The sequence below is a fragment of the Buttiauxella cochleicola genome (assembly GCF_021283185.1).
GTDB lineage: Bacteria > Pseudomonadota > Gammaproteobacteria > Enterobacterales > Enterobacteriaceae > Buttiauxella > Buttiauxella massiliensis.
On sequence record NZ_JAJSOS010000016.1, the window covers coordinates 57,672 to 103,179 of the forward strand.

The following is a 45,508-nucleotide window of genomic DNA, read 5'->3' on the forward strand; positions in this document are numbered from 1 at the left end:
TCAAAGATGCGCTCTCGTATCTGCGCCTGATTGCCAACCGCAATGATGACGCAGCGTTTGAGCGCGTGGTTAACACGCCAACGCGTGGCATCGGCGACCGCACATTAGACGTGGTGCGCCAGACATCGCGTGACCAGCAACTGACAATGTGGCAAGCCTGCCGCTTGTTACTCCAGGAAAAAGCATTAGCAGGCCGTGCCGCTTCTGCGTTGCAACGCTTCATGGAACTTATCGACGCGCTGGCACATGAAACCATCGACATGCCGCTGCACGTACAAACTGACCGGGTTATCAAAGATTCGGGCCTGATGATGATGTACGAGCAGGAAAAGGGTGAGAAGGGCCAGACGCGTATTGAAAACTTAGAAGAACTGGTCACGGCAACACGCCAGTTCAGCTATCAGGATGAAGACGAAGACTTGATGCCTTTGCAAGCGTTCTTGTCCCATGCGGCGCTTGAAGCGGGTGAAGGGCAAGCCGATACCTGGCAAGATGCGGTGCAATTGATGACGCTGCACTCGGCGAAAGGTCTGGAGTTCCCGCAGGTGTTTATCGTCGGCATGGAAGAGGGCATGTTCCCAAGCCAGATGTCGCTCGATGAAGGTGGCCGCCTGGAAGAAGAACGCCGCCTTGCCTATGTGGGTGTGACGCGTGCGATGCAAAAACTGACACTGACCTACGCTGAAACCCGTCGTCTGTATGGCAAAGAAGTTTATCACCGCCCGTCACGTTTCATTGGTGAACTGCCAGAAAACTGCGTGGAAGAAGTTCGCCTGCGTGCCAGTATCAGCCGCCCGGTCAGCCACCAACGCATGGGCACGCCAATCTCTGAGAATGATTCAGGCTTTAAACTCGGGCAGCGTGTACGGCATGCAAAATTTGGTGAAGGCACGGTCGTTAACCTGGAAGGGAGTGGTGAACACAGCCGTATTCAAGTGGCATTCCCAGGGCAGGGAATTAAGTGGCTAGTTGCTGCTTATGCACGCCTTGAATCGGTATAAATTAGCGGGTTAACTCATAGTCTTTCACGCTTTTGCTAGCTTATAAATATCACCATAGTTTATTACTCCATGGTGTCCCGTTGCGTGTTGACGCCATATTTATGGTGGCGTAACATGCGCGCACGATTACGCTAAGAGGACACTCGCCTTGGACACACCCAGTAAATACTGGCTCAATAACCTGTCATCCAGGTACAACTTCTAAGGCTATCCTCGAATGCTGATAGCCTTAGTGGTTGTCGGCGACCTCATATCTCGTATATCCCGTCGCAATGAGTCAGACTTTTTAATGGTCTGAAACCTAGTTAGTTTCTGTCTGTGTGCCAACCGAACTGTCCCTGATATTTTTTGCATTGGGAGTACCGGTCATGCTGAGCGCATTTCAACTGGAAAACAATCGTCTGTCCCGTCTTGAATTAGATGAGGCCGATAACCTGAGCAATTCTGTTTGGGTTGATTTGGTCGAGCCTGAAGAGAGCGAGCGTCAGCGCGTGCAAACGGAACTTGGTCAAAGCCTGGCAACGCGCCCGGAACTGGAAGACATCGAAGCATCCGCGCGTTTTTTTGAAGACGAAGACGGTTTGCACATCCACTCATTTTTCTTTTACGAAGATGCCGACGATCACGCGGGCAACAGCACCGTGGCATTTACTATTCGTGAAGGCCGTCTGTTTACGCTGCGCGAACGTGAATTACCAGCTTTTCGCCTCTATCGCATGCGTGCTCGTAGCCAGAATATGGTTGATGGCAACGCTTACGAATTACTGCTCGACTTATTCGAAACCAAAATCGAACAGTTGGCAGACGAAATCGAAAACATCTATAGCGATCTGGAAAAACTCAGCCGCGTGATTATGGAAGGGCACCAGGGTGATGAATACGACGCCGCACTTTCCACTCTCGCTGAGTTGGAAGATATCGGCTGGAAAGTCCGTTTGTGTCTGATGGATACGCAACGCGCCCTGAACTTCCTGGTGCGTAAAGCGCGTTTGCCGAGCGGGCAGCTTGAGCAGGCCCGTGAAATTCTGCGAGATATCGAATCCCTGCTGCCGCACAATGAATCCCTGTTCCAGAAAGTGAACTTCCTGATGCAGGCGGCGATGGGCTTTATCAACATCGAGCAGAACCGCATCATCAAGATCTTCTCGGTGGTATCCGTCGTATTCCTACCGCCAACGCTTGTTGCATCCAGCTACGGGATGAACTTTGAGTTTATGCCCGAGTTGAAACTGAGCTTCGGTTACCCGGCGGCGATTATCGTCATGATCCTCGCTGGCCTGGCACCGTATCTCTACTTCAAGCGCAAAAACTGGTTGTGAGATGAAAATGAGAAGGGAGCCGATTGGCTCTCTTTTTTACTTCTGCGCGACCGCGCGCGCTGCTATCCGCGAGTTTCGTTGCGTATAAATAGCATCCAGAATAAACAGCGCCAGCGCCGCCCAGATAAAACCGAAGGTCAGGAGCTTGTCTTTACCGACGACTTCACCGTAGAACGTCACCGCCAACAGGAACATTAACGTCGGGCCGATGTACTGGAAGAAGCCCAGCGTCGAGAGGCGCAAACGCGTCGCCGCTGCGGTGAAGCACAGCAATGGAATCGTGGTGACCACGCCCGCCGCAATCAGCAGTAAATTCAGCGATATCGAGTTTTGCCCCATATGGCTGGTTGAACTGTCCGCGATGCCAAACAGGTAAATCGCGGCAATTGGCAGCAGCCACAGCGTTTCAACCAGCATGCCGGTTTGCGCATCCACGGCAATTTTCTTACGCACCAGCCCGTAAAACGCGAAGCTAAATGCAAGGCCCAGAGCGATGATTGGCAGCGAGCCGAATGTCCAAAGCTGAACCAGAACACCACAAGCGGCAAGGCCAACGGCGACCCACTGCATTCTGCGGAAGCGCTCACCGAGGAAAATCATCCCCAATAGCACGTTAACCAGCGGGTTGATAAAATAACCCAGGCTTGCCTCGAGCATGTGGTTGTTATTCACCGCCCAGATGAAGAGCAGCCAGTTACCGCCGATGAGCACCGCAGAGAGTGCCATGGCGAATACCTTTTTGCGGTTCTGACAGGATCTCTTTACCTGAGGCCACTGGCGACTAAGGCTAATTAACACCACCATAAAGAAGAATGACCAAATCACGCGGTGCGTCAGGATTTCATCAGCCGGAACATAGTGGATTAATTTGAAGTAAGCAGGCGCGATGCCCCACATAAAGTACGCCGCCAGTGCTAGTAATACGCCCTGACGGGTTTGTTTCGCATCCATGAAAAGAACTCGTTGATCAATAGTGTCCTAATTGTATCAGCAATAATTACATCACCCCACCATGTAGGTAGCGGTCGCACTGGCGATATGCAATTGATCTTCGTTGTGTAATTCCACGCGTGCCACGGCCACTTTACGGCCTGCACGTAGAAGGGTGCTGCTGGCGGTGAAACGTTGCCCGCGCCCCGGACGCAGGTAATCGACACGCAGGTCGATGGTGCCCATTTTCGACAGTCGCTGGCGCAGTTCTTCCTCGCTAATACTGTCATGGCGAGTCAATGTGCTGCCCACGCACACCAGGCCTGCCGCGACATCCAGCGATGACGCAATCACACCGCCGTGCAAAATACTCTGCGCCCAGTTGCCCACCATCATCGGCTGGTTATTAAAACAAAGCTCGGCGTAATCTTTCTCGTAACGGACAAGCTCCAGCCCCAGCGCACGGTTAAATGGCATGTGATAGACAAAAATTTCACCGACCAATTGTAAAGCGGCTTCCGGGGTCAAAAATGGGGTAGACATGGATCATCCTCGATCAATACAAAATCACATACCCTTCGCCCTTCAAGATGCAGGGTTGTTGGCTGCTCTCATTCACCCGAATCACTTACTTGAGTAAGCTCATCGGGATTCATTCGATTGCCGCCTACCTGAATCTTGAAGTAGCTTGGGCATAATGTTAATTAATTGTGTATTTTATGCTTCGCAACCGTTGATTGCCACTTTAAGAACTGTAGACCGAGCGTCCAGATTAAGAACTATGTAGAATGTGTCCCTGATAATAATTTGAAACCTTTTCTTTCAGGAGAACACCATTGATGCGCAAGTATCTAGGATGGCTGATGGCGGCATGCCTGCTTCCTTCTATGGCTAACGCAGCTGAAGCGACCATAAAGCAAGTGCATGATAAACCGGCTGTGCGTGGCAGCATCATTGCGAATATGCTTCTGGAACATGACAATCCATTCACACTTTACCCGTATGAAACTAACTATCTGATCTATACGGTGACTGATGATCTGAATAAAGAGGCGATTCGCAGTTATAACTGGTCTGATAATGCCCGGAAAGACGAAGTAAAATTCCAGCTTAGTCTCGCGTTCCCTATCTGGCGCGGTATTCTGGGGCCTAACTCAGTGTTAGGTGGCTCATATACCCAAAAATCCTGGTGGCAGTTGTCCAACAGTGGAGAGTCTTCTCCTTTCCGTGAAACCAACTACGAACCGCAGCTTTTCCTCGGTTTTGCGACCGATGAATCTTTTGCCGGTTGGACATTACGCGATGTCGAGTTTGGTTATAACCACGACTCCAACGGCCGTTCAGACCCAACATCCCGTAGCTGGAACCGTTTATACACGCGTCTGATGGCTGAGCACGGTAACTGGATGGTTGAAGTGAAGCCGTGGTATGTGATTGGCAGCACCGACGATAATCCGGATATCACCAAATACCTGGGCTACTACCAATTACGCGTGGGCTACCAGTTTGGCGATGCGATTCTGAGTATGAAAGGGCAGTACAACTGGAATACCGGCTACGGCGGCGGTGAATTAGGCTTTAGTTATCCGGTCACTAAGCACGTACGTCTATATACCCAGCTTTACAGCGGTTACGGCGAGTCATTAATTGATTACAACTTTAACCAGACACGCTTCGGTGTCGGCGTTATGCTTAACGATCTGTTCTAAAAATTTGGCGGTTTTAGTGGTGTGGAAAGCGTGACACAGGCGGAAGTAATTAATCAGGCAGTACTGGCCAGACAGGTTTTGCAAGATACCTTCGGCTATCAACAGTTCCGCCCGGGTCAGGAAGCCATCATCGAAACGGTGCTGGAAGGGCGCGATTGCCTGGTTGTCATGCCGACCGGCGGTGGCAAATCTCTGTGCTATCAGATTCCGGCGCTGGTATTTGGCGGGCTGACTGTCGTGGTTTCGCCGCTGATCTCGCTGATGAAAGACCAGGTTGATCAGTTGCTGGCAAACGGTGTTGCGGCAGCGTGTCTTAACTCCACTCAAAATCGCGAACAGCAACAAGAAGTGATGGCGGGCTGCCGTTCCGGGCAGATTCGCCTGTTATACATCGCGCCTGAACGGTTGATGATGGATAACTTCATCGACCAAATCAGCCAGTGGCACTTGTCGATGGTTGCGGTTGATGAGGCGCACTGTATTTCGCAGTGGGGACACGATTTCCGCCCGGAATATGCAGCGCTTGGCCAATTGCGCCAGCGCCTGCCTTCGGTGCCATTCATTGCCTTAACTGCTACGGCTGATGACACAACGCGCGCGGACATTGTTCGCCTGTTAGGTCTGCATGACCCGCTAATTCAAATCAGTAGCTTTGACCGCCCGAACATTCGCTACATGCTGATGGAGAAGTTTAAACCTCTCGATCAGCTGATGCGCTACGTGCAAGAACAGCGCGGGAAATCCGGCATTATTTACTGTGGCAGCCGCGCCAAAGTGGAAGACACAGCTGCGCGTTTGCAAAGCAAAGGTATCAGCGCCGGGGCTTATCATGCCGGGCTTGAACACCATGTGCGTGCGGAAGTGCAGGAAAAATTCCAACGTGATGACCTGCAAATCGTCGTGGCGACCGTCGCCTTCGGTATGGGCATCAATAAACCCAATGTCCGTTTTGTCGCGCACTTCGACATCCCACGCAATATCGAATCCTACTACCAGGAAACGGGCCGTGCCGGGCGTGACGGCCTGCCTGCGGAAGCGATGCTGTTTTACGATCCGGCGGATATGGCCTGGCTGCGTAAATGCCTCGAAGAAAAACCGGTTGGGCAGTTACAAGATATCGAGCGCCACAAACTCAACGCCATGGGCGCGTTTGCCGAAGCGCAAACCTGCCGCCGCCTGGTGCTGCTGAATTACTTCGGCGAAGGTCGCCAGCAATCTTGCGGCAACTGCGACGTTTGTCTCGATCCGCCGCGCCGTTACGACGGACTGGTGGATGCGCAAAAAGCGCTGTCCTGTATTTATCGCGTCAATCAGCGCTTTGGTATGGGTTACGTCGTGGAAGTACTGCGCGGTGCCAATAACCAGCGCATCCGCGAGTTTCAGCATGACAAACTTCCGGTCTACGGCATTGGTCGCGACCAGACGCACGAACACTGGGTGAGCGTGATTCGCCAGTTGATCCACCTCGGCGTAGTGACGCAAAACATCGCGCAGCACTCCGCGTTGCAACTCACCGCAGCGGCTCGACCATTCTTGCGTGGCGAAGAACCCTTAATGCTTGCGGTGCCACGTATTGTGGCCATCAAATCGAAATCCAGCCCGAAAGTGTTTGGCGGAAACTACGATCGTAAGCTATTCGCCAAATTGCGTAAGTTACGTAAAGCCATTGCCGACGAGGAGAATATCCCGCCGTATGTGGTGTTTAACGACGCCACGCTTATCGAAATGGCCGAACAAATGCCGATTACGCCTGGTGAAATGCTAGGAGTTAACGGTGTAGGTACGCGTAAACTTGAACGCTTTGGGCGTGAGTTTATGGCACTTATCCGCAGTCATGTCGACGGCGAAGATGAGTAGTAGCCAATACCCTTCATTCTTCAAGCTGCAGGGGTGTTGGCTGCACTCACTTACCCCAGTCACTTACTTATGTAAGCTCCTGGGGATAAGTTCCCTGGCCGCCTACCTGCAACTCGAAGTATTTAGGGTATAGTTATTGTCCAATTAATTATCCAGCGAGCTATTCCTATGTTGACGCTTTTTTTGACCGTAGCGGTATTACACATCGTTGCGTTGGTCACTCCCGGTCCCGACTTCTTCTTCGTTTCGCAGACCGCCGTTAGCCGTTCTCGCAAAGAAGCTATGATGGGCGTGCTGGGCATTACTGGTGGCGTGATGGTCTGGTCAGGTGTGGCGCTGCTCGGCCTGAATCTGATCCTTGAAAAAATGGCGTGGCTACACAGCATTATTATGGTCGGCGGTGGTTTGTATCTGTGCTGGATGGGCTACCAGATGCTGCGTAGTGCGCTGAAAAAAGAGAAGCCTTCCGAGGAAGTACCTGCGGTAGAGCTGGCACATGGTGGACGCAGTTTCCTGAAAGGGCTGCTCACTAACTTGTCGAACCCTAAAGCCATTATTTACTTCGGCAGCGTGTTCTCGCTGTTCGTGGGCAATGATGTGGGAAGCGCCGAACGTTGGGGTTTATTTGTAATGATCGCGCTGGAAACCTTCGTGTGGTTTACGGTCGTGGCTAGCTTGTTCGCACTGCCGAAAATGCGCCGCGGTTATCAGCGCCTTGCGAAGTGGATTGATGGAACAGCCGGTGCGTTGTTTGCCGGATTCGGCATCCACCTGATCATCTCCCGCTAATCTTCCGCTGAAAATTAGGCCTGGCGCGCTCCCGCAAGGAGTGCGCCAACCAACATAAACAGCGAACCAAATACGCGGTTCAACGCTTTCATCTGCTTTGGTCCTTTAATCCAGCCTGCAATACGTGTCGCAAGCGTCGCATAGCCAATCATCACAATAATATCGACTACTACCGTGGTCACGCCGAGCACTAAATACTGTACCGCCTGTGGCTCGTGTGGAGAGATAAACTGTGGGAAAAGTGCAGCAAGAAAGACGATGCTTTTTGGGTTCGTCAGGTTCACAAAAACCGCGCGCTTAAACAGACGACTGCGTGGTTGGGTCGTCGCCAGAGTATTCAAGTCCAGCGCACCCGCGGCACGCCATTGCTGAATACCAAGCCAGACAAGATAAGCGGCACCCGCCCATTTCAAAATTTCAAAAGCCAGCAACGAGTGTGAGAACAGCGCACCAAGCCCAATCCCAACCAGCACAATATGAATCGCAAGCCCCGTTTGCAGCCCGGCAATCGACGCGGCAGCTCCCCGATAGCCGTGGCTAATGGCGGTGGTCATGGTATTAATTGCCCCGGAACCGGGTGACAGACTCAGAATTAATGTGGTTACGAGATAGGTAAACCACCACTCAACGCTCATGTGAAATTCCCTGATCGAACACTTTTATGCCACAATACGCTATTGTTGATGAGCGTGCTACGAATCACAAAAAAGCGATATGACTCAGCATAAAAATGGATGGTCAAACAGGGAAAACGCCTTTGCGGCTTTCACCACGGGTCCACTGATGGACTTCTGGCGGCAGCGCGAAGAGTGTGAATTTTCAGGCGTCGACGAAGTGCCGGTACGCTACGTACGCTTTCGCGCGCAGGATCACGACAGGGTCATTGTCGTTTGCCCTGGCCGTATCGAAAGTTACGTCAAATATGCCGAACTGGCATATGACCTTTTCCATTGCGGGTTCGATATTTTAATTATCGACCACCGTGGGCAAGGGCGTTCCGGACGCATGCTTTCGGACTCGCATCGCGGCCATGTGGCGAAATTTAGCGACTATGTCGACGACTTTGACCGCTTTTATCAGCATGAAGTCGCCAACGGCCCCTGGAGAAAACGCTACGCGTTAGCGCATTCCATGGGAGGCGCGATAATTACGCTGTGGCTTGAGAAAAACTCACAATGCTTTGATGCAGTTGCGCTGTGTGCGCCGATGTTTGGTATCGCCTTGCGCTGGCCTGACTGGATGGTGCGCCATATTCTTGATTGGGCGGAAGGCCATCAGCGTATTCGTGAGGGTTATGCAATCGGAACAGGCCGCTGGCGTGCATTACCATTTAGCGTTAATGTCCTGACCCATAGCCGTGAACGTTACCGCCGCAACCTGCGTTTTTATGCTGATGAGCCAGCATTGCGATTGGGTGGGCCAACGAATCACTGGGTAAGAGAAGGGATACTCGCAGGAGAACAGGTTTTAGCAGGAGCCACTGCTATCACCACGCCGATTTTTATCCTGCAGGCAGAAGAGGAGCGCGTCGTAGATAACCGTGCGCATGACCAATTCTGTGAGATTCGCGCCGCGGCGGGCCACCCTTGTGAGGGGGAAACACCTTACGTCATAAACGGTGCGTATCATGAGATCCTGTTCGAAAAGGACGATATGCGGACCGAAGCGCTGAATGCCGTCATCGCGTTTTTTGACAGGCATAATTAATCTGAATTTAACACCAGAGGTTCCAAATCCTATGTACCATGTCGTTGCGTCTGACTTAGATGGCACGTTGCTGTCCCCTGATCACACTCTCTCCCCGTATGCTAAAGAAACGCTGAAATTGCTCACCGCTGAAGGTGTTCATTTCGTCTTCGCAACGGGCCGCCACCATATCGACGTGGGGCAGATTCGCGATAACCTCGAAATCAAAGCCTACATGATCACCTCAAACGGTGCGCGTGTGCATGATACTGACGGCAACCTGGTGTTCAGCCACGATCTCGACCACGACATCGCGCAGGACTTGTTTGGTGTGGTGCATACTAATCAAGATATCGTGACCAACGTCTACCGTGGCGACCAGTGGTTTATGAACCGCCACCGCCCGGAAGAGATGAAATATTTTAAAGAAGCGGTGTTCAATTACACCCTGTTTGAACCAGGCTTGCTGGAAGCTGATGGCGTCAGCAAAGTGTTCTTCACCTGTGATTCACATGAAAAACTGCTGCCGCTTGAGCAAGCATTGCTCGCTCGCTGGGGCGACCGCGTGAATGTGAGTTTCTCGACGCTGACTTGCCTGGAAGTGATGGCGGGTGGCGTGTCGAAAGGTCACGCGCTGGAAGCGGTATCCAAAGCGATGGGCTACGGCCTGAAAGACTGCATTTCCTTTGGTGACGGCATGAATGACGCGGAAATGCTGAGCATGGCGGGTAAAGGCTGCATCATGGGCAACGCTCACCAGCGCCTGAAAGACTTGCTGCCAGAGCTTGAAGTCATCGGCACCAACGGTGATAACGCGGTTCCGCATTACCTGCGCAAGATGTTCCTCGGCAAAGACTGATTCGTAATAAACGAGTGGTGGATTAATCACCACTCGTCAACCAAATAGTTCAACTTCTGCACATTCCCTTCGCTACAATGAAGCATTAATCTCCCGTAGTAGAGACTTCATCGTGCCGTTATTGATCATCACCACTATTCTGTGGGCCTTCTCTTTTAGCCTGATTGGCGAATACCTTGCCGGGCATGTCGACAGCTACTTTTCAGTGCTGATGCGCGTCGGGCTGGCGGCGATAGTGTTCCTGCCGTTCCTGCGCTTTAAAGGCTACAGCGCGAAAACATTGCTGCTGTATATGCTGGTGGGCGCACTGCAACTCGGCGTGATGTACCTGTTTAGCTTCCAGGCGTATCTCTACCTCACCGTTTCAGAATTCCTGCTATTTACGGTAATGACACCGCTTTACGTTACGCTGATTTATGACCTGATCAGTGGCAATAAGCTGCGCTGGGGATATGCGCTTAGTGCCGGACTTGCGGTGATTGGTGCGGCGATTATTCGCTACGACAAAGTGAGCGATCACTTCTGGATTGGCCTGATGCTGGTCCAGGCGGCAAATATCTGCTTCGCCATCGGTATGGTGGGCTACAAACGGCTGATGGAAACACGTCCTATGCCGCAACGTTGCGCATTTTCGTGGTTCTACCTCGGGGCGGCAGTCGTGGCTGTAACAGCCTGGTTTGCGCTGGGAAATCCGCAAAAACTCCCAACCACCAACCTGCAATGGGGCATTCTGGTGTGGCTTGGCGTGGTGGCTTCCGGGCTGGGCTACTTTATGTGGAACTATGGTGCGACTCAGGTGGATGCGGGCACGCTTGGTATCATGAACAACGTACATGTTCCGGCGGGGCTGCTGGTTAACCTTGCCATCTGGCAAGAACAGCCTCACTGGCCGAGTTTTATTATTGGTGGGTCGGTGATAATGGCTTCGCTATGGGTACATCGCCATTGGGTCGCTCCGCGTTCTTCACAAACGGCAGATGCTCGCAAGCGTGTGAACGCGTCGAGCGAATAAACGCTTCCGTCACCGGTTGACGCTGCTCGCCATCGCGCACTGCGGCGTACAACCGGCTCCACAGTCCTTCGCCCAGGGTTTTGGTTACGACCAGACCCTGGCGCTCAACATTTTCCACTACCCAATGTGGCAACGCAGCAATCCCCATGCGGGCTGACACCATCTGAATCAGCAACAGCGTGTTATCGACACTTTTCAGCGATGGGCTGACGCCCGCGGGTTGCAGGAAATGGCGCCAGATATCGAGTCGTTGGCGCTGCACCGGGTAAATCAACAACGTTTCGCTGCTCAAATCTTCCGGTTCAATACGCGTTTTGCTTGCCAGCGGGTGATCCGTTGCCAGCACCAGGCGCACTTCATAATCAAACATTGGCGAATAATGCAGACCGCTGCGCGGCAGGATGTCGGACGTTAATACGATATCCAGTTCGCTTTGTTGCAGAGCAGGCTGCGGGTCGAACGTCACGCCAGATTTGAAATCCAGATCCACCTGCGGCCAGGTTTTGTGGAAGTTTTCCAGCGCGGGCGTCAGCCACTGAATGCAGCTATGGCATTCGATGGCGATGCGAAGCCGGGTCTGGTGCGGTTCATTGCAAGCCTGAAGCGCACGGCTTATCTGCGGCAAAACTTGTTCAGCCAGTTGCAATAGCACCTCGCCCTGCGGCGTAAACCGTAGTGGCTGACTTTTACGGACAAACAGGCGGAAACCCAGGCGCTGCTCCAGATCGCTGAATTGATGGGAGAGTGCCGATTGGGTTTGATGCAACGCGGCAGCAGCAGCGGCTAAAGAGCCGCAATTTCGTAACGCCTGTAGCGTCCGCAGATGTTTGATCTCGATCATGAAAGTCCTTCACTTCGGCATGAGCAAATTGCGCTTGAGGAATATACAGTACCTGTTGATTATAGATGTGTAAACATCTGGACGGCTAAATGCGTCGAATAATGAATATTGAGGAAAGAACATGACGATAAAAAATCACACCCTCGGCTTCCCTCGTGTTGGCCTGCGTCGCGAACTGAAAAAAGCACAAGAAAGTTACTGGGCGGGCAACTCCACTCAGGAAGAATTACTGGCGGTAGGCCGCGAACTGCGTGCCCGCCACTGGGAACAGCAAAAAGAAGCGGGCGTGGAATTGCTGCCGGTGGGCGATTTCGCCTGGTACGATCACGTTCTGACCACCAGCTTGCTGCTTGGCAACGTGCCGGCTCGTCATCAGAACGCGGACGGCAGCGTCGATATTGATACCTTGTTCCGTCTGGGCCGTGGCCGCGCACCAACGGGTGAGCCAGCCGCCGCCGCAGAAATGACCAAATGGTTTAACACCAACTACCACTATATGGTGCCGGAATTCACTAAAGGCCAGCTGTTCAAACTGACCTGGACACAGCTGCTGGATGAGGTCGACGAAGCACTGGTGCTGGGCCACAACGTGAAACCTGTGCTGCTTGGGCCAGTGACTTACTTGTGGCTTGGCAAAGTGAAAGGCGAGCCGTTTGACCGCCTGAGCCTGCTGCAAGATATTCTGCCGGTTTACCAGCAGGTGCTGGTGGAACTGGCAAAACGTGGCATCGAATGGGTGCAAATTGACGAACCGGCGCTGGTGCTGGAGTTACCACAAGAGTGGCTGGATGCGTTCAAACCGGCTTACGACGCGCTGGCTGGTAACGTTAAACTGTTGCTGACCACTTACTTTGAAGGCGTGACGCCAAACCTGAACACCATTACGGCGCTGCCGGTTCAGGGTCTGCACGTGGACTTCGTGCATGGAAAAGATGATATCAACGCATTGCATCAGCAACTGCCAGCCGACTGGCTGTTATCGGCCGGTGTAATTAATGGCCGTAACGTCTGGCGTGCTGATTTAACTGAGAAATACCAGCAATTGCAGGCTATCGTCGGCAAACGCGAATTGTGGGTCGCGTCATCGTGTTCACTGCTGCACAGCCCAATCGATCTAAGTGTGGAAACGCGACTGGATGCAGAAGTGAAGAGCTGGTTTGCCTTCGCGCTGCAAAAATGTGCCGAGTTGTCTTTGCTGACCGACGCGCTGAACAGCGGTAATACAGAAAAACTGGTTGAGTGGAGTGCGCCAATTCAGGCTCGCCGCCATTCACAGCGCGTACATAATGTGGCAGTCGGAAAACGTCTTGCGACCATTACGGCGCAAGACAGCCAACGCCAGAACAACTACACCGTTCGCGCGCAGGCTCAGCGTCAGCGCTTTAACCTGCCAGCGTGGCCGACCACCACCATCGGTTCATTCCCGCAAACAACCGAAATCCGTGGCCTGCGCCTCGACTTCAAAAAGGGAAATCTTGACGCCAACAACTATCGCACCGGTATCGCAGAACATATCAAACAGGCCGTTGCTGAACAGGAGCGTTTAGGGCTGGATGTACTGGTACATGGCGAAGCCGAGCGTAACGATATGGTGGAATACTTCGGTGAGCACCTCGACGGCTTCGTGTTCACCCAAAACGGTTGGGTGCAGAGTTACGGCTCTCGCTGCGTGAAGCCACCGGTGGTTATTGGTGATATCAGCCGTCCGGAAGCGATTACTGTGGAATGGGCGAAGTACGCGCAATCCCTGACCGACAAACCCGTTAAAGGCATGCTGACTGGCCCGGTGACGATTCTTTGCTGGTCATTCCCACGCGAAGACGTAAGCCGTGAAACCATCGCCAAACAAATCGCCCTGGCACTGCGTGATGAAGTGGCAGATCTGGAAGCGGCAGGTATTGGGATCATCCAGATTGATGAACCCGCTCTGCGCGAAGGTTTACCGCTACGCCGTTCCGACTGGCAGGCGTATCTGGAATGGGGTGTGGAAGCCTTCCGCCTGAACGCTGCCGTGGTGCGTGATGACACGCAGATCCACACGCACATGTGTTACTGCGAGTTCAACGACATCATGGACTCCATTGCCGCGCTGGATGCAGACGTGATCACCATCGAAACCTCGCGTTCCGATATGGACCTGCTGGAGTCATTTAAAGAGTTCGAATACCCGAATGAAATCGGACCGGGCGTGTATGACATCCACTCACCGAACGTACCGAGCGTGGAATGGATTGAAGCATTGCTGAAGAAAGCGGCGGAAAGCGTCCCGGCAGAGCGCTTGTGGGTGAACCCGGACTGCGGCCTGAAAACCCGTGGCTGGCCGGAGACTCGCCAGGCACTGGCGAATATGGTGAAGGCTGCGCAGAATTTGCGTAAGGCTTAAAAATAAACGCCTTCTCTCTTTCGGGAGAAGGCGTTTTGCTATCAGAGTTTCAGGAATAACGTGTCTGGAATTGAGTGCGATGCGGTAAAACCGAAGTCCTCATAGAACTTAGCTGCGTTATCCGTCAACGCACGCACAACGAGTGCACGGACGCCAAGGCTTTCAGAAATGGCCATCGCGCGCGCAAAAGCATCCTTCACTAAATCCCTGCCAATCTTCTTTTTTTGAAAAGTATAATCAACAGCCAGGCGGCCAAGGATAATGACAGGTATAGGGTCTGGCATGTTGCGACGAATACTACTGGTTGCATCGCTATGGCTGATCCCCCCGGCTGCCAGGGCATAGAATCCAATAACGCGTTTAGTCCCAGCCTGGCAGACAACAAACGTTCGGGAAGCACCGAAAGCCTGGTTCTTTAATGCTTTTAGTTTCAACCAGTCATCCAGCGTTTTCTCTCCGCAACAAAACTCAGCCAGAATATGTTCTGAATTGAGTGGTTCAGGCGGCGTTATTCCCATACTGATTTGCTACTCAGCAGCCTGGCAAGTTTTGGATTGTCGCTAACCGGTGAGTCAATGACGTCCAGAAACTCCTGATATTGCTCATCGTTGAGTGTAAACAGGCGCTGGTCAAGAAGGATATCCTCTGCTTCGCGGCAGGCAACCTCCAGCATAAAATCTGTTCGGGATTTATGAACCAACTGTGCCGCGCGATCGATAAGATCACGCTGTTCTGCTTTTGCCCGAATATTAATCGGGGCTTCCTTTGCCTGGGGTTTCATGGCCTTCTCCCAATATGGGGTGTGTATCTAATCACTACACGCACAATAACATGGTGTGTAGTGATTCGCTACACAGGATAAATCTGTTTACTTAGTGGACGACTGATACAGCCTCACCACTCGTCATCACCAGGCCTTTCGCCGTGTTCACAAAACGCGGCGCTTTTAAATCTTCGGCCAGTAGATTCACCAGTTCGAAGAGTATTCCGATGATGTGTTCTTGCTGCTCTGGTGATTCCAGTTGATTCAGCAACACAATGGTTAGCGATGCACAATATTCGCGCAGTGTTTCTGAGTCGGTAGTCAGTGCACAGCGGTAATTATCGGGCTGTGTTATTGCACGGTAAGGCTCTTAATCATGTGGTCCGGTAGCGGTGCTTGTAAAACGACTTTCAGCACACTCACCCCCTACTCAATCTCCCCGCAACTACCGGATGCTGCAAATAATCCATACACCATTGGCACACTTTCCCCATGCCGTCTGAACGTGCAGCGAGAAATAGTTTGGTGGCGTGTTTATGTTCCTGCATCGGCTTTTTCACCAGTTGCCCGTTATTGAGTAACGGCTGTGCCAGATGATGGGGGATATAACCGATGCCGACGTTTTTCTCTATAAGCGAAATTGCCGTAGGGAAATCGGGCACAAAGAGCGGCTTTTGCCCTTCCAGTAGCCAGGCTTGCTGGGGAATGAAATTCACTGCGGTATCGCGGATACAAATCGCGGAATACTGGCGTAGTTCGGCATTTTGCAATGGCTGCACCTGGACCGCTAATGGATGTTGCGGGCCGACAACAAAATCCCACTCCAGTTGGCCAATCGGTTCGCTGATAATCCCTTCGCTGCTGGGAACAGCATGTGGCGCACCAATCACTAAATCAGCTCGTTTACTGTAAAGCGCATCCCAACAACCGTTATATACCTCGAGATTTACTCTCAGCATAGTCGATGGGAACTGCCGCTCAAAATCCCAAATAAAGTCCACCAACACTGGTGTGGGGATAATGTTATTCACCGCTACCACCAACTCTTGTTCCACACCGTCCTGAATCAGCACGGTATTACGCTTTAGGGCTTCCAGGTCGTGAAGGATATTTTTGCTGTGCTGGATGAAGTATTCCCCGGCAGAGGTCAGCTCGATATAACGACCTTTGCGGATAAACAACTCCGCGCCAATGCTCTCTTCGGCTTTTTTAATGGTGTAGCTAATCGCAGAAGGGACTTTGTTCAACTGTTCGGCAGCGGTTGTGATGCTCTGATATTTAGCAACCAAATGGACAACACGGATAGTTTCGTCGGAGATGAACATGGCAGGATCCCTGAATGCGTTGAAGGGCCAGATCGTTCCTCGTTCCGGCCACTTGATTACACCAATTATACCCAGGAATTAGCGGTGGTTACCTATCTTGCTCAGTACTGTATAAGCGATGCAGGCCACAAGAATGGAATCAACCGAAGGAATGGTCGTCAGAGTGAACAAACCTTTCACTGTCATAAAGCCGACCGCAGCACCGAGGATCCACGCCACAAAGGTGAGCACCTTGATTTGCGGATCGCGGGACAGCACTGATTCTTCATAGCCGTTGCGGCGATAAAGGAAGAAGTCAGCGATATAAATTCCTGCAACGGGTGGTGTGGCAATACCGAGGAACAGCAGGAATGGAATGAACCACGCCATAATGTCCATGCTGCCCACAATCGCAGACAACACGCCGAGTGCCACTGTAATCTGCCATTTCGGGAAGCGAGTCAACAGCGTTGAAACTACCAGCGTGCCCTGGAACATGTTCCCGGCATTACCCGTTACACAGGCAAAAATCAGCAGCAGAGCCGCAGGCATAACCGCACCGAACACCGCCATTGCGCCAAGCAAAGAACCCTGGCCGCTAATCGCACTTGGTGTTGCACCAGCCCAGTACAGCAGCGGATAAGCAATCAGGAAGGTGGCTCCCGCCGCAATCAGCGCGTGTTTACGGTTATGCACAAAGCTGCCGAAATCGGGCAATGTGGCGACCAACACAATAATAGTACCCACCACAGTTGATACTGCGACACCCGTATTCATGCTGATTGCAGCAGCGGGTGCGGCAACAGCAGTATGAGTCGCAATATAAAGGATATAGCAAAGCATGGCGGCGATGACGGGTACGGCGATTTGCGCGACTTTCCCCAATACCGCAAAACCAAACGCGGTAGACGCGACAAAAATCACGCAGCCCGTAGCCACCAATAGCTGTACCGGTAACTCCAGTCCATGTTGCGCCAGCAAATCGTGTACCGAATGGCCAAACATATTGGCCGTTACGGCAATCCAGCCAAACAGGCTGATCGCCATCAGGATGTTGATCGCAATTGCGCCTTTTTCACCAAAGGGATATTTCACAATCCCGTAAGTGGGTAGGCGGGCTTTTTCGCCGACGCTGATAGTGATGGCAGACAAGATGGTCAAAATCAACCCACCCAGCAGCACAACGCTAATCAGACCAGAGCTGGAAAGCTGATTTCCCAGGCTCGAAGATGACAACAGGACCGGCGTTACGGCGATCCCCAGCAAAATCATGGCAATACGTAATCCTGACGCCGTGTTGAGACTCTCTTGGGTCTTACGCATATCTTGTTCCCTCTGAATTGCGCTGTTAAGCAGTATGGAAATGGCCGGTGTATTTACGCCAGCTTCCGAGTTCGGTAATTTCGCGCTGGCCTTCAGTCAGCCAGTTTTCAGCTAACACACCCAGCACGATGCTGCCGTCTTGCAGTTTGACTTTGCCGATAGACAACCCCGCAGGTTCGCTTTCCAGCAATGCCGCGAAGCTCACCAATGGCAGCTCCCAGATTTCGAGCTCAACGCTGGTACCGTCGTGCTCCACGCGGATCATGCCTGGATGGTCATCGTTAATGCTCCAGATGCGGTAGTGCGCGTCGGTGCGATCTTCACGGACAAAAGTACCTCCCGCTTTCTGCATATTGGGGTTAAGTTTCAGCCCGCGCATCAGGGTGCCGTTAACGGCGAGTAAAGTGGTTGCTGTCATGATAATTCTCCAGAAATTGCTAATGGGAAGGATGTCCTCCCCAGATAAATTTGATTAAGGTGCGATCCACGTGCCGCTTTGGTGATTCAGTGCGGCCTTAATTGCTTGTGGACTAGTGATAAGGCCGCTTGCGGCATTCCCCGCCTGGACGCTTGCTTTCACAAAACCAAGAATCGCTTCAACTTTTGGCTGCATGCTGCCAACGCCAAACTGACCTTCGTCGAGCAGTTTCTGTGCCTGCGCGATGGTCAGCGTGTCCAGCCATTGTTGTTGCGGCGTGCCGAAGTTAATCGCCACTTTCTCCACGCCCGTTGGGATGAGCAGCAGATCGGCACCGAGTTGCTGAGCTAGCAGGGCAGAAGCCAGATCCTTGTCGATCACCGCTTCAACGCCGCTCAGTTGCTGCTTCTCGTCGCGAATCACAGGAATACCACCGCCGCCGCAGGCGATGACGATGTAACCCTGTTTAACCAACTGCGCGATAGTGTCGCGTTCAATAATTTCGAGGGGAGCCGGTGACGGCACGGTACGACGCCAGCCGCGGCCAGCATCTTCCATCATCGTCCAGCCGAGTTCCTGCTGGCGCTGAATAGCGGTTTGCTCGTCCATAAACGCACCGATCGGTTTGTTTGGGTTAGCAAAAGCGCTGTCGTTTTGATTGACCAGTGTTTGGGTAACGAGAGCCACAACAGGCTTAGAAATGCCGCGGCGAGCCAGTTCGTTGTGCAGTGCTTTCTGGAACATGTAGCCAATCGCGCCCTGGGTGTCGCCGACGGCGTAATCCAGTGGCACCGGAGCTACTTCAGGGCTCGCCAGCTCAGAGCGGCGCAGAATAAAGCCAACCTGCGGGCCGTTACCGTGAGTCAGCACCAGATCCCATCCGGCTTCGACCATATCGGTGATGTGTTTAACGCTTTCCATTACCGTTTCGTATTGGTCTGGAATGCTGTTGTGGCGATCGTCCTGGATCAGCGCATTGCCGCCTACGGCGACTATTGCTAAAGGTTTGCTCATGTGTTCTCTCCCTGGGAAACGACCTTGGCTAGTGCCTGAATGGCATCAACAAAGCAGGACATCGGTGCGGTGGTGATCCCGGCACCTATCTGACCGACCCCCGCTTGCTTATGGGCGATACCGGTATTGATAACCGGCAGAATGCCGCGGTCAGCCACTTTACGTGCGTCGATACCCGCCGCCGTTGGCGCGAAATTCAGTGCAGGCAAGGTGAATGCCGGGTTTGAGCCAAGGGTGATGAACTGCATGCGGCGGCTGTTGTTAGTGGCATCGGCTGGTGTGCCGCCGACAAATTTCACGATGGCCGGGGAAGAAGCCATCGCAAAGCCGCCAACACCTGCGGTTTCGGTAATAGCGCTGTCGCCCAAATCCGCTGCTGCGTCATTGACACCGTAGCCCGGGAAGAACAAGCCTTCGACTGGGTTTGCCGGAGCCTGATACCACTGGTCACCAGTGCCGGACAAGCGAATGCCGAAGTTTACGCCGTTACGCGCCATTACGGTCACCATCGAGCTGAAAGGCACATTGGCTGCGGCATCCATCATCGCTTTGCAGGCGGCCATAGAAAGGTTAAGGAAGAAGTGGTCGTTGCCAGTGATAAATTCCACAACCCGTTGCAGGGTTTCCAGCGGCATGTTGCTGGCCAACAGCGCAGGGACCAGGCGCTTGATCAGCAGGCCCGTTGCAGCGGCATTACGGTTATGAACTTCGTCACCCATGTGCAGCGCTTGTGCCATCAGCGGTTTTAATTCCAGTTCGCCGATGTGGCGCACGGCCACTTTCAGTGCCGGAGCCAGTTCGTTGCGCATCCAGTGCAGACGTTGTAGAACTTCGTCGTTATTCGCGCCAAAGCGCAACACTTTGCCAAGACCTTCATTGAAGTTACAGAAAGCCAGCTTGCCGTTGGTTTTGTTTTCAATCACCCACAGCGGCATGGATGGGCTAATAATCCCCGCCATTGGGCCGACGGCGTTGTAATGATGGCAAGGTTCAAGGTCAACTTTTCCGCTTTTTGCCAGCAGTTCGGCTTCTTCGTGGCTGGTGGCCCAACCTTCAAACAGAATGGCACCCACAATCGCCCCTTTTACCGGGCCGCACATATTTTCCCAGCTGATTGGCGGGCCGGAATGCAGGATAAGTTTGCGTTCTGCCATTGCCGGAATCGCTTCGTCAGCCATCATCACGTCAACCAATACTGGCTGTGCGTTCAGGTAATGCTCCATTGCGACTTGGTTTGCGTGCTCAACCAGCGGGTGGCGCAGCAAATCCGCCAGATCTAAACCCGCTTCGATATTACCTAGCGCAGGTGGCTGCCAGCTCAGCGCAATGGCATCGCCGCCGACTTTTTGAATGTTGTTGGCGAAGCCCGCAAGCCCCGCATTCACCACTTTTAGTGGCTGATTAAATAAGGTATTCATGCGGTTACTCCGTTTTTCTTAGCCTGAGTCTGCGCCACGATGCTCGCCCAAATGGCTGCCTGCGCGTTGCAATCGGCGACAATCACTCCTGCGTTGCGCAGGGATTCAATCTGTCGGCTGCGCTGTTGCGGGTCTGCTTGTGTGCCGCAGACGTGAGCGACCAACAGCGGGGCGTTGGCTTTGTCGATTTTGGCGAGCAGTTCCAGCAATTCAGCGGCAGGTTCTTCGGCTGCGCCATAGCCCAGCACCAGGTCAAACAGCACGATGGCGGTTTGTGGATCGCTCAGTTCAACCAGCAGGCGCTGGTTGCGCAGCGTCGGGTCGATCATCGGGTGCGGTTTGCCACGGGTGAAATCGTCATCACCCATGTCGATCAGGGTGTGGCCGTCACTTTTCCAGATATCAGTCAGTTTGCGGTTGCCATAAACTGGCGTGTTAGAGGAGGCTGTAAAGCCATGTTGTTGGCACAAAAGCTGTGCTTCATAACAGAAAGTGCCGCCCGCAAAGACGCCACGAATCAACTGACGGCTGGCAGGTAGCGCCTGTGCTGCAGTTTGCAGCATGGTTATTTGGGCCGCGTCTGGCTGTAAAGCGTGCTGAATCAGCGGAGTGTTATTCAGCAGCGCGACAGCAAGGTCGGCGGCGCTGGAAAGGGTTGTCGCTGCGGTGACATTTGGGCGGGTAATCTCTGCAGGAATTGCTCCGAGGAAGTTCACTACCACGGGTTTGCCTGCCGCCTGTGCCTGCTCGAGAATACGTTCGGCAACCGCTTTTGAAGGGGGCTTAGAAATTAAAACGATGACTTTTGTGGCTTCATCTTCTGCCAGCGCTTGCAGGCCGAACAGCATGGAAATGCCGCCAATTTCTTCACTTAAATCATGACCGCCGGTGCCGAGTGCCTGAGAAATCCCCGCGCCAAGCTGGTCGATACGGCAGGTAACTTCCTGCACGCCGGTACCGGATGCGCCGACCACACCAATCGCGCCGCGATTAACGACGTTGGCAAAACCCAGCGGAATACCGTTAATAACGGCTGTGCCACAGTCTGGCCCCATGACAATCAGGTTACGTTCGCGGGCGTGCACTTTAATCGCTTTTTCCTGCACGACGCTGACGTTATCGCTGAACATCATTACGTTCATACCCAAATTCAGGGCTTTCATCGCTTCGCCAGCGGCGTAATCGCCAGGCACGGAAATCAGTGCCAGATTTGCAGCAGGCTCTTTTTCCAGCGCCATCTCCATGCTCACCAGATCCGGCGTGCGCACACCGTCGTTGCTACTATCTTCGGGTTTACTGTTCAGGCGTTGATGAGCCAGTTCCAGCGCTTCCTCGCAAGCATCTTCAGCACCCATCACCGCGATAATCAGGTCGTTCGGCCCGGCGCTGATGTTGTCCCCAAGTCCTGCGTCGTGCAGTTGCTCGAGGTTAGTTGCCGTTCCCATCACCACGGATGCCTGTTGAATGCCTGGCAATTTGCTGATTTGAGCGGATATCTGCATCAGAGAAACGGAATCCTGATAGAGATTTTTGAAAACTTTATATTCTGATTTCATCGGTTTATGCCTGTTTCTTACTGCCCAATAGTGAAATTTGGGCAAAGCTGTCCCTTGCAGAGTTTTTGTGGCTCTGCACGGGGGGATTGGGTGATGTCAGAGAGTTGCTTTTAAGCTACGCAACCCGTGCAGCATTCCGGCGAGGCAATCGACACCCGAAGACGCGCCAAATTGCATGACCTGTTCTGCGGCGCGGATAACCATCGTGGTTGGCGCTTGCGAGGTGAGTTGTTCCTGCATCGCGCAGATGGGCTGGGAAAAGTGGCCTTCCAGCGCCCGGCACAGATAATGGCGGCTGATGTCCGTGGTACGCGGCAGATGTTGTTCAATTAACAGTTGCAGCCGCGTCTGGTGTGCTTGCAACTCAGGGGTGAGTTGCCACGGGCTGAGTGCCGCCAGATAACCCAACAGGTAATCATCGCCGTCCGGAGTTAAACCTTTGCCGTAACCGATGAGCTTCACCACCTGGTTTTCGAGCTGTTCTGGCAGTTCATATGGTGCCAGCCGGTGCTTGCTTTCGTCTTTGCTCATTGGGCTTGATGCCCAGAGCAAATCGCTTTCCACCTGGTGTTCCAGGCAGTAAAGCAGCAATTGTGAGGCCAGCGTTTCGTAGTGTTGCAAAGCCTCTGGCAGCGCATTCAGGCTCAATGATGAACCGTTAAGCCTGGGTTGCCAGACGACTGCTTTGCTTAAATCCACCTGCCAGCGCGGAGCTTGCCATTGCCTGGCGATCAATTGAACCGCTTCGCCGCGCATTGCCTGCTGCCGCCAGTCCCAGCCTGCGGGTAATGTCACTCGCACTGCATCGGGCAAATTCTGGTAAATATCTGCCGCTAAAAGAGTAAAAAGATGGCCATCGTCAGCGATCAGGTTGATTGCGTGTGCAAAACAGCTGTGAATATGCGCACTCTTTGGTAGCCGGGTGGCGGCCAGATAACCAATGGACTGCGCTGCAAGCGTGACGATAGCCATGCTGATTAGCCTTTCAGGCCTTTAATCACGGAGTTTGCATCGCTGACCCAGCCGAAAATTGCGCCCTGGGCTTTGATCATCTCCAGTGCGTATTTCTGGAATTCCGGGAAGTAAGAACCTACGCAGTCTTCTGGAATAATGCACTCGTAGCCACGGTCATTTGCTTCGCGTACGGTGGTGTTGACGCAAACTTCAGTGGTGACGCCGCAGACGATCAAGGTTTTAACGCCGCTATTTTGCAGAATGAGGTGCAAATCAGTTTGGTAGAACGCCCCTTTGCCTGGCTTATCAATAATTGGCTCGCCAGCAACTGGGTAGAGTTCAGGGATGATGTCGTGGCCCGCTTCACCACGCACCAGAGTACGGCCCATCGGACCTGGTTCGCCGATAAAGGTTTTGCCGCCACGAGTCAGTTTAGCTGGAGGGCAATCGGTCAGATCCGGGCGATGGCCTTCACGGGTATGAATCACCAGCATATTTTTCTGGCGAGCGACCTCGAGCACGCGTTTGCACGGCTCGATTGCGCTGCGAACCAGCGAAACATCATTACCCAGCGCTTCGCCAAAACCACCGGCTTCTACGAAATCACGCTGCATATCAATCATCACCAGCGCGGTCGTTTTTGGATCAAAGGGCAGAGCAAAAGGTTGAGCTTCAAAAGCATGAGTCATCTTAAAATCTCCAGTTCACCAGGTGAGTAATTACATTGTCTGTAGACGAGTATTCAGAAGATATGCTGCTTAAAACAGCGAAATAGTTTCCGTAGCTGCAACGAATAATTTGTATCAACGAAATGGATTAACAAGTGCTGGAGAGGAAGTGTGAGAGGGTTCAAATTGTGGGAGAATGCTGCAAAAAAATTGATGTAAAAACCCGCCAGACACTAAAAAATTGTCGCGATAATGTGAGCCTGACGGGCTTTGAGTTAAATGGGTTACCTGCTTGCACTAAATCGTTCAAACCACGCCAGCATCCGTACCCAGCCATCCTTTGCCGATTCAGCATGATAGCTCGGGCGGTAGTCCGCATTAAAAGCATGGCCCGCTTCCGGGTAGACGACGATTTCTGCGTTGGCATTAGCGGCACGCAAAGCATGGCGCATTGTTTCGACTGTATCCTGTGGAATTCCCGTGTCCTGCCCGCCATAGAGGCCAAGTACGGGCGCATTCAAATTGACTGCGATGTCGACTGGGTGATGCGGGGAGTTTAATGTCTTCTCGCCTACTAATTTGCCATACCAGGCCACAGCTGCTTTCAACTGTGGATTGTGTGCGGCATACAGCCACGTTATACGGCCACCCCAACAAAACCCTGTCATCATCAAACGATGTGCATCACCACCGTTTCTTGCCGCCCAATTGGCGACGTGATCAAGATCCGCGAGCACCTGTGCATCGGGTACTTTTGAAACCAGCCCGCTGAACAGGGTAGGGATATCGGCATAATCATTGGGATCACCCTGGCGGAAATAGAGCTCTGGCGCGATTGCCAGATACCCTTCCAGCGCCAGGCGACGGCAGACATCGCGAATATGCTCATGCACGCCGAAAATTTCCTGCACTACAATCACGATGGGTAAAGGGCCTGCGGCATCTTTTGGCCTGGCGTGATAAGCAGGCATGTTTTCGCCCTGCGTAGGAATTGAGGTTTCCCCTGCATGAATAGCATCATCTGGGGTATGCAATGCGGTTGACGCAAGAGGGCAGGCCGCTGGCGCAAAATGCCCGCCCGGTGATTTACCTGTATGTTCTTCTTTCATTGGCATTCTCCTTACCAGAATTAGCGCAGTGCGATAACTATAGCTTTTCCCCGTTATTCTTCGAGTTGCTGGTGGATTGTTTAGTCGCACTCATCTCAATATCAGAACTATGAGCGCCACCCCTTTAAATGTGATTTTCATCACTATTGCAGTTGAAAATAATGTAACTTGTTTGATTCAAAGTGAAATGCGTCACGAAATTATTTGTGAGGGTTCTGTACAGTACCCCCATAGCAATGTAAGCCAACCTATTCAACGCAGGAGTTTGTTATGTCCAAGTCTGATGTTTTTCACCTCGGCCTCACTAAAAGCGATCTGCAAGGGGCAACACTTGCCATCGTCCCGGGCGATCCTGAGCGAGTTGAAAAAATCGCTGTGCTGATGGACAAGCCGGTCAAATTGGCTGCCCACCGTGAATTTACTACCTGGCGTGCTGAGTTAGACGGCAAGCCAGTAATCGTCTGTTCCACCGGTATCGGTGGTCCATCAACCTCTATCGCGGTGGAAGAACTGGCGCAGTTGGGTATTCGTACTTTCCTGCGTATCGGGACTACCGGTGCAATTCAGCCGCATATCAATGTTGGTGATGTTCTGGTGACAACTGCTTCTGTGCGCCTTGACGGTGCCAGCTTGCACTTTGCTCCAATGGAATACCCGGCGGTTGCCGATTTTGCGTGTACTACCGCACTGGTTGAAGCGGCGAAATCTATTGGCGCGACCACACACATTGGTGTGACTGCATCTTCTGATACCTTCTACCCAGGCCAGGAGCGTTACGACACCTTCTCAGGCCGCGTAGTGAACCGCTACAAAGGTTCCATGGAAGAGTGGCAGCAGATGGGCGTGATGAACTACGAGATGGAATCCGCAACACTGCTGACCATGTGTGCAAGCCAGGGTCTGCGTGCAGGTATGGTTGCAGGTGTGATTGTGAACCGTACTCAGCAAGAAATTCCTAACGCTGAAACGATGAAGAAAACCGAAAGCCATGCGGTTAAAATCGTTGTAGAAGCAGCTCGTCGCCTGATCTAGTCCCCCAAAGCCGGTGCAAGCCGGCTTAATTTTTACGCTTTGCGTAACGTCTCGCAGTAAACTCCTTTTCATCTGGACATTTATACAGCACAATTTTATTTTGCTGGTGCCTGGTATGACTTTGTGGGAGTGACTGTGGATATTTCTATTTTATTCGGGCTCGGTATTGCGCTGGTTGGAGTTCTGACTGGCTGGTTGCTGGCAAGTTTGCGGGCGGCCGGGCGGCAATCCGCATTGCATGAAGAACAACGAGAAATCTACGGCGAACTGACTGCGGCACGGCAGGAGTTGCAGCAAAACCAGCACTGGAAAGAAGAATGTGAACAACTCAACCGCGAGTTGCGCACTCAGCTTGAAATTAACAGTGCGCAGGAAGCCGATATCCGCGAACTTTCCACACTTCTGGAACAAACCCGTCTAAATGCTGATGACAAACATCGCCAGATGCTCAACAGCGAGCAGCGCCTCAGCGAACAATTTGAAAACCTCGCCAACCGGATTTTTGAACACAGTGGACGTAAAGTTGAAGAGCAAAACCGCCAAAGTTTGAATGGCTTGCTCTCGCCACTGCGCGAACAACTGGATGGTTTCCGCCGCCAGGTTCAGGAAAGTTTTGGCCAGGACGCTCGCGAACGCCACACGCTAACCCACGAAATTCGTAACCTTCAGCAGCTTAATGCTCAGATGGCACAAGAGGCACTGAACCTCACCAAAGCCCTGAAAGGGGACAATAAAACCCAGGGAAACTGGGGTGAGGTTGTACTAACACGTGTGCTGGAAGCCTCCGGCTTACGCGAAGGGTATGAATACGAAACCCAGGTAAACATTCAGCTAGAAAATAACAGCCGCATGCAGCCGGATGTCATCGTGCGTTTGCCGCAGGGCAAAGATGTGGTTATCGACGCCAAAATGACGCTGGTGGCCTATGAGCGTTACTACAACGGTGACGACGACGTAACTCGTGAAATCGCCCTCAACGAGCATATTGCAGCGGTGCGTAATCACATTCGCATGCTGGGCCGTAAGGACTATCAGCAGTTGCCTGGGCTGCGGTCGCTGGATTATGTACTGATGTTTATCCCGGTCGAGCCCGCATTTTTACTGGCGATTGACCGCCAGCCGGAACTTATCAGTGAAGCACTCAAGAATAACATCATGCTGGTTAGCCCGACCACGCTGCTTGTGGCGTTAAGAACGGTTGCCAATTTGTGGCGTTATGAGCATCAAAGCCGGAATGCGCAACAAATTGCCGAACGCGCAGGCCGCCTGTATGACAAAATGCGCCTCTTTGTTGATGATATGTCGGCGATTGGTCAAAGCCTGGATAAAGCGCAGGATAATTATCGACAGGCGATGAAAAAACTCTCTACCGGGCGCGGAAATATTCTGCTCCAGGCTGATGCGTTTCGTGGTCTGGGTGTTGAGGTTAAACGTGAGATTAATCCAGATTTAGTCGAGCAGGCCAGACTTGAAGACGGCGATAACACCGAGCGCCATGAGCATGAAAACGACGAAGAAAAGAACACGGACAACAGTTTAGAGAACCGACGAATCGTCGGTGAGCGTTGAGCTTCGGTTAAACCCTGCAGCTTGAAGCATAGGGCTTTAGGCCCCATTCTGTTACACTTCACAAACATTTTTTGGACAAGCAGGCATTGAGATGGTTGAAGAATCCCAGGAAACAACACACTTTGGCTTTCGCACTGTAGCGAAGGAACAGAAGGCCGATATGGTCGCTAATGTGTTCCACTCTGTGGCCGCAAAATACGACGTAATGAATGACTTAATGTCATTTGGCATCCATCGTATATGGAAGCGTTTCACCATTGATTGCAGTGGTGTTCGTCGTGGTCAGCGCGTACTGGACTTAGCAGGCGGAACCGGCGATTTAACCGCTAAGTTCTCTCGACTGGTTGGTGAAACAGGCGAAGTGGTTCTGGCTGATATCAATGACTCAATGCTGAAAATGGGGCGCGAAAAACTGCGCAACATCGGTGTGGTTGGCAACGTGAACTATGTTCAGGCTAACGCTGAAGCCCTGCCATTCCCGGATAACTTTTTTGATTGCATCACCATCTCTTTCGGTCTGCGTAATGTGACAGACAAAGAGAAAGCGCTGCGTTCAATGTATCGCGTATTAAAACCAGGTGGCCGCCTGTTGGTTCTGGAATTCTCTAAACCGATTATTGAACCACTGAGCAAAGCTTACGATGCGTACTCCTTCCACATTTTGCCACGAATCGGTGAAATTGTTGCGCAGGATGCAGAAAGCTACCGTTATCTGGCTGAGTCTATTCGCATGCATCCTGATCAAGAAACATTGAAAGCGATGATGGAAGATGCGGGCTTTGAAAATACTACCTATTTCAATCTGACGGCTGGCGTAGTTGCTCTGCACCGTGGCTATAAATTCTGACAGGGAACTCGTGATGCCTTTTACACCGCTAATGACTGCCGGAATTGAAAATATCCTCAATACTTTTCTCTGGCGCGATCGGGGACTGAAAGCGGCACGTCAGCGCTTAGTGGGTAAGGTATTACGCGTTGAGCTTAAAGAGTTCTCTTCGCCAATTGTTCTGGTCTTTAGCGAACAGCAAATTGATGTACTGGGCCAGTGGGAAGATGAAGCTGATTGCTTGGTGCTGACCGGGCTTGGCACCTTGCCTAAACTACGTGACAGGCAGCAACTTACTGCGCTGATTCGCAGCGGTGAATTAGAGGTACAAGGCGATCTTCAGGTTGTCCAGAATTGGGTTTCTCTGATGGATCTTGCCGAGTTCGATCCTGCTGAATTATTAGCGCCTTACATCGGTGATATTGCCGCCGAAGGCATCAGTAAAGTTATCCGTGGTGGCGGTAAGTTATTCAAAAAAGAATTTACCCGTAACCAGCAATACCTGTCAGAAGCCATTACGGAAGAGTGGAAGATGGCACCGGGATCGCTTGAGGTTGCATGGTTTGCTGAGGAAACGGCAGCAGTCGAACGAAATGTTGACGCACTCATCGCGCGACTGAACAAACTGGAGAACAAATGACGCCTGGAGAAATTCGTCGCCTCTATTTCATTGTCCGCACTTTTCTTAGTTATGGTCTGGATGAACTGATCCCTCGTGTCCGCATTACGCTGCCATTACGTATCTGGCGGCGTATGCTTTTCTGGATGCCAAACCGCCATAAAGAAAAGCCTCTGGGTGAGCGTTTGCGTCTGGCTTTACAAGAACTTGGCCCGGTATGGATCAAGTTTGGCCAGATGCTTTCTACACGTCGTGACTTGTTCCCACCGCAAATTGCCGATCAACTGGCGATGTTGCAGGATCGCGTTGCACCGTTTGACGGCGCACTGGCAAAAAAACAAATCGAACAAGCGATGGGAGGGCTTCCCGTAGAGGCCTGGTTTGACGATTTTGAAATCAAACCGCTCGCGTCAGCTTCCATTGCCCAGGTACATACCGCTCGCCTGAAAGAGAATGGGCGAGAAGTGGTTATCAAAGTTATTCGTCCGGATATTTTGCCGATCATCAAAGCGGATATGAAACTAATCTATCGTCTCGCACGATGGGTACCGCGTTTGCTGCCTGATGGCCGCCGTTTGCGCCCGCTTGAAGTTGTGCGCGAATATGAGAAGACCTTAATTGATGAGCTAAATTTGCTGCGCGAATCGGCAAACGCCATTCAGTTGCGCCGCAATTTTGAAGGTAGCTCGATGCTGTATGTACCGGAAGTGTTCTCTGACTATTGCAGTCAGGACATGATGGTGATGGAGCGAATTTACGGTATTCCCGTTTCTGATATTGCGATGCTTCATAAGCAGGGCACCAACATGAAACTGTTGGCAGAGCGTGGCGTGCAGGTGTTCTTCACCCAGGTTTTCCGTGACAGCTTCTTCCACGCGGATATGCATCCAGGCAATATTTTCGTCAGCTATGAACACCCTGAAGACCCGCAATACATTGGTATCGACTGCGGTATTGTGGGTTCGCTCAATAAAGAAGATAAGCGCTATCTGGCTGAGAACTTTATCGCCTTCTTTAACCGTGATTACCGCAAAGTTGCTGAACTGCATGTGGATTCAGGCTGGGTTCCGCCAGACACGAATGTTGAAGACTTCGAGTTTGCCATTCGTACAGTTTGCGAGCCTATCTTTGAAAAGCCATTAGCGGAAATTTCCTTTGGCCATGTGCTGCTGAACCTGTTCAATACGGCACGCCGCTTTAATATGGAAGTGCAGCCGCAGCTGGTTTTATTGCAAAAGACGCTACTTTACGTTGAAGGGCTTGGAAGGCAGCTTTATCCGCAACTGGATTTGTGGAAAACAGCCAAGCCTTTCCTGGAAGATTGGATCAAAGATCAGGTGGGTATTCCTGCGCTTATCCGTTCGTTTAAAGAAAAAGCACCGTTCTGGATAGAAAAAATGCCAGAACTGCCAGAACTGATGTACGACAGTTTGCGCCAGGGTAAACAATTACAGCACAGCGTTGATAAAATAACGCGAGATTTACAACGCAATCAGGTACGTCAGTCGCAATCGCGCTATCTGTTTGGCATTGGCGCTACGCTAATGCTAAGCGGGACTTTATTATTGATTAACAAACCAGAATGGGAATTTATGCCCGCCTGGTTGATGGCCGGGGGGATTGTGACCTGGCTGATTGGCTGGCGGCGCTCAACCTGAGTTGTTTTTAATCGTTTTTAACAGACAACGTGCGGTACAATATGGACCGTTATTCTTTTTATCATTATGACTCTGAGGCAACACTATGGGTGGTATCAGTATTTGGCAATTGTTGATCATTGCCGTGATCGTCGTTCTGCTGTTTGGTACCAAGAAACTGGGTTCTATCGGTTCTGATTTGGGCGCATCCATCAAAGGCTTTAAAAAAGCGATGGGTGACGATGAAGACAAAGAGAAAGATAAATCCGTTCAGGATGCTGATTTCACGGCGAAAACACTCGCTGATAAGCAGCCTGGCGAAGTGAAGAAAGACGAAGCAAAGAGCAACGATAAAGAGCAGGTGTAAACCGTGTTCGATATTGGTTTCAGTGAGTTGCTACTGGTGTTCGTGATTGGCCTGATTGTTCTCGGGCCACAACGTTTGCCTGTGGCAGTTAAAACGGTTGTCGGGTGGGTTCGTGCTTTGCGTTCGCTCGCGGCAACTGTGCAAAATGAACTGGTTCAGGAACTGAAAATTCAGGAGCTGCAAGACAGCCTGAAGAAGGTTGAAAAGGCGAGCATGGATAACCTCACTCCAGAGCTAAAGGCATCAATGGATGAGCTGCGTCAGGCTGCAGAGTCAATGAAACGCTCGTACACTCAGGAACCTGAAAAGGGGAGTGACGAGGCTCATACCATCCATAACCCATTGATAAAAGATGCCGAGGATAGCCACGACGGCGTGACTCCTGCCACCGCAGCACACCAGGCCAGTGCGCCCGATCAGGCTCCTGCCGTTGAGCCGGAAACAGTTCCTGCACCTGCGGCAGTTTCTGACGAGTTGATCCAGCCTCAGATTAAACCCGTGGCAGAACCAGCCAAAATACCAGCGTCTTCTCAACCTTCGAGTGATAAACAGTAAACATGGCCGTAGAAGATACCCAACCGCTTATCAGCCATCTGATTGAGCTACGCAAGCGACTATTAAATAGCATTATCGCTGTGCTGGTGATTTTCCTGGCACTGGTTTATTTTGCGAACGACATTTACCAAATTGTCTCCGCCCCGCTTATCAGCCAGATGCCGGTAGGCTCAACGATGATTGCTACCGATGTCGCATCACCGTTTTTTGCGCCTATTAAACTGACGATTTATGTCTCGGTGTTCTTGTCAGCACCGATCATTCTTTATCAAATCTGGGCGTTTATTGCGCCTGCGCTTTATAAACACGAGCGCAAACTGGTTATGCCACTGCTGTTCTCCAGCACAATGCTGTTTTATATCGGCATCGCTTTTGCCTATTTCGTGGTGTTCCCTTTAGCGTTTGGTTTCCTGACGAAAACCGCGCCAATAGGGGTCGTGATGTCTACTGACATAACGAAATACCTCGATTTTGTCATGGCATTGTTTATGGCATTTGGTGTGGCTTTTGAAGTACCGGTAGCAATTATTCTGCTGTGCTGGATGGGTGTAACCAGCCCGGAAGCGTTAAAGAAAAAGCGCCCGTATATTCTGGTTGGTGCATTCGTTGTTGGTATGCTGTTGACTCCGCCGGATGTATTTTCGCAAACACTACTGGCAATTCCGATGTACTGCCTGTTTGAAGTCGGCGTGTTCTTCTCTCGTTTCTATGTCGGTAAAGGGCGTAGAAGAGGTGAAGAAGACCCGGAAGATGCTCCAGAAGCAGAAGACCAACACTCTAATAAAGAGTCATAATTTCAGGCCGCCCATCAGGGCGGTCGTCGTTTGGAAGGCGCTATGTTTGATATCGGTGTAAATCTTACCAGCTCACAGTTTGCGAAAGATCATGCAGAAGTTGTTGCTCGCGCGCATTCAGCGGGAGTCAGCGGCATGTTGCTGACCGGCACGAACCTGCATGAAAGCGAGCAAGCTTTGTTACTGGCACAACAGTATCAAGGGTGCTGGTCTACCGCCGGTGTTCACCCTCATGATGCCAGCCAGTGGCAAGACGAAACGGCAGAGGCTATTCGCAAACTTGCTGGTGCTTCTGAAGTGGTCGCGATCGGCGAGTGTGGCCTGGATTTCAATCGTAATTTCTCAACACCAGCTGAACAAGAGCGTGCTTTTACCGCACAACTGGCCCTTGCGGCTGACCTGATGATGCCGGTATTTTTACACTGCCGTGAGGCACACGAACGTTTTATTGCTCTGCTCGACCCATGGCTCGATAAATTACCAGGTGTGGTGCTGCATTGCTTTACCGGTACAGAAAATGAAGCGCGTGAGTGTCTGGCGCGTGGGCTTTTCATCGGCGTGACCGGTTGGGTGTGCGATGAGCGCCGTGGCCAAGAATTACGTGAATTGCTACCGGTGATCCCAGCACATCAACTGCTGCTGGAAACCGATGCCCCCTATTTGTTACCGCGGGATCTAAAACCAAAACCTGCTTCCCGCCGGAACGAACCCTGTTACTTGCCGCATATCCTGAACAAGGTGGCTCAATGGCGTGGAGAAGATCCCGCCTGGCTTGCGCAAGTAACAGATGACAATGCCCGCCGTCTTTTCCGGTTGGCTTAAATCAGGAGAAAGTAAATGAGCTATGCATTTCCCGGTACGTTTCCTGGCCGCCGTATGCGCCGCGTCCGTCGTCACGATTTCAGCCGCCGCCTGGTGAGCGAAAATCAATTAACGGTTAATGACCTTATCTACCCTGTGTTTGTGATGGAAGGTCAGAACCGTCAGGAAGAAGTGGCGTCAATGCCGGGCGTTTACCGCATGACTATCGATTTGCTGCTCAAAGAAGCGGAAGCCGTTGCGAAGCTGGGTGTGCCGGTGCTGTCCCTGTTCCCGGTCATCGAGAGCGCAGGGAAGTCGCTGCATGCTGAAGAAGCTTATAACCCGAACGGGCTGGTTCAGCGTGCGGTTCGCGCACTGAAAGATGCCGTGCCAGAACTGGGTCTGCTGACCGACGTTGCGCTTGATCCATACACTACTCACGGTCAGGACGGCGTGATTGATGCAGACGGTTACGTTATCAACGATATTACGCGTGAAATTCTGGTGCGCCAGGCGCTGTCTCATGCAGAAGCAGGGGCTGAAATCATCGCGCCAAGTGACATGATGGATGGTCGTATCGGGGCGATTCGCGACCAGCTTGAGCTGGATGGTTTCGTGAATACCCAGATTATGTCTTATGCCGCGAAATACGCATCGTGCTATTACGGCCCGTTCCGTGACGCAATTGGCTCATCCGGCAACCTGAAAGGTGGCAATAAAAAGACCTATCAGATGGACCCGGCCAATAGCGATGAAGCTTTGCAGGAAGTCGCTCAGGATCTGCAAGAAGGCGCAGATATGGTGATGGTAAAACCAGGTATGCCGTATCTGGATGTGGTTCGCCGCGTGAAAGACACCTTTGGCGTGCCAACTTTTGCCTACCAGGTTTCCGGTGAATATGCGATGCATATGGCGGCGATTCAGAACGGCTGGTTGGCAGAAAAGCCGGCTATCATGGAGTCGTTACTGTGCTTTAAACGCGCAGGTGCTGATGGTGTGCTGACGTACTTCTCGAAGCGTGTCGCGCAATGGTTGCATGACGAGCAAATGCAGCGCTAGAGTCAAAATATAGGGCCAGCAATCGCTGGCCCTTTTTTACGTCTTTTTGAAATCCGTATTCTTCACACTTTGCATCACTTGTTTATTCAACAAGTTGAGCAGCAGCATAGAGCGGGCTTCTCCGTCTGGTTCGCTAAAAATCGCCTCCAGACCTTCGAATGCCCCTTCGGTTATCACCACGCGATCGCCTTCGTACGGCGTATCCGGGTCCAGAACGTTCTCCGGGGTGTGGCTGATGAGCTGCTCAATCACATCACTCGGTACAGTAGCCGGCAGGCTGCCGAAACGCACGAAATGGCTGACGCCACGCGTAGAGTTTATGGTTGTGGTATGAATATTTTCAGGGTCAAACCGGACAAACATATAGTTTGGGAACAATGGTTCATCGACCGCAGTGCGTTTGCCTCGAACGATCTTTTCAATTTTGATCATCGGGGTAAGGCAATTCACGTCCTGACGCTCGAGATGCTCTTGCGCCCGTAGTAATTGACCTCGTTTGCAGTACAACAAATACCAGGATTCCATAGTGTCTCTTTTCCTCATTAACCGAGGAAGAATAGCAAAAGGCCGTTATCAGGGATAGACGGCTCAGGTATAACCAATCACTGATTGGTTATCAGATAAGCATTTACGCGTTATTAACAAAAATACAGCATGCTGTGCATGAAGCCCGTATAATGACCGCCAAATCCTGACTACGATTAATTGCATGAAATACCACGACCTACGCGACTTTCTGGAACTACTCGAACAACGCGGTGAGCTAAAGCGTATCGCAATGCCAGTCGATCCGTACCTGGAAATGACTGAAATTGCCGATCGTACTTTGCGCGCCAATGGCCCTGCGCTGCTATTTGAGAACCCTAAAGGGTATGACATGCCAGTGCTGTGCAACCTGTTTGGCACGCCAAAACGTGTCGCGATGGGGATGGGGCAGGAAGATGTGTCGGCGCTGCGCGAAGTGGGTAAATTACTGGCCTTCCTGAAAGAGCCGGAGCCACCGAAAGGTTTCCGCGACTTGTTCGATAAGCTGCCACAGTTTAAACAAGTTCTGAATATGCCGACTAAGCGCCTGCGTAACGCCCCTTGTCAGGAACAAATCTTTGAGGGTGATGAAGTCGATTTGACGCGCATCCCTATCATGCAATGCTGGCCGGAAGATGCAGCACCTCTGATTACCTGGGGTTTGACGGTCACGCGTGGCCCGTATAAAGAGCGCCAGAATCTGGGCATTTATCGCCAGCAGCTTATTGGTAAAAACAAACTGATTATGCGTTGGTTGTCGCATCGCGGCGGCGCACTTGATTTCCAGGAGTGGTGTGCGGAACATCCGGGTGAGCGTTTCCCGGTTTCAGTCGCGTTAGGTGCAGATCCTGCCACTATTCTTGGCGCGGTAACGCCGGTGCCTGATACGCTTTCCGAATATGCGTTTGCTGGTTTGCTGCGCGGCACAAAAACGGAAGTCGTGAAGTGTATTTCCAACGATCTCGAAGTGCCTGCCAGTGCGGAAATTGTGCTTGAAGGTTATATCGAGCCAGGTGAAATGGCACCGGAAGGGCCATATGGTGACCACACGGGTTACTACAATGAAGTAGATGACTTCCCGGTATTTACCGTGACGCATATTACCCAGCGGCAGAATGCGATTTATCACTCAACTTACACCGGACGTCCACCGGATGAACCTGCGGTTCTGGGTGTGGCACTTAACGAAGTGTTTGTGCCGATTTTGCAGAAACAATTCCCGGAAATTGTCGATTTTTATCTGCCGCCGGAAGGCTGCTCTTATCGCCTTGCGGTTGTCACCATCAAGAAGCAATACGCTGGCCATGCTAAGCGCGTGATGATGGGAGTGTGGTCTTTCCTGCGACAGTTTATGTACACCAAGTTTGTCATCGTTTGTGATGATGATGTCAACGCGCGTGACTGGAACGATGTAATTTGGGCCATCACCACGCGTATGGACCCGGCGCGTGATACCGTACTGGTAGAAAACACGCCAATTGATTACCTGGATTTTGCCTCGCCGGTTTCCGGTCTTGGTTCAAAAATGGGACTGGATGCCACCAATAAATGGCCTGGGGAAACCCAACGTGAATGGGGTCGTCCTATTAAGAAAGATGCAGAAGTATGCGCGCGTATTGATGCAATCTGGGATGAGCTGGCTATTTTCGACGACAGTAAAAACGCCTGAGTGGCGGATTTTACGGTTTTGCATTATTGACCCGACAGAGGGGAAGCATGACAACCTTAAGCTGTAAAGTGACCTCGGTAGAAGCGATAACCGACACGGTATATCGCGTTCGATTACTGCCGGAAGCGAAGTTCTCCTTTCAGGCCGGGCAGTATTTGATGGTGGTGATGGATGAGCGCGACAAACGTCCGTTCTCCATGGCATCCACGCCGAGCGACCACGAGTTTATCGAGCTGCACATTGGCGCGTCAGAGATTAATCTGTACGCCATGGCCGTGATGGACCGTATTTTGAAAGAAAAAGAGATCGTTGTTGATATTCCACACGGCGATGCCTGGCTGCGCGACGATGAAGATCGTCCGTTGATTCTGATTGCTGGCGGTACCGGCTTCTCTTATGTGCGTTCAATTTTGCTGACGGCGCTGGCGCGTAATCCACAACGTGAAATCGCGATTTACTGGGGCGGCCGTGAAGATAAACATCTTTATGACCTGTCTGAGCTGGAAGCGCTGTCCGTGGTTCATCCAAATCTGCGTGTTGAAGCGGTTGTTGAACAACCTGAAGCAGGTTGGCGTGGGCGTACTGGCACTGTGCTGACTGCGGTGATGCAGGATTACGGAACGCTTGCCGGGCACGATATCTATATTGCCGGGCGTTTTGAGATGGCGAAAATTGCCCGCGACTTGTTCTGCAATGAACGTAGTGCGCAGGTTGATCGCATGTTTGGTGATGCGTTCTCGTTTATCTGATGCATAAAGGCCACCGTTTTATGCGGTGGCCAAGTGTTAACAACGTTTATTCAAACGGTGTGTAATGGAAATAGAGCGGTTTTTTGTCTGATTCATACAGACACAGAATGGAGCCGCGTATTTCTTGCGAACTGCTTATAGTTGCCACAACCTCGCTAGACACAGGCTGCTTGCCTATCTTTTCTTCGTATCTGTTAATCTGAATCCCTTCGTTTTTTATTTTTGCCTGATTTAGCACAATCATCATATCTGGGTTGTTTTTCATGACCCGCTTTCCATAAGCCAGGCAATCTTTAGCCGTTTTGATATCACCCGATTCCGCTGCATTGGCCCCGATAGAGGCCAGACATAGGCTGGTCATCAGTAAAGCCGGAACAATCTTCATCTTATTCCCTTAATTAGAATGGCGTCATAGCCAGGCGAAATATAGAACGTTGAGATGTTCAGAGCAATATATGTACAGCGAGGGAGGTTCGAGGAGAAGAAAAAACCCGCCCCTGACAGGCGGGAACAACAGCAACTAAACCTTCCCCGTCATAATTCGTGCTGCCTCTTTGTTGGCTGTCTTCGTTCACCCCGGTCACATAGTTATCTATGCTCCCGGGTATTCACTCAGTTGCCGCCGCGATGCAACTCGAATTATTTAGGGGATGACCTCTTAATTTAGGGTATTAATTCCTTAAACTCTTTCAATAACAGTGGCAATACCCTGACCTAATCCGATGCACATGGTGGCGAGGCCAAACTGCGCATCACGACGTTCCATCAGATTCAATAACGTGGTGCTAATGCGCGTACCGGAACAACCGAGCGGGTGACCCAACGCAATCGCACCGCCGTTCAGGTTAATCTTCTCGTCGATCTTATCCATCAGACCCAGATCTTTAATACATGGCAGGATCTGTGCAGCGAATGCTTCGTTCATCTCAAACAGGTCAATATCGGCGGCAGTCAGGCCCGCTTTTTTCAATGCCAGTTGTGATGCCGGAACAGGTCCGTAACCCATAATGGAAGGATCACAGCCAACGACCGCCATAGAGCGAACATAAGCGCGAATCTTCAGGCCAAGCTCTTTGGCGCGTGATTCGCTCATCAGCAACATGGCTGAAGCACCATCGGAAAGAGCAGAAGAGCTGCCCGCCGTGACGGTTCCGTTGACCGGGTCAAATGCGGGTTTCAGAGCGGCCAGACCTTCAACGGTAGTTTCCGGGCGAATCACTTCGTCATAATCAAAACGTTTGAGCACGCCGTCTGCGTCATGACCGCTGATCGGCAGAATTTCATTTTTGAAATGACCAGCTTCGGTTGCAGCCCATGCTCGTTGGTGTGAACGAGCAGCAAACTGGTCCTGCATCTCACGGCTGATACCGTGCATGCGCGACAGCATTTCGGCGGTTAAACCCATCATGCCTGCCGCTTTAGCCACGTTACGACTCAGACCCGGATGGAAATCAACACCGTGGCTCATCGGCACATGGCCCATATGTTCCACGCCACCAATCAGACAAGCATGTGCATCCCCGGTTTGAATCATACGAGCAGCATCGTGCAGCGCTTGCATCGAAGAACCACACAGGCGGTTTACGGTGACAGCCGGAACCGAATGTGGGATTTCTGCCAGCAATGACGCATTACGCGCGATATTAAAACCTTGCTCCAGCGTCTGCTGCACGCAGCCCCAATAAATGTCATCAAGTGCTGCGGCTTCAAGTGCCGGGTTACGTGAGAGAATCCCACGCATCAAATGGGCGGAAAGATCTTCTGCACGCAGGTTACGGAACGCACCGCCTTTTGAACGGCCCATCGGGGTGCGGATGGCATCAACAATTACAACCTTTTCCATGATCACTCCTCAGGCACTTTTCAGGTCACTGGCTGGGCGCGCGGCTTCAACCGGTGGATAGTACGGCTCGTTACGGGACGCTTTTATACGTAGACCATCTGGCACCTGGTATAGCGGGCCGAGATGCTCATACTGCTGAGCCATATCGAGATATTTGGCGCTGCCAATGGTGTCCAACCAGCGGAAGGCACCGCCGTGGAAAGGAGGGAATCCGAGCCCATAAACCAGTGCCATATCGGCTTCGGCCGGGCTTGCGATAATGCCTTCTTCCAGGCAACGTACCACTTCGTTGACCATTGGGATCATCATGCGAGCGATGATCTCTTCGTCGCTGAAGTCGTGGCGTGGTTTGCTGACATCAGCCAGCAGGCTGACGGTTGCTTCATCCTGCTCTTTACGTGGTTTGCCTTTGCTGTCTTGTTTGTAGCGATAGAAACCCTGCTGGGTTTTCTGGCCATAACGGCCTGCATCAAACATCGCATCAACGGCATCGCGATAATCTTTCTGCATGCGCTGTGGGAATCCTGCAGCCATCACCGCCTGCGCGTGGTGCGCGGTATCAATACCGACCACATCCAACAGATACGCCGGACCCATTGGCCAGCCGAACTGTTTTTCCATCACTTTGTCGATTTGACGGAAATCGGCACCGTCGCGCATCAACTGGCTAAAGCCTGCAAAGTATGGGAACAGAACGCGGTTGACGAAGAAGCCCGGGCAGTCGTTCACCACGATTGGCGTTTTGCCCATTTTGCTGGCCCACGCCACGACTTTCGCGATGGTTTGCTCAGACGTTTTCTCGCCGCGAATCACTTCCACTAATGGCATGCGATGCACCGGGTTGAAGAAGTGCATACCGCAGAAGTTTTCCGGGCGCTTCAGGCTGTTTGCCAGTTCGCCAATCGGAATAGTCGAGGTGTTCGACGCCAGCACGGTGTCCGGACGCACTTTGTCTTCCACTTCCGCCAGAACCGCTTTTTTCACTTTCGGGTTTTCAACAACCGCTTCAACGACCACATCGACACGCTCAAAACCTGCGTAATCGAGCGTCGGATGAATGGTTGCAATCACGCCCGCCAGTTTCATGCCGTCGATTTTTCCACGTTCCAGCTGTTTGTTTAGCAGTTTGCTGGCTTCGTTAATGCCCAGCTCCAGTGACTTTTCGTTAATATCCTTCATTAATACCGGTACGCCTTTCCAGGCAGACTGGTAAGCAATGCCGCCGCCCATAATTCCGGCGCCAAGAACGGCGGCCTGTTTCGGGGTTTCGGTATTTTTGGTCAGCTTTTTCGCCTGACCTTTTATGTATTGGTCGTTAAGGAAAATCCCGACCAGCGCACGGGCCTCATTAGAACGCGCCAACGGCACGAAACTTTGAGTCTCCAGTTTTAATGCTTCATCACGGCCCAGACGTGCCGCTGCTTCAATTGTTTTTACGGCGGTCATTGGTGCCGGGTAATGCTTACCGGCAATCTGCATCACCATGCTCTTGGCAATGGTGAAGCTCATAGTGGCTTCGATCTTGCTCAGTTTCAGCGGTTGCAGCTTCGGTGTGCGCTTGGCTTTCCAGTCCAGATCGCCATTAATTGCCTGGCGCAGTATTGCCAGTGCGCCATCGCGCAGTTTTTCAGTTTTAACGACACCATCAACTAAACCGAGTTTTTGCGCTTCAACCGCGCCGACATCTTTCCCGGCGGTGATAATTTCCAGCGCGCTGTCAGCACCCAGTAAACGTGGCAGACGTACAGAACCACCGAAGCCAGGCATGATGCCCAGTTTGGTTTCTGGCAGGCCGATGCGGGTATCAGGTGTGGCCAGACGGTAATCTGTTGCCAGCACACATTCACAGCCGCCGCCAAGGGCATAACCATTAACTGCCGAAATGGTCGGGACCGGTAAATCTTCCAGGCGATTGAAAACGCTGTTGGCGAATTGCAGCCAGTGAGTCAGTTGTTCCGCAGGAACCAGGAACAGCGACAGGAATTCGGTAATATCTGCACCGACAATAAACGCTGCTTTATTGGAACTGAGCAGTAGGCCTTTTAACTGCGGCTGCTTTTCCAGCACATCCAGCGCGTGCCCGAGGCTCGCAACGGTCGCGGTGTCGAGTTTATTCACTGAGCCGGGTGCATCGAATACCAATTCTGCGATGCCATCTTCCAGCCAGTCGAGATGTAAGGTTTCACCTTGGTAGAGCATGTCAGTCTCCTGAATCCAGCAATGGGATCTGGTCGTACCAGATGGAGAGGAGTGTGGAATTGATGTTAATGAAATGCAAATAACTCTTTAAATATTTGCAAAGATGATCACAGCCACTGGAAATAAGTTCGCAAACTTTACGGTGTGCTAAGATGCGTGGCGTTCAGTTTATGAAAAAAACAGAAGGGTAAATCATGGATTCACTGGCCTCACTTTATAAAGATCATGTGGCAACTTTGCAGGAACGTACCCGCAATGTTCTGGCGCGTTTTAATCTCGACGCGCTGTTGATTCACTCGGGCGAGCTGGTCAACGTCTTCCTCGATGATCATCCATATCCGTTCAAAGTTAACCCACAATTCAAAGCCTGGGTTCCGGTGACACAAGTGCCAAACTGCTGGCTGCTGGTGGATGGCGTTAACAAACCGAAACTGTGGTTCTACTTGCCGGTTGATTACTGGCACAACGTTGAGCCGCTGCCAGAATCCTTCTGGACTGACGAAATTGAAGTGATTGCTTTGCCAAAAGCAGATGGCATTGGCAGCCAATTGCCTGCTGCACGTGGCAATATCGGTTACATCGGCCCAGTACCAGAGCGTGCTGTGCAGCTTGAAATTCAGGGTGCTAACGTCAACCCTAAAGGGGTGATTGATTACCTGCATTACTATCGCTCTTATAAAACAGATTATGAATTGGCGTGCATGCGGGAAGCGCAGAAAACCGCAGTGGTTGGCCATCAGGCAGCTCATGAAGCCTTCCTGTCTGGAATGAGTGAGTTCGATATCAACCAGGCTTATTTGACTGCAACAGGACACCGCGATACCGATGTGCCATATGGCAATATTGTGGCACTCAACGAACACGCAGCGGTTCTGCACTACACCAAATTAGATAATCGCGCTCCTGCGGAAATGCGTAGCTTCCTTTTAGATGCTGGCGCGGAATACAACGGTTATGCGGCTGATTTAACGCGTACCTGGTCGGCAAATAGCGACAATGATTACGCTCAATTGGTGAAAGACGTTAACACCGAGCAACTTGCGTTAATTGACACCCTGAAAGCGGGTGTGCGTTACACCGATTACCATATTCAGTTCCATCAGCGCATCGCGAAACTGTTGAACCGCCATAAGCTGGTAACGGGTATCAGCGAAGAAGCGATGGTTGAAACCGGTATTACTGGGCCATTTATGCCACACGGTTTAGGCCACCCATTGGGTCTGCAGGTTCATGATGTCGCTGGCTTCATGCAGGATGACACCGGTACGCACCTTGCTGCCCCTTCTCAATATCCGTATCTGCGCTGCACGCGTATTCTGGAACCGCGTATGGTTCTGACTATCGAGCCGGGCATTTACTTCATTGAATCTTTACTCGCGCCGTGGCGCGAAGGCCAGTACAGCAAACACTTTGACTGGCAGCGTATTGAAGCAATGAAACCTTTCGGTGGCGTTCGCATTGAAGACAACGTGATTGTTTATGAAAACAGTGTTGAAAACATGACGCGTGATTTGAAACTGGCGTAATGGATAGCTGGCTGATTCCTGCTGAGTCCGTCACGTTCAGTGAGGAAATCAAGAAAAGTCGCTTTATTACGCTGGTCGCGCATACGGCTGGTGTAATAGCGGCGAAAGCGTTTCTTGAAAAAACACGTTCTGAACACCCGGATGCCAGGCATCATTGCTGGGCCTGGGTGGCTGGTGCGCCGAATGACTCGCAGCAGTTAGGCTTTTCTGATGATGGCGAACCCGCAGGCACTGCTGGAAAACCAATGCTTGCCCAGCTTATGGGAAGTGGTATTGGTGAAATTACAGCTGTAGTCGTTCGCTACTCTGGCGGAATCAAACTCGGAACAGGCGGTTTGGTGAAAGCTTATGGTGGCGGTGTGCAGGCGGCATTAAACCAATTGCCTACTGTGCTCAAAGTTCCGTTAACCGAATATACTTTGCAATGTGACTACGCACAGCTTGCCGGAATCGAAACTCTGCTCAAGCAGTACGACGGCATTGTGATGCAAAGTGATTTTCAAGCATCTGTATTATTACGTGTGGCATTGCCACAAGCAAAATTCGCTGATTTTTCAGTCAGACTTGCTGATTTTAGCCGCGGTGCATTGCATTTATTGCCGGCTGAATAATAATTCCCTCTCGTTATTTTTTGATAGTTAAGGAAGCGGCTGAAATGCATTTTCGCGCCATAACCCGAATCGTTGGTCTGTTAGTTATTCTTTTTTCCGTGACCATGATTATTCCAGGGTTGGTAGCTTTAATTTATCGCGATGGTGCTGGCCGAGCTTTCACCCAGACTTTCTTCGCAGCGTTACTCATTGGTTCTTTTTTGTGGTGGCCTAACAGGCGACAGAAAAGCGAGCTCAAACCTCGAGAAGGGTTCCTGATCGTCGTATTGTTCTGGACGGTGCTGGGGAGTGTGGGGGCGTTGCCCTTTATTTTTGCGGAACAGCCTAATCTCACTATTACCGATGCGTTCTTTGAATCATTCTCGGGCTTAACCACCACCGGGGCGACGACACTTGTTGGGCTGGATACGCTCCCACACGCGATTTTGTTTTATCGGCAAATGCTGCAATGGTTTGGCGGTATGGGGATCATCGTGTTGGCAGTGGCAATACTGCCAATCTTGGGCGTCGGTGGGATGCAGTTATATCGCGCGGAAATGCCGGGGCCGCTTAAAGATAACAAAATGCGCCCGCGTATTGCTGACACCGCAAAAACACTGTGGCTCATTTATGTCTTGCTAACGGTTGCTTGTGCACTGGCGCTTTGGTTTGCGGGTATGCCTGCGTTTGACGCGATAGGCCACAGTTTTGCGACGATCGCCATTGGTGGATTTTCTACTCACGATGCCAGTATCGGCTATTTCGATAGCCCAACGATTAACACTATTATTGCCATCTTCTTACTGATCTCCGGTTGTAACTATGGCCTGCACTTCTCTTTATTAAGCGGGCGTAATTTAAAAGTCTATTGGCGCGACCCTGAGTTCCGTATGTTCATTGGCGTGCAACTGACGCTGGTGGCTATCTGTACCCTCGTATTGTGGTTCCATAATACTTACCAGACGGCACTGTTAACGCTGAATCAGGCATTCTTCCAGGTTGTCTCAATGGCGACAACTGCGGGATTTACTACAGACAGCATTGCACGCTGGCCTCTGTTCTTACCTGTGTTGTTACTGTGCTCTGCTTTTATAGGCGGCTGTGCTGGTTCAACGGGTGGTGGCCTCAAGGTCATTCGTATCCTGCTGTTATTCAAGCAGGGTAACCGCGAGCTTAAACGCCTGGTGCACCCAAATGCGGTGTATAGCATTAAGCTTGGGAACCGTGCGTTACCAGAACGTATCCTTGAAGCGGTATGGGGATTCTTCTCTGCTTATGCACTGGTCTTTATCGTCAGCATGCTCGCCATCATCGCGACTGGCGTGGATGACTTCTCGGCCTTTGCTTCCGTCGCAGCAACATTAAATAACCTTGGCCCAGGGTTGGGGGTTGTGGCGGATAATTTTGCCAGCATGAACCCAGTGGCGAAATGGATACTGATTGCCAACATGCTGTTTGGCCGTCTTGAAGTGTTTACCTTACTCGTACTGTTCACGCCAACTTTCTGGCGAGAGTAACCGGAGCCTGCAGTGAGAACTTTGATTCTGTTTTCGACCCGTGATGGTCAAACTCGCGAGATTGCTTCTTATATAGCATCTGAGCTGAAAGAGCTGGGCGTAGAGAGCGATGTGGTTAATCTGCATCGCACCAAAGATATTGCCTGGGATAACTATGAGCGCGTCGTTATTGGCGCGTCTATTCGGTACGGACACTTTCATTCATCAGTTGCGGCGTTTGTGAAGAAGCATCAGCAAGTGCTGAACAACATCCCAAGCGCTTTCTTTTCCGTAAACCTGGTTGCACGCAAACCAGAGAAGCGTTCACCACAAACCAACTCTTATACGCGTAAGTTCTTGCTGACCTCGCCGTGGCAACCAAAACACTGTGCAGTGTTTGCTGGTGCGCTGCGTTACCCGCGTTATAGCTGGTACGATCGCATGATGATTCGTTTGATTATGAAGATGACAGGCGGTGAAACGGATATTAGCAAAGAAGTTGTTTATACAGATTGGCCTCAGGTGACGCGTTTCGCCCGCGAGATAGCTCGCTTAAACATCAAATAGTGTCCAAAATACCCGTTTTGATGAAAAAAGATGCGCTCAGTCATTTATTTGCAATAAACACTTGTCAGCCCCCAGAAAATCCCTATACTGCGCCTCCACTGACACGGCACAACGGCTTACAAACCGGCTTGTCAGCCAGATGAAAAGCGAAAATAAACGCTTGACTCTGAAA

At 51.6% G+C, this 45,508-nt stretch carries 46 protein-coding genes (1 of these 46 running past the window's edge); 26 read left to right on the forward strand and 20 right to left on the reverse strand.

Annotated features, from left to right (window positions below; translation table 11 throughout):
- The 3 genes from uvrD to corA form a co-directional block, all read left to right on the forward strand.
- On the forward strand, nt 1–1,001 hold the final stretch of the coding sequence (gene uvrD, locus LVQ76_RS20420; RefSeq protein WP_154155098.1) for a DNA helicase II. Its footprint begins 1,162 nt before the window's first position; 1,001 of the gene's 2,163 nt are visible here — the last part of the coding sequence; the start codon falls outside the window, past its left edge; its stop codon occupies nt 999–1,001.
- Nucleotides 1,002–1,149: 148 nt separating this feature from the next.
- Entirely contained in the window at nt 1,150–1,206 is a 57-nt protein-coding gene (gene ysgD / locus LVQ76_RS22415; protein WP_367597360.1) for a YsgD/CorL family protein, read from the forward strand.
- Between the two features lie 163 nt (nt 1,207–1,369).
- Nucleotides 1,370–2,320: a magnesium/cobalt transporter CorA gene (gene corA / locus LVQ76_RS20425; protein ID WP_034492179.1), complete on the forward strand. Its 951-nt coding sequence runs from the start codon at nt 1,370–1,372 to the stop codon at nt 2,318–2,320.
- 36 nt (nt 2,321–2,356) lie between these two features.
- On the opposite strand, the gene rarD is transcribed toward corA, so the two are convergent.
- Nucleotides 2,357–3,271, reverse strand: coding sequence for an EamA family transporter RarD (rarD, locus tag LVQ76_RS20430; protein ID WP_232905386.1), 915 nt, complete (start codon nt 3,269–3,271; stop codon nt 2,357–2,359).
- Nucleotides 3,272–3,322: 51 nt separating this feature from the next.
- On the reverse strand, nt 3,323–3,793 hold the full coding sequence (locus tag LVQ76_RS20435) for a thioesterase family protein (RefSeq protein WP_232905387.1): 471 nt from the start codon (nt 3,791–3,793) through the stop codon (nt 3,323–3,325).
- Nucleotides 3,794–4,089: 296 nt separating this feature from the next.
- On the opposite strand from LVQ76_RS20435, the gene pldA reads away from it, so the two are divergent.
- From pldA to rhtC, 3 genes are all read left to right on the forward strand, one after another.
- Nucleotides 4,090–4,959 carry a phospholipase A gene (gene pldA, locus LVQ76_RS20440; RefSeq protein ID WP_151995940.1) on the forward strand — a complete coding sequence of 290 codons (870 nt, stop codon included), beginning with the start codon at nt 4,090–4,092 and terminating at the stop codon, nt 4,957–4,959.
- A 30-nt stretch (nt 4,960–4,989) separates the two neighbouring features.
- On the forward strand, nt 4,990–6,816 hold the full coding sequence (gene recQ, locus LVQ76_RS20445; protein WP_151995939.1) for an ATP-dependent DNA helicase RecQ: 1,827 nt from the start codon (nt 4,990–4,992) through the stop codon (nt 6,814–6,816).
- A gap of 168 nt (nt 6,817–6,984) precedes the next feature.
- Complete coding sequence (gene rhtC, locus LVQ76_RS20450) at nt 6,985–7,605, forward strand: threonine export protein RhtC (RefSeq protein ID WP_232866769.1); 621 nt, start codon at nt 6,985–6,987, stop codon at nt 7,603–7,605.
- Nucleotides 7,606–7,619: 14 nt separating this feature from the next.
- On the opposite strand, the gene rhtB is transcribed toward rhtC, so the two are convergent.
- A complete protein-coding gene (rhtB, locus tag LVQ76_RS20455; RefSeq protein WP_232905388.1) occupies nt 7,620–8,240 on the reverse strand; it encodes a homoserine/homoserine lactone efflux protein in 621 nt (206 codons plus the stop codon).
- A gap of 79 nt (nt 8,241–8,319) precedes the next feature.
- On the opposite strand from rhtB, the gene pldB reads away from it, so the two are divergent.
- The 3 genes from pldB to LVQ76_RS20470 all read left to right on the forward strand — a co-directional run bounded on the left by pldB (nt 8,320) and on the right by LVQ76_RS20470 (nt 11,162).
- A complete protein-coding gene (gene pldB, locus LVQ76_RS20460) occupies nt 8,320–9,312 on the forward strand; it encodes a lysophospholipase L2 (protein ID WP_064561634.1) in 993 nt (330 codons plus the stop codon).
- Nucleotides 9,313–9,343: 31 nt separating this feature from the next.
- The gene (gene yigL, locus LVQ76_RS20465) at nt 9,344–10,150 is read left to right on the forward strand and encodes a sugar/pyridoxal phosphate phosphatase YigL (RefSeq protein WP_064515217.1); all 807 of its coding nucleotides are present in this window, start codon (nt 9,344–9,346) and stop codon (nt 10,148–10,150) included.
- A gap of 112 nt (nt 10,151–10,262) precedes the next feature.
- Entirely contained in the window at nt 10,263–11,162 is a 900-nt protein-coding gene (locus LVQ76_RS20470; RefSeq protein WP_151995934.1) for a carboxylate/amino acid/amine transporter, read from the forward strand.
- On the opposite strand, the gene metR is transcribed toward LVQ76_RS20470, so the two are convergent.
- Entirely contained in the window at nt 11,050–12,003 is a 954-nt protein-coding gene (metR, locus tag LVQ76_RS20475) for an HTH-type transcriptional regulator MetR (RefSeq protein ID WP_232866779.1), read from the reverse strand. The two genes, LVQ76_RS20470 and metR, sit on opposite strands and share 113 nt — an antisense overlap.
- A gap of 121 nt (nt 12,004–12,124) precedes the next feature.
- On the opposite strand from metR, the gene metE reads away from it, so the two are divergent.
- Nucleotides 12,125–14,386 (forward strand): 5-methyltetrahydropteroyltriglutamate--homocysteine S-methyltransferase, encoded by a 2,262-nt coding sequence (gene metE / locus LVQ76_RS20480; RefSeq protein WP_232922344.1) that lies wholly within the window; start codon nt 12,125–12,127, stop codon nt 14,384–14,386.
- A gap of 41 nt (nt 14,387–14,427) precedes the next feature.
- Here metE and LVQ76_RS20485 read toward each other — a convergent pair whose 3' ends face one another.
- The 12 genes from LVQ76_RS20485 to LVQ76_RS20540 all read right to left on the reverse strand — a co-directional run bounded on the left by LVQ76_RS20485 (nt 14,428) and on the right by LVQ76_RS20540 (nt 24,913).
- The gene (locus LVQ76_RS20485) at nt 14,428–14,904 is read right to left on the reverse strand and encodes a GNAT family N-acetyltransferase (RefSeq protein WP_232866784.1); all 477 of its coding nucleotides are present in this window, start codon (nt 14,902–14,904) and stop codon (nt 14,428–14,430) included.
- Complete coding sequence (locus tag LVQ76_RS20490; RefSeq protein WP_154155068.1) at nt 14,895–15,167, reverse strand: type II toxin-antitoxin system TacA family antitoxin; 273 nt, start codon at nt 15,165–15,167, stop codon at nt 14,895–14,897. The genes LVQ76_RS20485 and LVQ76_RS20490 overlap by 10 nt, the downstream gene beginning before the upstream one ends.
- Nucleotides 15,168–15,258: 91 nt before the next feature.
- Complete coding sequence (locus tag LVQ76_RS20495) at nt 15,259–15,423, reverse strand: hypothetical protein (RefSeq protein ID WP_232905391.1); 165 nt, start codon at nt 15,421–15,423, stop codon at nt 15,259–15,261.
- A 145-nt stretch (nt 15,424–15,568) separates the two neighbouring features.
- Nucleotides 15,569–16,474 (reverse strand): LysR substrate-binding domain-containing protein, encoded by a 906-nt coding sequence (locus tag LVQ76_RS20500; protein WP_232866788.1) that lies wholly within the window; start codon nt 16,472–16,474, stop codon nt 15,569–15,571.
- A 78-nt stretch (nt 16,475–16,552) separates the two neighbouring features.
- Nucleotides 16,553–17,776 carry a cytosine permease gene (locus LVQ76_RS20505; protein WP_232922345.1) on the reverse strand — a complete coding sequence of 408 codons (1,224 nt, stop codon included), beginning with the start codon at nt 17,774–17,776 and terminating at the stop codon, nt 16,553–16,555.
- A 25-nt stretch (nt 17,777–17,801) separates the two neighbouring features.
- Entirely contained in the window at nt 17,802–18,194 is a 393-nt protein-coding gene (locus LVQ76_RS20510) for an allophanate hydrolase-related protein (RefSeq protein WP_232905393.1), read from the reverse strand.
- Nucleotides 18,195–18,248: 54 nt separating this feature from the next.
- Nucleotides 18,249–19,208 carry a carbamate kinase gene (locus tag LVQ76_RS20515; RefSeq protein WP_232922346.1) on the reverse strand — a complete coding sequence of 320 codons (960 nt, stop codon included), beginning with the start codon at nt 19,206–19,208 and terminating at the stop codon, nt 18,249–18,251.
- The gene (locus LVQ76_RS20520) at nt 19,205–20,626 is read right to left on the reverse strand and encodes a YlbE family protein (RefSeq protein ID WP_232922347.1); all 1,422 of its coding nucleotides are present in this window, start codon (nt 20,624–20,626) and stop codon (nt 19,205–19,207) included. Before LVQ76_RS20520 ends, LVQ76_RS20515 begins: the two co-directional genes overlap by 4 nt.
- Nucleotides 20,623–22,182, reverse strand: coding sequence for an acyl-CoA synthetase FdrA (fdrA, locus tag LVQ76_RS20525; RefSeq protein WP_232922348.1), 1,560 nt, complete (start codon nt 22,180–22,182; stop codon nt 20,623–20,625). Before fdrA ends, LVQ76_RS20520 begins: the two co-directional genes overlap by 4 nt.
- Before the next feature lie 96 nt (nt 22,183–22,278).
- Nucleotides 22,279–23,154: an oxamate carbamoyltransferase subunit AllH family protein gene (locus tag LVQ76_RS20530; protein WP_232866803.1), complete on the reverse strand. Its 876-nt coding sequence runs from the start codon at nt 23,152–23,154 to the stop codon at nt 22,279–22,281.
- A gap of 5 nt (nt 23,155–23,159) precedes the next feature.
- Nucleotides 23,160–23,825: a cysteine hydrolase family protein gene (locus LVQ76_RS20535; RefSeq protein ID WP_232866807.1), complete on the reverse strand. Its 666-nt coding sequence runs from the start codon at nt 23,823–23,825 to the stop codon at nt 23,160–23,162.
- Between the two features lie 263 nt (nt 23,826–24,088).
- Nucleotides 24,089–24,913 carry a dienelactone hydrolase family protein gene (locus LVQ76_RS20540; protein WP_232922349.1) on the reverse strand — a complete coding sequence of 275 codons (825 nt, stop codon included), beginning with the start codon at nt 24,911–24,913 and terminating at the stop codon, nt 24,089–24,091.
- 270 nt (nt 24,914–25,183) lie between these two features.
- On the opposite strand from LVQ76_RS20540, the gene udp reads away from it, so the two are divergent.
- The 10 genes from udp to hemB all read left to right on the forward strand — a co-directional run bounded on the left by udp (nt 25,184) and on the right by hemB (nt 34,172).
- On the forward strand, nt 25,184–25,945 hold the full coding sequence (udp, locus tag LVQ76_RS20545; protein ID WP_034461657.1) for a uridine phosphorylase: 762 nt from the start codon (nt 25,184–25,186) through the stop codon (nt 25,943–25,945).
- Between the two features lie 135 nt (nt 25,946–26,080).
- A complete protein-coding gene (gene rmuC, locus LVQ76_RS20550; RefSeq protein ID WP_232866810.1) occupies nt 26,081–27,514 on the forward strand; it encodes a DNA recombination protein RmuC in 1,434 nt (477 codons plus the stop codon).
- A 91-nt stretch (nt 27,515–27,605) separates the two neighbouring features.
- Nucleotides 27,606–28,361 carry a bifunctional demethylmenaquinone methyltransferase/2-methoxy-6-polyprenyl-1,4-benzoquinol methylase UbiE gene (ubiE, locus tag LVQ76_RS20555; protein WP_034492146.1) on the forward strand — a complete coding sequence of 252 codons (756 nt, stop codon included), beginning with the start codon at nt 27,606–27,608 and terminating at the stop codon, nt 28,359–28,361.
- A gap of 13 nt (nt 28,362–28,374) precedes the next feature.
- The gene (gene ubiJ, locus LVQ76_RS20560) at nt 28,375–28,980 is read left to right on the forward strand and encodes a ubiquinone biosynthesis protein UbiJ (RefSeq protein ID WP_232922350.1); all 606 of its coding nucleotides are present in this window, start codon (nt 28,375–28,377) and stop codon (nt 28,978–28,980) included.
- Nucleotides 28,977–30,617: a ubiquinone biosynthesis regulatory protein kinase UbiB gene (gene ubiB / locus LVQ76_RS20565; protein ID WP_232905399.1), complete on the forward strand. Its 1,641-nt coding sequence runs from the start codon at nt 28,977–28,979 to the stop codon at nt 30,615–30,617. The genes ubiJ and ubiB overlap by 4 nt, the downstream gene beginning before the upstream one ends.
- Before the next feature lie 85 nt (nt 30,618–30,702).
- Complete coding sequence (gene tatA / locus LVQ76_RS20570; protein WP_034492140.1) at nt 30,703–30,963, forward strand: Sec-independent protein translocase subunit TatA; 261 nt, start codon at nt 30,703–30,705, stop codon at nt 30,961–30,963.
- 3 nt (nt 30,964–30,966) lie between these two features.
- The gene (gene tatB / locus LVQ76_RS20575; RefSeq protein ID WP_232922351.1) at nt 30,967–31,518 is read left to right on the forward strand and encodes a Sec-independent protein translocase protein TatB; all 552 of its coding nucleotides are present in this window, start codon (nt 30,967–30,969) and stop codon (nt 31,516–31,518) included.
- A 2-nt stretch (nt 31,519–31,520) separates the two neighbouring features.
- Nucleotides 31,521–32,312, forward strand: coding sequence for a Sec-independent protein translocase subunit TatC (gene tatC / locus LVQ76_RS20580; RefSeq protein WP_232922352.1), 792 nt, complete (start codon nt 31,521–31,523; stop codon nt 32,310–32,312).
- 42 nt (nt 32,313–32,354) lie between these two features.
- Nucleotides 32,355–33,134 carry a 3'-5' ssDNA/RNA exonuclease TatD gene (gene tatD, locus LVQ76_RS20585; RefSeq protein WP_232905402.1) on the forward strand — a complete coding sequence of 260 codons (780 nt, stop codon included), beginning with the start codon at nt 32,355–32,357 and terminating at the stop codon, nt 33,132–33,134.
- Nucleotides 33,135–33,149: 15 nt separating this feature from the next.
- Nucleotides 33,150–34,172, forward strand: a complete 1,023-nt coding sequence (gene hemB / locus LVQ76_RS20590; protein WP_232866822.1) for a porphobilinogen synthase — start codon at nt 33,150–33,152, stop codon at nt 34,170–34,172.
- Between the two features lie 36 nt (nt 34,173–34,208).
- Here hemB and rfaH read toward each other — a convergent pair whose 3' ends face one another.
- Complete coding sequence (rfaH, locus tag LVQ76_RS20595; protein ID WP_232866824.1) at nt 34,209–34,697, reverse strand: transcription/translation regulatory transformer protein RfaH; 489 nt, start codon at nt 34,695–34,697, stop codon at nt 34,209–34,211.
- A 184-nt stretch (nt 34,698–34,881) separates the two neighbouring features.
- Here rfaH and ubiD point away from each other — a divergent pair, with 184 nt between their 5' ends.
- Both ubiD and fre read left to right on the forward strand, forming a co-directional pair.
- A complete protein-coding gene (gene ubiD / locus LVQ76_RS20600) occupies nt 34,882–36,366 on the forward strand; it encodes a 4-hydroxy-3-polyprenylbenzoate decarboxylase (protein ID WP_232922353.1) in 1,485 nt (494 codons plus the stop codon).
- Nucleotides 36,367–36,413: 47 nt separating this feature from the next.
- Nucleotides 36,414–37,115, forward strand: coding sequence for an NAD(P)H-flavin reductase (gene fre / locus LVQ76_RS20605; protein WP_151995921.1), 702 nt, complete (start codon nt 36,414–36,416; stop codon nt 37,113–37,115).
- 46 nt (nt 37,116–37,161) lie between these two features.
- Here the strand turns inward: fre and LVQ76_RS20610 are convergent, their stop codons facing one another.
- From LVQ76_RS20610 to fadB, 3 genes are all read right to left on the reverse strand, one after another.
- Nucleotides 37,162–37,500: a hypothetical protein gene (locus LVQ76_RS20610; RefSeq protein ID WP_232922354.1), complete on the reverse strand. Its 339-nt coding sequence runs from the start codon at nt 37,498–37,500 to the stop codon at nt 37,162–37,164.
- Nucleotides 37,501–37,794: 294 nt separating this feature from the next.
- Nucleotides 37,795–38,958 (reverse strand): acetyl-CoA C-acyltransferase FadA, encoded by a 1,164-nt coding sequence (fadA, locus tag LVQ76_RS20615; protein WP_232866831.1) that lies wholly within the window; start codon nt 38,956–38,958, stop codon nt 37,795–37,797.
- Nucleotides 38,959–38,967: 9 nt separating this feature from the next.
- A complete protein-coding gene (gene fadB / locus LVQ76_RS20620; RefSeq protein WP_232922355.1) occupies nt 38,968–41,157 on the reverse strand; it encodes a fatty acid oxidation complex subunit alpha FadB in 2,190 nt (729 codons plus the stop codon).
- 194 nt (nt 41,158–41,351) lie between these two features.
- Here fadB and pepQ point away from each other — a divergent pair, with 194 nt between their 5' ends.
- The 4 genes from pepQ to hemG are packed head-to-tail and all read left to right on the forward strand — an operon-like array spanning nt 41,352 to nt 45,336.
- Nucleotides 41,352–42,683, forward strand: a complete 1,332-nt coding sequence (gene pepQ / locus LVQ76_RS20625) for a Xaa-Pro dipeptidase (protein WP_232905405.1) — start codon at nt 41,352–41,354, stop codon at nt 42,681–42,683.
- Nucleotides 42,683–43,294: an IMPACT family protein gene (locus LVQ76_RS20630; protein ID WP_232866839.1), complete on the forward strand. Its 612-nt coding sequence runs from the start codon at nt 42,683–42,685 to the stop codon at nt 43,292–43,294. Before pepQ ends, LVQ76_RS20630 begins: the two co-directional genes overlap by 1 nt.
- A 44-nt stretch (nt 43,295–43,338) precedes the next feature.
- Nucleotides 43,339–44,790: a Trk system potassium transporter TrkH gene (gene trkH / locus LVQ76_RS20635; protein WP_034461629.1), complete on the forward strand. Its 1,452-nt coding sequence runs from the start codon at nt 43,339–43,341 to the stop codon at nt 44,788–44,790.
- A 12-nt stretch (nt 44,791–44,802) separates the two neighbouring features.
- Nucleotides 44,803–45,336 carry a menaquinone-dependent protoporphyrinogen IX dehydrogenase gene (gene hemG / locus LVQ76_RS20640; protein WP_232866842.1) on the forward strand — a complete coding sequence of 178 codons (534 nt, stop codon included), beginning with the start codon at nt 44,803–44,805 and terminating at the stop codon, nt 45,334–45,336.
- Nucleotides 45,337–45,508 lie beyond the last annotated feature (172 nt).

What these genes read in the sequence shown, in the direction of transcription:
- corA (WP_034492179.1), top strand. Translation starts at nt 1,370, where the DNA reads ATGCTGAGCGCATTTCAACTGGAAAACAATCGTCTGTCCCGTCTTGAA.
- rarD (WP_232905386.1), bottom strand. Translation starts at nt 3,271, where the DNA reads ATGGATGCGAAACAAACCCGTCAGGGCGTATTACTAGCACTGGCGGCG.
- LVQ76_RS20435 (WP_232905387.1), bottom strand. Translation starts at nt 3,793, where the DNA reads ATGTCTACCCCATTTTTGACCCCGGAAGCCGCTTTACAATTGGTCGGT.
- pldA (WP_151995940.1), top strand. Translation starts at nt 4,090, where the DNA reads ATGCGCAAGTATCTAGGATGGCTGATGGCGGCATGCCTGCTTCCTTCT.
- rhtC (WP_232866769.1), top strand. Translation starts at nt 6,985, where the DNA reads ATGTTGACGCTTTTTTTGACCGTAGCGGTATTACACATCGTTGCGTTG.
- rhtB (WP_232905388.1), bottom strand. Translation starts at nt 8,240, where the DNA reads ATGAGCGTTGAGTGGTGGTTTACCTATCTCGTAACCACATTAATTCTG.
- pldB (WP_064561634.1), top strand. Translation starts at nt 8,320, where the DNA reads ATGACTCAGCATAAAAATGGATGGTCAAACAGGGAAAACGCCTTTGCG.
- yigL (WP_064515217.1), top strand. Translation starts at nt 9,344, where the DNA reads ATGTACCATGTCGTTGCGTCTGACTTAGATGGCACGTTGCTGTCCCCT.
- metR (WP_232866779.1), bottom strand. Translation starts at nt 12,003, where the DNA reads ATGATCGAGATCAAACATCTGCGGACGCTACAGGCGTTACGAAATTGC.
- metE (WP_232922344.1), top strand. Translation starts at nt 12,125, where the DNA reads ATGACGATAAAAAATCACACCCTCGGCTTCCCTCGTGTTGGCCTGCGT.
- LVQ76_RS20485 (WP_232866784.1), bottom strand. Translation starts at nt 14,904, where the DNA reads ATGGGAATAACGCCGCCTGAACCACTCAATTCAGAACATATTCTGGCT.
- LVQ76_RS20490 (WP_154155068.1), bottom strand. Translation starts at nt 15,167, where the DNA reads ATGAAACCCCAGGCAAAGGAAGCCCCGATTAATATTCGGGCAAAAGCA.
- LVQ76_RS20500 (WP_232866788.1), bottom strand. Translation starts at nt 16,474, where the DNA reads ATGTTCATCTCCGACGAAACTATCCGTGTTGTCCATTTGGTTGCTAAA.
- LVQ76_RS20505 (WP_232922345.1), bottom strand. Translation starts at nt 17,776, where the DNA reads ATGCGTAAGACCCAAGAGAGTCTCAACACGGCGTCAGGATTACGTATT.
- LVQ76_RS20510 (WP_232905393.1), bottom strand. Translation starts at nt 18,194, where the DNA reads ATGACAGCAACCACTTTACTCGCCGTTAACGGCACCCTGATGCGCGGG.
- LVQ76_RS20515 (WP_232922346.1), bottom strand. Translation starts at nt 19,208, where the DNA reads ATGAGCAAACCTTTAGCAATAGTCGCCGTAGGCGGCAATGCGCTGATC.
- LVQ76_RS20520 (WP_232922347.1), bottom strand. Translation starts at nt 20,626, where the DNA reads ATGAATACCTTATTTAATCAGCCACTAAAAGTGGTGAATGCGGGGCTT.
- fdrA (WP_232922348.1), bottom strand. Translation starts at nt 22,182, where the DNA reads ATGAAATCAGAATATAAAGTTTTCAAAAATCTCTATCAGGATTCCGTT.
- LVQ76_RS20530 (WP_232866803.1), bottom strand. Translation starts at nt 23,154, where the DNA reads ATGGCTATCGTCACGCTTGCAGCGCAGTCCATTGGTTATCTGGCCGCC.
- LVQ76_RS20535 (WP_232866807.1), bottom strand. Translation starts at nt 23,825, where the DNA reads ATGACTCATGCTTTTGAAGCTCAACCTTTTGCTCTGCCCTTTGATCCA.
- LVQ76_RS20540 (WP_232922349.1), bottom strand. Translation starts at nt 24,913, where the DNA reads ATGAAAGAAGAACATACAGGTAAATCACCGGGCGGGCATTTTGCGCCA.
- udp (WP_034461657.1), top strand. Translation starts at nt 25,184, where the DNA reads ATGTCCAAGTCTGATGTTTTTCACCTCGGCCTCACTAAAAGCGATCTG.
- ubiE (WP_034492146.1), top strand. Translation starts at nt 27,606, where the DNA reads ATGGTTGAAGAATCCCAGGAAACAACACACTTTGGCTTTCGCACTGTA.
- ubiJ (WP_232922350.1), top strand. Translation starts at nt 28,375, where the DNA reads ATGCCTTTTACACCGCTAATGACTGCCGGAATTGAAAATATCCTCAAT.
- ubiB (WP_232905399.1), top strand. Translation starts at nt 28,977, where the DNA reads ATGACGCCTGGAGAAATTCGTCGCCTCTATTTCATTGTCCGCACTTTT.
- tatA (WP_034492140.1), top strand. Translation starts at nt 30,703, where the DNA reads ATGGGTGGTATCAGTATTTGGCAATTGTTGATCATTGCCGTGATCGTC.
- tatC (WP_232922352.1), top strand. Translation starts at nt 31,521, where the DNA reads ATGGCCGTAGAAGATACCCAACCGCTTATCAGCCATCTGATTGAGCTA.
- tatD (WP_232905402.1), top strand. Translation starts at nt 32,355, where the DNA reads ATGTTTGATATCGGTGTAAATCTTACCAGCTCACAGTTTGCGAAAGAT.
- hemB (WP_232866822.1), top strand. Translation starts at nt 33,150, where the DNA reads ATGAGCTATGCATTTCCCGGTACGTTTCCTGGCCGCCGTATGCGCCGC.
- rfaH (WP_232866824.1), bottom strand. Translation starts at nt 34,697, where the DNA reads ATGGAATCCTGGTATTTGTTGTACTGCAAACGAGGTCAATTACTACGG.
- ubiD (WP_232922353.1), top strand. Translation starts at nt 34,882, where the DNA reads ATGAAATACCACGACCTACGCGACTTTCTGGAACTACTCGAACAACGC.
- fre (WP_151995921.1), top strand. Translation starts at nt 36,414, where the DNA reads ATGACAACCTTAAGCTGTAAAGTGACCTCGGTAGAAGCGATAACCGAC.
- LVQ76_RS20610 (WP_232922354.1), bottom strand. Translation starts at nt 37,500, where the DNA reads ATGAAGATTGTTCCGGCTTTACTGATGACCAGCCTATGTCTGGCCTCT.
- fadA (WP_232866831.1), bottom strand. Translation starts at nt 38,958, where the DNA reads ATGGAAAAGGTTGTAATTGTTGATGCCATCCGCACCCCGATGGGCCGT.
- fadB (WP_232922355.1), bottom strand. Translation starts at nt 41,157, where the DNA reads ATGCTCTACCAAGGTGAAACCTTACATCTCGACTGGCTGGAAGATGGC.
- pepQ (WP_232905405.1), top strand. Translation starts at nt 41,352, where the DNA reads ATGGATTCACTGGCCTCACTTTATAAAGATCATGTGGCAACTTTGCAG.
- LVQ76_RS20630 (WP_232866839.1), top strand. Translation starts at nt 42,683, where the DNA reads ATGGATAGCTGGCTGATTCCTGCTGAGTCCGTCACGTTCAGTGAGGAA.
- trkH (WP_034461629.1), top strand. Translation starts at nt 43,339, where the DNA reads ATGCATTTTCGCGCCATAACCCGAATCGTTGGTCTGTTAGTTATTCTT.